This window comes from Roseburia sp. AF25-13LB (genome assembly GCF_003478915.1).
Lineage (GTDB): Bacteria > Bacillota > Clostridia > Lachnospirales > Lachnospiraceae > Roseburia_C > Roseburia_C amylophila.
The window spans coordinates 205,322-262,992 of record NZ_QUFO01000004.1 but is presented as its reverse complement, the minus strand read 5'-3'; the positions used below and the strand labels follow the sequence as shown (position 1 = coordinate 262,992).

The 57,671-nt window shown below is 42.1% G+C and carries 53 protein-coding genes, 1 pseudogene and 1 riboswitch (2 of these 55 running past the window's edge); of the genes and pseudogenes, 42 read left to right on the top strand and 12 right to left on the bottom strand.

The window, feature by feature from the left end; all coding sequences use genetic code 11:
• The 12 genes from DWY37_RS08200 to atpC form a co-directional block, all read left to right on the top strand.
• Positions 1 to 434: the 3' end of an NPXTG-anchored protein gene (locus DWY37_RS08200; RefSeq protein ID WP_118541790.1), read on the top strand. 1,468 nt of this gene lie to the left of the window's left edge; 434 of the gene's 1,902 nt are visible here — the last part of the coding sequence; its start codon lies off the left edge, out of view; it ends in the stop codon at positions 432 to 434.
• Positions 435 to 608: 174 nt separating this feature from the next.
• Positions 609 to 2,729 (top strand): SulP family inorganic anion transporter, encoded by a 2,121-nt coding sequence (locus DWY37_RS08195; RefSeq protein WP_118544466.1) that lies wholly within the window; start codon positions 609 to 611, stop codon positions 2,727 to 2,729.
• 84 nt (positions 2,730 to 2,813) lie between these two features.
• Positions 2,814 to 5,480, top strand: a complete 2,667-nt coding sequence (locus DWY37_RS08190) for a hybrid sensor histidine kinase/response regulator (RefSeq protein ID WP_118541786.1) — start codon at positions 2,814 to 2,816, stop codon at positions 5,478 to 5,480.
• Between the two features lie 23 nt (positions 5,481 to 5,503).
• Positions 5,504 to 5,824, top strand: coding sequence for a rhodanese-like domain-containing protein (locus DWY37_RS08185; protein WP_022243517.1), 321 nt, complete (start codon positions 5,504 to 5,506; stop codon positions 5,822 to 5,824).
• Between the two features lie 309 nt (positions 5,825 to 6,133).
• Positions 6,134 to 6,820 (top strand): F0F1 ATP synthase subunit A, encoded by a 687-nt coding sequence (locus DWY37_RS08180; protein WP_117698228.1) that lies wholly within the window; start codon positions 6,134 to 6,136, stop codon positions 6,818 to 6,820.
• A gap of 55 nt (positions 6,821 to 6,875) precedes the next feature.
• Positions 6,876 to 7,106, top strand: coding sequence for an ATP synthase F0 subunit C (atpE, locus tag DWY37_RS08175; RefSeq protein WP_012743658.1), 231 nt, complete (start codon positions 6,876 to 6,878; stop codon positions 7,104 to 7,106).
• A gap of 33 nt (positions 7,107 to 7,139) precedes the next feature.
• Positions 7,140 to 7,592, top strand: a complete 453-nt coding sequence (gene atpF / locus DWY37_RS08170) for a F0F1 ATP synthase subunit B (RefSeq protein ID WP_117841553.1) — start codon at positions 7,140 to 7,142, stop codon at positions 7,590 to 7,592.
• Complete coding sequence (gene atpH, locus DWY37_RS08165) at positions 7,570 to 8,088, top strand: ATP synthase F1 subunit delta (protein WP_117699300.1); 519 nt, start codon at positions 7,570 to 7,572, stop codon at positions 8,086 to 8,088. Before atpF ends, atpH begins: the two co-directional genes overlap by 23 nt.
• A 5-nt stretch (positions 8,089 to 8,093) precedes the next feature.
• A complete protein-coding gene (gene atpA / locus DWY37_RS08160) occupies positions 8,094 to 9,605 on the top strand; it encodes a F0F1 ATP synthase subunit alpha (protein WP_118544467.1) in 1,512 nt (503 codons plus the stop codon).
• Between the two features lie 18 nt (positions 9,606 to 9,623).
• The gene (atpG, locus tag DWY37_RS08155; protein WP_118540792.1) at positions 9,624 to 10,517 is read left to right on the top strand and encodes an ATP synthase F1 subunit gamma; all 894 of its coding nucleotides are present in this window, start codon (positions 9,624 to 9,626) and stop codon (positions 10,515 to 10,517) included.
• A 15-nt stretch (positions 10,518 to 10,532) separates the two neighbouring features.
• Positions 10,533 to 11,933 carry a F0F1 ATP synthase subunit beta gene (atpD, locus tag DWY37_RS08150; RefSeq protein ID WP_022243511.1) on the top strand — a complete coding sequence of 467 codons (1,401 nt, stop codon included), beginning with the start codon at positions 10,533 to 10,535 and terminating at the stop codon, positions 11,931 to 11,933.
• Positions 11,934 to 11,988: 55 nt separating this feature from the next.
• On the top strand, positions 11,989 to 12,405 hold the full coding sequence (gene atpC, locus DWY37_RS08145) for an ATP synthase F1 subunit epsilon (protein ID WP_117699298.1): 417 nt from the start codon (positions 11,989 to 11,991) through the stop codon (positions 12,403 to 12,405).
• Positions 12,406 to 12,606: 201 nt separating this feature from the next.
• Here the strand turns inward: atpC and DWY37_RS08140 are convergent, their stop codons facing one another.
• Together DWY37_RS08140 and DWY37_RS08135 are read right to left on the bottom strand one after the other, a co-directional pair.
• On the bottom strand, positions 12,607 to 13,512 hold the full coding sequence (locus DWY37_RS08140) for a hypothetical protein (protein ID WP_118540794.1): 906 nt from the start codon (positions 13,510 to 13,512) through the stop codon (positions 12,607 to 12,609).
• A gap of 281 nt (positions 13,513 to 13,793) precedes the next feature.
• Positions 13,794 to 14,393: an HD domain-containing protein gene (locus DWY37_RS08135; protein WP_117697829.1), complete on the bottom strand. Its 600-nt coding sequence runs from the start codon at positions 14,391 to 14,393 to the stop codon at positions 13,794 to 13,796.
• Between the two features lie 75 nt (positions 14,394 to 14,468).
• Here DWY37_RS08135 and DWY37_RS16115 point away from each other — a divergent pair, with 75 nt between their 5' ends.
• The 7 genes and pseudogenes from DWY37_RS16115 to DWY37_RS08100 all read left to right on the top strand — a co-directional run bounded on the left by DWY37_RS16115 (position 14,469) and on the right by DWY37_RS08100 (position 18,985).
• On the top strand, positions 14,469 to 14,843 hold the full coding sequence (locus tag DWY37_RS16115; RefSeq protein WP_243092099.1) for a hypothetical protein: 375 nt from the start codon (positions 14,469 to 14,471) through the stop codon (positions 14,841 to 14,843).
• Between the two features lie 61 nt (positions 14,844 to 14,904).
• Positions 14,905 to 14,988: pseudogene (locus DWY37_RS15965) on the top strand (beta-glucosidase); the annotation flags it as partial.
• Between the two features lie 138 nt (positions 14,989 to 15,126).
• Positions 15,127 to 15,729 carry an AAA family ATPase gene (locus DWY37_RS08120; protein ID WP_117697827.1) on the top strand — a complete coding sequence of 201 codons (603 nt, stop codon included), beginning with the start codon at positions 15,127 to 15,129 and terminating at the stop codon, positions 15,727 to 15,729.
• A gap of 168 nt (positions 15,730 to 15,897) precedes the next feature.
• Positions 15,898 to 16,614 (top strand): 4'-phosphopantetheinyl transferase family protein, encoded by a 717-nt coding sequence (locus DWY37_RS08115; RefSeq protein WP_118540796.1) that lies wholly within the window; start codon positions 15,898 to 15,900, stop codon positions 16,612 to 16,614.
• A 76-nt stretch (positions 16,615 to 16,690) separates the two neighbouring features.
• Positions 16,691 to 17,353, top strand: coding sequence for an HAD family hydrolase (locus DWY37_RS08110; RefSeq protein ID WP_022243504.1), 663 nt, complete (start codon positions 16,691 to 16,693; stop codon positions 17,351 to 17,353).
• 15 nt (positions 17,354 to 17,368) lie between these two features.
• Positions 17,369 to 18,253 (top strand): MurR/RpiR family transcriptional regulator, encoded by an 885-nt coding sequence (locus tag DWY37_RS08105; protein WP_118540798.1) that lies wholly within the window; start codon positions 17,369 to 17,371, stop codon positions 18,251 to 18,253.
• Positions 18,254 to 18,658: 405 nt separating this feature from the next.
• A complete protein-coding gene (locus tag DWY37_RS08100) occupies positions 18,659 to 18,985 on the top strand; it encodes a putative quinol monooxygenase (protein WP_117697819.1) in 327 nt (108 codons plus the stop codon).
• Between the two features lie 219 nt (positions 18,986 to 19,204).
• On the opposite strand, the gene DWY37_RS08095 is transcribed toward DWY37_RS08100, so the two are convergent.
• Positions 19,205 to 21,079 carry an ABC transporter ATP-binding protein gene (locus tag DWY37_RS08095; protein WP_118540800.1) on the bottom strand — a complete coding sequence of 625 codons (1,875 nt, stop codon included), beginning with the start codon at positions 21,077 to 21,079 and terminating at the stop codon, positions 19,205 to 19,207.
• Complete coding sequence (locus DWY37_RS08090; protein WP_118540802.1) at positions 21,079 to 22,830, bottom strand: ABC transporter ATP-binding protein; 1,752 nt, start codon at positions 22,828 to 22,830, stop codon at positions 21,079 to 21,081. Before DWY37_RS08090 ends, DWY37_RS08095 begins: the two co-directional genes overlap by 1 nt.
• Before the next feature lie 128 nt (positions 22,831 to 22,958).
• Here DWY37_RS08090 and DWY37_RS08085 point away from each other — a divergent pair, with 128 nt between their 5' ends.
• The 5 genes from DWY37_RS08085 to DWY37_RS08065 all read left to right on the top strand — a co-directional run bounded on the left by DWY37_RS08085 (position 22,959) and on the right by DWY37_RS08065 (position 27,223).
• Positions 22,959 to 23,399 carry a MarR family winged helix-turn-helix transcriptional regulator gene (locus DWY37_RS08085; RefSeq protein WP_118540804.1) on the top strand — a complete coding sequence of 147 codons (441 nt, stop codon included), beginning with the start codon at positions 22,959 to 22,961 and terminating at the stop codon, positions 23,397 to 23,399.
• A 99-nt stretch (positions 23,400 to 23,498) separates the two neighbouring features.
• On the top strand, positions 23,499 to 23,924 hold the full coding sequence (locus DWY37_RS08080) for an NfeD family protein (protein WP_022243497.1): 426 nt from the start codon (positions 23,499 to 23,501) through the stop codon (positions 23,922 to 23,924).
• A 30-nt stretch (positions 23,925 to 23,954) separates the two neighbouring features.
• On the top strand, positions 23,955 to 24,806 hold the full coding sequence (locus DWY37_RS08075; protein WP_117947180.1) for a patatin-like phospholipase family protein: 852 nt from the start codon (positions 23,955 to 23,957) through the stop codon (positions 24,804 to 24,806).
• Between the two features lie 12 nt (positions 24,807 to 24,818).
• Positions 24,819 to 26,276, top strand: coding sequence for an MFS transporter (locus tag DWY37_RS08070; RefSeq protein ID WP_117697808.1), 1,458 nt, complete (start codon positions 24,819 to 24,821; stop codon positions 26,274 to 26,276).
• On the top strand, positions 26,273 to 27,223 hold the full coding sequence (locus DWY37_RS08065; RefSeq protein ID WP_117697806.1) for a D-2-hydroxyacid dehydrogenase: 951 nt from the start codon (positions 26,273 to 26,275) through the stop codon (positions 27,221 to 27,223). The genes DWY37_RS08070 and DWY37_RS08065 overlap by 4 nt, the downstream gene beginning before the upstream one ends.
• Here DWY37_RS08065 and DWY37_RS08060 read toward each other — a convergent pair.
• Complete coding sequence (locus DWY37_RS08060) at positions 27,187 to 28,152, bottom strand: zinc dependent phospholipase C family protein (protein WP_117697804.1); 966 nt, start codon at positions 28,150 to 28,152, stop codon at positions 27,187 to 27,189. The two genes, DWY37_RS08065 and DWY37_RS08060, sit on opposite strands and share 37 nt — an antisense overlap.
• Positions 28,153 to 28,847: 695 nt before the next feature.
• On the opposite strand from DWY37_RS08060, the gene DWY37_RS08055 reads away from it, so the two are divergent.
• From DWY37_RS08055 to DWY37_RS08020, 8 genes are all read left to right on the top strand, one after another.
• On the top strand, positions 28,848 to 29,870 hold the full coding sequence (locus DWY37_RS08055) for a lysylphosphatidylglycerol synthase transmembrane domain-containing protein (protein ID WP_330408254.1): 1,023 nt from the start codon (positions 28,848 to 28,850) through the stop codon (positions 29,868 to 29,870).
• 20 nt (positions 29,871 to 29,890) lie between these two features.
• Positions 29,891 to 30,655, top strand: a complete 765-nt coding sequence (locus DWY37_RS08050; RefSeq protein WP_117947177.1) for a TraX family protein — start codon at positions 29,891 to 29,893, stop codon at positions 30,653 to 30,655.
• A 106-nt stretch (positions 30,656 to 30,761) separates the two neighbouring features.
• On the top strand, positions 30,762 to 32,759 hold the full coding sequence (locus tag DWY37_RS08045) for an LTA synthase family protein (RefSeq protein ID WP_118544469.1): 1,998 nt from the start codon (positions 30,762 to 30,764) through the stop codon (positions 32,757 to 32,759).
• A 58-nt stretch (positions 32,760 to 32,817) separates the two neighbouring features.
• The gene (locus DWY37_RS08040; RefSeq protein ID WP_118540810.1) at positions 32,818 to 33,489 is read left to right on the top strand and encodes a response regulator transcription factor; all 672 of its coding nucleotides are present in this window, start codon (positions 32,818 to 32,820) and stop codon (positions 33,487 to 33,489) included.
• Positions 33,486 to 34,469: a sensor histidine kinase gene (locus DWY37_RS08035; RefSeq protein WP_118540812.1), complete on the top strand. Its 984-nt coding sequence runs from the start codon at positions 33,486 to 33,488 to the stop codon at positions 34,467 to 34,469. The genes DWY37_RS08040 and DWY37_RS08035 overlap by 4 nt, the downstream gene beginning before the upstream one ends.
• 158 nt (positions 34,470 to 34,627) lie before the next feature.
• Positions 34,628 to 35,233: a helix-turn-helix domain-containing protein gene (locus DWY37_RS08030; protein WP_118540814.1), complete on the top strand. Its 606-nt coding sequence runs from the start codon at positions 34,628 to 34,630 to the stop codon at positions 35,231 to 35,233.
• Positions 35,234 to 35,489: 256 nt separating this feature from the next.
• Entirely contained in the window at positions 35,490 to 36,257 is a 768-nt protein-coding gene (locus DWY37_RS08025) for an ABC transporter ATP-binding protein (RefSeq protein WP_118057036.1), read from the top strand.
• Positions 36,250 to 38,271, top strand: coding sequence for an FtsX-like permease family protein (locus DWY37_RS08020; protein WP_118540816.1), 2,022 nt, complete (start codon positions 36,250 to 36,252; stop codon positions 38,269 to 38,271). Before DWY37_RS08025 ends, DWY37_RS08020 begins: the two co-directional genes overlap by 8 nt.
• A 96-nt stretch (positions 38,272 to 38,367) precedes the next feature.
• On the opposite strand, the gene DWY37_RS08015 is transcribed toward DWY37_RS08020, so the two are convergent.
• Both DWY37_RS08015 and DWY37_RS08010 read right to left on the bottom strand, forming a co-directional pair.
• Complete coding sequence (locus DWY37_RS08015; RefSeq protein WP_118540818.1) at positions 38,368 to 40,560, bottom strand: ATP-binding protein; 2,193 nt, start codon at positions 40,558 to 40,560, stop codon at positions 38,368 to 38,370.
• The gene (locus tag DWY37_RS08010) at positions 40,547 to 41,377 is read right to left on the bottom strand and encodes a substrate-binding periplasmic protein (RefSeq protein WP_118544470.1); all 831 of its coding nucleotides are present in this window, start codon (positions 41,375 to 41,377) and stop codon (positions 40,547 to 40,549) included. The genes DWY37_RS08015 and DWY37_RS08010 overlap by 14 nt, the downstream gene beginning before the upstream one ends.
• Before the next feature lie 216 nt (positions 41,378 to 41,593).
• Here DWY37_RS08010 and DWY37_RS08005 point away from each other — a divergent pair, with 216 nt between their 5' ends.
• Positions 41,594 to 41,890, top strand: coding sequence for a hypothetical protein (locus tag DWY37_RS08005; RefSeq protein WP_117697786.1), 297 nt, complete (start codon positions 41,594 to 41,596; stop codon positions 41,888 to 41,890).
• Positions 41,891 to 42,008: 118 nt separating this feature from the next.
• On the opposite strand, the gene DWY37_RS08000 is transcribed toward DWY37_RS08005, so the two are convergent.
• From DWY37_RS08000 to DWY37_RS07990, 3 genes are all read right to left on the bottom strand, one after another.
• Positions 42,009 to 42,869 carry a class I SAM-dependent methyltransferase gene (locus DWY37_RS08000; protein ID WP_118540820.1) on the bottom strand — a complete coding sequence of 287 codons (861 nt, stop codon included), beginning with the start codon at positions 42,867 to 42,869 and terminating at the stop codon, positions 42,009 to 42,011.
• 88 nt (positions 42,870 to 42,957) lie between these two features.
• Positions 42,958 to 44,121: an SLC13 family permease gene (locus DWY37_RS07995; protein ID WP_118540822.1), complete on the bottom strand. Its 1,164-nt coding sequence runs from the start codon at positions 44,119 to 44,121 to the stop codon at positions 42,958 to 42,960.
• A gap of 225 nt (positions 44,122 to 44,346) precedes the next feature.
• Positions 44,347 to 45,180 (bottom strand): AraC family transcriptional regulator, encoded by an 834-nt coding sequence (locus DWY37_RS07990; RefSeq protein ID WP_117947165.1) that lies wholly within the window; start codon positions 45,178 to 45,180, stop codon positions 44,347 to 44,349.
• Positions 45,181 to 45,387: 207 nt separating this feature from the next.
• Between DWY37_RS07990 and DWY37_RS07985 the strand changes: the two genes are divergently transcribed.
• The 5 genes from DWY37_RS07985 (at position 45,388) to nrdD (ending at position 53,408) form a co-directional block, all read left to right on the top strand.
• Entirely contained in the window at positions 45,388 to 46,572 is a 1,185-nt protein-coding gene (locus DWY37_RS07985) for a trans-sulfuration enzyme family protein (RefSeq protein WP_118540824.1), read from the top strand.
• Positions 46,573 to 46,608: 36 nt separating this feature from the next.
• Positions 46,609 to 47,469, top strand: coding sequence for a diaminopimelate epimerase (gene dapF / locus DWY37_RS07980; protein ID WP_022243023.1), 861 nt, complete (start codon positions 46,609 to 46,611; stop codon positions 47,467 to 47,469).
• A gap of 17 nt (positions 47,470 to 47,486) precedes the next feature.
• Positions 47,487 to 48,956, top strand: a complete 1,470-nt coding sequence (locus tag DWY37_RS07975; RefSeq protein WP_118540826.1) for a UDP-N-acetylmuramoyl-L-alanyl-D-glutamate--2,6-diaminopimelate ligase — start codon at positions 47,487 to 47,489, stop codon at positions 48,954 to 48,956.
• Positions 48,957 to 49,044: 88 nt separating this feature from the next.
• Positions 49,045 to 49,120, top strand: a riboswitch (cyclic di-GMP riboswitch).
• Between the two features lie 108 nt (positions 49,121 to 49,228).
• Positions 49,229 to 51,151 (top strand): type I pullulanase, encoded by a 1,923-nt coding sequence (pulA, locus tag DWY37_RS07970; RefSeq protein ID WP_118540828.1) that lies wholly within the window; start codon positions 49,229 to 49,231, stop codon positions 51,149 to 51,151.
• 94 nt (positions 51,152 to 51,245) lie between these two features.
• Positions 51,246 to 53,408, top strand: coding sequence for an anaerobic ribonucleoside-triphosphate reductase (gene nrdD / locus DWY37_RS07965; RefSeq protein ID WP_117947161.1), 2,163 nt, complete (start codon positions 51,246 to 51,248; stop codon positions 53,406 to 53,408).
• A gap of 111 nt (positions 53,409 to 53,519) precedes the next feature.
• Here nrdD and DWY37_RS07960 read toward each other — a convergent pair whose 3' ends face one another.
• Positions 53,520 to 54,878: an MATE family efflux transporter gene (locus DWY37_RS07960; protein WP_243006649.1), complete on the bottom strand. Its 1,359-nt coding sequence runs from the start codon at positions 54,876 to 54,878 to the stop codon at positions 53,520 to 53,522.
• A gap of 682 nt (positions 54,879 to 55,560) precedes the next feature.
• Here DWY37_RS07960 and DWY37_RS07955 point away from each other — a divergent pair.
• Genes DWY37_RS07955 through DWY37_RS07940 form a run of 4 tightly spaced genes read left to right on the top strand, consistent with a single transcriptional unit; the run spans position 55,561 to position 57,385 of the window.
• On the top strand, positions 55,561 to 56,064 hold the full coding sequence (locus tag DWY37_RS07955; protein WP_117947160.1) for an RNA polymerase sigma factor: 504 nt from the start codon (positions 55,561 to 55,563) through the stop codon (positions 56,062 to 56,064).
• 1 nt (position 56,065) lies between these two features.
• Positions 56,066 to 56,524, top strand: coding sequence for a hypothetical protein (locus tag DWY37_RS07950; protein WP_118540830.1), 459 nt, complete (start codon positions 56,066 to 56,068; stop codon positions 56,522 to 56,524).
• A 1-nt stretch (position 56,525) separates the two neighbouring features.
• Positions 56,526 to 57,062 (top strand): hypothetical protein, encoded by a 537-nt coding sequence (locus DWY37_RS07945; RefSeq protein ID WP_117697769.1) that lies wholly within the window; start codon positions 56,526 to 56,528, stop codon positions 57,060 to 57,062.
• 5 nt (positions 57,063 to 57,067) lie between these two features.
• Complete coding sequence (locus DWY37_RS07940) at positions 57,068 to 57,385, top strand: LiaF transmembrane domain-containing protein (protein WP_117697767.1); 318 nt, start codon at positions 57,068 to 57,070, stop codon at positions 57,383 to 57,385.
• Positions 57,386 to 57,409: 24 nt separating this feature from the next.
• On the opposite strand, the gene DWY37_RS07935 is transcribed toward DWY37_RS07940, so the two are convergent.
• On the bottom strand, positions 57,410 to 57,671 hold the final stretch of the coding sequence (locus DWY37_RS07935; RefSeq protein ID WP_117947158.1) for an AraC family transcriptional regulator. Its footprint extends 635 nt past the window's final position; only the last 262 of its 897 coding nucleotides appear in the window; its start codon lies beyond the right edge, outside the window — the gene reads right to left on this strand; it ends in the stop codon at positions 57,410 to 57,412.

Sequence of the window (57,671 nt, the reverse complement as noted above, 5' to 3'; positions counted from 1 at the left end):
AGATTCGTATTTTTGTGGGAACCAGGTATGCCGGAAAGACATTATATTACAGCCGGTTATTTGACAATGGAACGATTTTAAATATTGATGCGGGAGTAGTAGATTCAGAAGGATATCTGACCGTAAAACAGAATCATTGCTCTACTTATCTTATTACCACAGAAAAGCTGGCAGATACGGCTGCCACAGGAAATGGTGGTACAACATCCGGAAATGGCGGTACAACTTCCGGAAGTGACAGTACAGCTTCCGGTGGTGCGGCTGGAACAGCAGCAAATGCATCAACAACAGCAAATAGCCAGCCAACCGTAAAGACATCCGGTAAACCAAAGACAGGTGATAATTCTGCAATTGCAGTTTGTATGACATTGATTGCAGCAGGTTGTGGAGGAATGTTTGTTTTCAGAAGAAAGAAAGCAACTGAAAATGAATAATCAGAAATAAAAAAGAATAATCAGAATGGAATAAACAGAACAGAATAATTAGAACAACCAGAACAGAAAGGACAGGCACGGATAAAGAGCCTGTCCTTTCTGCTGCCAAAAGAATTGTACAATCATCTTATTTGCCGTATAATAAAAAATAATATAGTAGAAAGAAGCGATAATATGCGCATACAACTTGCAGCTACCATTCGTAAATATGATAAGAAAAATTTTTCAAAGGATATTCTGGCCGGTATTATTATTATGGCAGTTTCCATTCCGATAGCTATGGGCTATGCACAGATTGCAGGACTTCCGGCAGTCTATGGTCTGTATGGTTCCATTTTCCCAATTCTGATATTTGCACTGTGTTCGACTTCACCACAGTTTATTTTTGGCGTAGATGCGGCACCGGCAGCCTTAATCGGTTCGGCACTGGTGGGACTTGGTATTGAGAGTGGAAGCAGTGAAGCAATTGCAGCAGTGCCGGTACTTACTTTCTTTGTGGCAGTCTGGTTATTGGCGTTTTATTTTATGAAAGCAGGAAAACTGGTGAACTATATTTCGGCACCGGTTATGGGTGGATTTATTACCGGAATCTGCACCACGATTATTCTGATGCAGGTACCAAAGTTAATGGGCGGTACCGCCGGCGTTGGAGAACTCATTGAGCTGGTGGAGCATATCGGGCAGACGAAGGTGAATCTGCCATCACTGATTTTAGGCGGCATTTCCCTTCTGATACTTCTTGTATCAAAGAAAGTAATGCCGAAATTTCCAATGGCAGTGCTTTTAATGGCAGCAGGAGCAGCAATGACAAAATTTTTTCCGGTGAGGGAATGGGGAATCCAGACGCTGTCTGCAGTAGAACCGGGACTTCCACAGTTTGTGATTCCGGATATCCGCATGCTTCCGATGAAAGAGGTAGTAACTATCAGCCTTTCGGTGGCAGTGGTCATTATGGCAGAAACGCTTCTGGCAGAAAATAATTTCGCACAGAAGAATGGATATCGAATGAATGATAATCAGGAAATTTTTGCATTCTCCATGGGAAATTTCCTGGCAGCATTTACAGGCTGCTGTCCTATTAATGGCTCTGTTTCAAGAACTGCAATGGGAGAACAGTATCAGAGTAAGACACAGCTGACCGGAATCATAGCCGGTTTATCCATGCTGGTATTGCTGCTTTGCGGAACCGGATTTATCGGCTATCTTCCGATTCCGATGCTGACGGCAATTGTAATTTCTGCATTACTTGGGGCAACGGAATTTGAGCTTGCTGCAAGATTGTTGAAGGTCAGCCGTACAGAATTCTTCATTTTCTTAGGAGCATTCTTTGGCGTGCTGATGCTTGGAACCATCAATGGCGTTTTGATTGGCATTATACTTTCCTTTACTGAGATGATTATCCGTACTGCCAAGCCATCAAGATGTTTTCTTGGAATCCAGCCGGGACATCGCCATTTCCGGGATTTAAAAGAAAGTCATCAGATACATGCGATAGAAGGCGTTCTGATATACCGGTTCAGCAGTAATCTCTTTTTTGCTAATGTGCAGATGTTAAAGCGGGACATTGAAGACAATATAAAAGAGGATACGAAGGCAGTCATTTTAGATGCCAGTGCTATCGGCTCCATGGACATTACAGCGGCGGATCAGTTGGAAATGCTGTATCAGGGTCTTAAGAAACGTGGTATCTGTTTTTATATTACAGAACATATTGCAGATTTGAATGAACAGATGCGAAAGCTTGGTCTGGGACACATCATAGAAGAGGGCAGCGCAAGAAGAACAATACATATTGCTTTAAAGGATATGGGTTATGAACGTCCTTATCCGCTGGAGGGCGGTGTAGACAATAAACAGCGCAGTGCCTCAAGAAAGAGGGCGGATAACCGGGTGCAGGAATTTGTCTGGGCATTTGGTTCGGAAACTGAAGATGCTATAGAGCGGCAGATTGTGGCACAGATAGAACAGCTGAAAAAGACAGGAGATGTGGAAAAGCTGTTACATGGAAGCTGGTCCCATATGGAAGAACTGGACGAAGATGAGTGGCTGGAGCATTTAGAGGAGCATTTGAAAGAGATTGTTAATATTTCCGGTAAAGATGAAAGAACGCTGGCTATGCGGTTAGAGGAACATCGACGGGAAGTACATGAGCGTATTGCAAAGGAACATCCGGAACTGGCAGAGCGCTTTAAAGAACGCCGGCATGCGTTAGACGAACATCTGAAGGAACGGAGACCGGAGGTTTATGCACTGGTAGAGGACTTAAGGAAAAAACGGACTTCAGGAAAGATTTAATTAGGCAGAGACATCTTGCTTTTTCGACAAAATTTGCAGGAACCAGTCTGATAATCTGAAACAGATTGGAAGGTATTATGCGGGATGAAAAAGGAAAAGCAGGAAAAAAGGGTTTTTACGGTATTGATTGTATGTATTGTGGTTATGGCTTTGATATTTGGCTGGATGTCAAAAGACCTTGGGGGTTCAAATCAATACATTGATAAGAACAGCAAACAGAGTTTATCTGAACTGATGGAACAGATGGAGCGTGCTTACCGGAACCGTCTGGAGATTACTTATGAACAGATAGATTCTATTGAAAAATATATGTTCGGGGATGGGGAAAGGGAAGCAGAACTGAAAGATTACCAGAACTATTTTGACTCTATGGAAAGTAATATGGTGCGGGATATTGTCTTTGTCAATGATGAAGGTGAATATCTGTGCATGCGTGGACTGAATGGCAGAATACAGATGCAGGATGGATTGTCAGAATTATTTGGTGAGAATAAAGGAATTGCCCAGTACTGTACCTGGAAGGATGGAGAGGAAATCTTTATAATTGCAAAATCAGTAGATTCTTTTTTGGTCAATGGGGAAGAATATGAAGCAATTGCATTTCTATTCCGGCCACAGATTATTAACGATCTTTTTGTAACGTCTGCTTATAACGGACAGGCTAATATCTATGTCATGGATGAAAACGGAGAAGTGGCATATGCAAGCATTAATAATGAGCCGGGTGAAGTAACCATAAATTATAATCTGTTTGATAGTTACCATGAACAAAAGATTATGAATAAGAAAGATTATGAAAAAGTGAAGTCGGACTATGCAGAACGCAGCTCCGGGTGTATAACCCTGGAACGTGAAAATGAGTCCGACTATTTTTCGTATCGTGCATTAAAAGGAACACAGTATATGATAGCCTGTGAAGTGGACATTACGATTGTGCAGAATGTACTGGCAGATTATCAGATTATGATGCTGCATATCTGGCTGACAGTGACCTGCATTATCATTGCAATGTTAGCAGCACTGGGTATTAGTATTCTATGGATTTATAATGAAAAGAATAAGGTAGCTTACGCGAGACGAAATGCAATGCAGCAGGCAGAAGCAGCAGAGAAGCTGGAAGAAGTCAATACTGCATTGGAAGAGACGGTGCTGTTTGCAAATACGGCAAAAGCAGAGGCAGAGCGTGCCAATGAAGCGAAAAGTGTATTTTTATCCAATATGAGCCATGATATGCGGACTCCTTTAAATGCGGTTATGGGACTGGCTACACTGATTTCAAGAGATGCTGAAAATTCGGATTGTGTCCGGGAATATGCAAGAAAACTGACTTATTCAGGGGAACATCTGCTTGGACTCATTAATGATGTCCTTGATATGTCGAAGATTGAGGCCGGTAAAACGGTCCTTAATATTATGAACACGAATATTGCTGAACTGGTGGAAGAACTGGATATGATTATCCGTTCACAGACCAGAGAGAAGGGGCAGGAATTCATGATTCATGTACATCGGATAGAAACAGAAGAAGTGGAAGCAGATAAATTACGTCTGAAGCAGATACTGCTGAACATTTTATCCAATGCAGTAAAATATACCCCAAAGGGCGGTAAGATAGTATTTGATATTACAGAAGTACCAAAGAAAAAGGGAAACTTTGCACAGTATCAGTTCCGGATCAGTGATAATGGACAGGGGATGGGTGAAGAGTATCTTAAGAATCTTTTTGACCCATTCAGCCGGGAAGTGCAAAGCACTGTTAATCCGGTTTCCGGAACGGGTCTTGGAATGCCAATTGCCAAGAGCCTGGTGGAGTTAATGGGTGGAAGCATTCATGTGAAGAGTAAGCTTGGAAAAGGAACTACTTTTGAGGTGATTTTGAATTTCCGGAAAATAAAGTACCAGGAGAAGGTTAACTGGTGGAAACTGCAGAAGATAAGCCAGGTACTGGTGGTTGATGATGAGAGTGAATCAAGAAGATATATTATGGATACGCTGCATCCGTTTGGGATTGATGTGCAGACAGCAGATTCCGGCAAAATGGCGGTTCATATGGCAGAACAGGCTGTGGAAGCCGGAAAAACAAAGACCTGGGATGTTGTAATTATAGACTGGAAGATGCCGGGAATGGATGGCGTTGCAACGGCAGAAAAATTGCATCAGATTCTGGGAGAGAAAACAGTATTACTGCTTTTTGCCTATGATTGTAAGGAGATAGAAGAAGCAGCGGGTTATGCTGGAATTCAAAGTATTTTAAGCAAGCCGTTTTTTGTGACAAATTTTAAACGGTGCATCGAACAGGCAAGAAAAGAGCAGCAATTGCAGGGAAAAGGACAAGCAACAGAAAAAGAGAAAATGACATTAAAAGGAATGCGTTTTCTGATAGCAGATGATAATGATTTAAATGCAGAAATATTGGAAGAACTGTTAAAAATGGAAGGTGCAGACTGTGACCGGGCAGTAAATGGCAAGGAAGCAGTAGAAATGTTTGCAAGAGCGGAGGAAGGACGATATAATATTATTTTAATGGACATTAAGATGCCTGTTATGAACGGCTATGATGCAACGAAAGAAATCCGGAGACTTAAGAAGAAGGAAGCAGCGAAAATACCGATTTTTGCCATGACTGCCAATGCCTTTGCGGAAGATATCCGGACCTGTATGGAAGCAGGGATGGATGCACACATTGCCAAACCGGTGGATCTGGATTTATTGGAAGAAAACATCCGGATTTATATGCAGGCAAAAGCATAACAAAAGAAGAAGGGAACAGAAGAATGGGTATTTTTAAGAAACGTCTGACTGTAAATGAAGCAATCAATGCAGCGCATACTTCGGAAAATGCAATTATAATTGACTGCCGGGCAAAGGAAGATTACCAGAAAGGACATGTGGCAGGAACAAAGAATATTCCGCTGGACAAGATAACGGAAGACCGTATTTTGCGGAGATTCCCGGATAAGGAAAAATCTTTTTATATTATAGGAAGTTACAGCTACCGGTCCGAAAAGGCGGTAAAAGCATTTAAGAAATTAGGCTATAAGAATGCCATTTTCGGCGGTTATATGGAGGAACACCACGGAATTCTGGTGAAGTAAGCTTAATGATTAAAATTGTATAAAGTCTATAAAGAATAAGAAAAATGCAGAAAATGTTTGTGAAAAAACAGGAAATTTCTGCATTTTTTTAATACCAAAATATACAAATTGACGCAAGTGTACAAATTGCATAAAAAAACAACCAAAAAACTGGCAAAAATTGCAGAAGAATATGGAATATTTACACGAAAAAACGGCAAATGGTCAGACCTATTTTCACGGGAAGAAAACGGTTGCGTTTGCATTTTTTTCTTGTTAGAATTTTAACGATTTAAAAATGCCTTAGAGCAGCAGAAGGAAGTGAGACAGATGGATGCTCTGGTAAATAGCCTGATGGAAGAATTGAACTGTGAAACGGTATTTACAATTCCGATTTTCGGAGGCATTCCCATTTATGAATCCGTAGTAGTAACCTGGATTATCATGGCAGTAGTTATTGTGCTGTGCATACTCTTGACCAGGAACTTAAGTGTGGAACATCCGGGACGCAGACAGATTATTCTGGAAACGGCTGTAAACGGGTTGAATAACTTCTTCCGGGATACCATAGGCGAGAATGGAAAGCAGTATATTCCTTATCTTATGACGGTGGCAATCTATATTGGAATTGCCAACTTAATCGGTCTGCTGGGATTTAAACCACCGACCAAGGATATGAATGTTACCGCAGCATTGTCCCTGATGAGTATCATATTGATTGAGATGGCGGGTATCCGCAGGAAAGGAACAAAGGGCTGGCTTAAGAGTTTTGCAGAGCCGATGCCGGTAGTACTTCCAATCAATATTCTGGAGGTCTTTATCAAACCATTGTCGCTGTGTATGCGACTTTTTGGAAATGTATTAGGTTCATTTGTCATTATGGAATTGCTGAAAATGGTAGTACCGGCAATTCTGCCAGCAGTATTTAGCTGTTATTTTGACATTTTTGACGGATTGATTCAGGCATATGTATTCGTATTTCTGACCGCATTGTTCGTCAAAGAAGCAACCGAATAGGGAAGAAAAAGCAAAAAGAGAAACAAAAAAGTAGAAAAGAAAAGGAGTGCATATTATGTCATCAACATTATTAGTAGCAATCGGAGCAGGTATCGCAGTATTAACAGGTATTGGAGCAGGACTTGGAATTGGAAAAGCAACATCATCCGCAGTAGATGCAATTGCAAGACAGCCGGAAGCAGAGAGCAAAATCAGCAAATCACTTCTTCTTGGATGTGCATTGGCAGAGGCAACTGCTATTTACGGATTCGTTATCGCATTGTTAATCATCCTCTTCTTAAAATAATAAAGAAAGATTATAGAAAGGCAGGTACGGGAAATGCTTAGCATTAATTTTTGGAATATCTTATGGACCGTTGTAAATCTGCTGGTATTATATGTAGTCTTTCGTAAATTTCTTTATCAGAGAGTCATGAATGTGATTGAGGCAAGAGAAGAAATGGTAAAGAAGCAGTTCGACGATGCAAAGAAAAGCGAAGAAGATGCCAGAAAATTAAAGGCAGATTATGAAGAACGCTTATCGGATGCAAGAACGGAGGCAGACCAGATTATTATTGATGCCAGAGCAAGAGCAGAAGAAGAGCATGCACGCTCGGTAGAGAAGACCCGGGAAGAGACTGAGCATATGTTAGAAAAAGCCAAGGAAGATATTGCAAACGAGCAGGAAAAGGCACAGCAGGCAGCTCAGGCTGAGATTGCCAAACTGGCAGTCATCGCTGCACGGAAAATTATGAAAACAGGTGATGCTCATGACACAGGAAGCAGTAAATAACGCAAAGGTATTGTATCGGCTGGGTGCCACAAGACAGGAAGCAGATACCCTTCGTAAGCTGTATGAGCTTACACCGGAACTGCTTAAGGTTCTTACAAGCCCGGTAATTTCCATACATAAGAAAGATGCCATAATAGAGAAAGTATATCAGAATGCAGGATTATCCAAAGTGCTTGTAAATTATACCAAAGTGATGTGCAGACTGGGTTATATCGAAGAAATCAGCGATATACTGGAAGCATTTTATCTCTATTGGGACAGACAGAATCATATCCTGCGTGCAGAACTGACCTGTGCAGGTACACCAAAGCCACAGGAAGAAGCAGAGGCAAGAAAGATTCTTACGGAAAAATATCCGGACTGTGAGATTGTTCTGACAGAAAAAGAAGATGAGAGTCTTCTGGGCGGATATGTCATCAAGGTTCATCATAAAGAATATGACAGAAGCTATGAAGGCCGCTTACGTCAGTTGGAAAGAAAATTAACAGGGAGGTGAAGCCTGTGGGCGCAATTAGTGCTGCAGACATAATCTCGATTATCCAAAGCGAGATAGAAGAATTTGACTGGGATGAATCCAGTCGTGAAACCGGTTCCGTAATCTGGGTCGGTGACGGAATTGCAACCATTTACGGAATCGACCATGCAATGTATGGCGAAATCGTAGTATTTGATAATGGTGTAAAAGGAATGGTACAGGATATCAGACAGAATGAAATTGGTGTTATTTTATTCGGCCGCGATACCGGAATCAAAGAAGGAACCAAAGTAGTTCGTACAAAGAAGAAGGCTGGAATCCCGGTAGGGGAAGGCTTTGTTGGAAGAATCATTAATGCATTAGGTGAGCCGATTGATGGAAAGGGCGAGATTAAGGAAGATGATTATCGTCCAATCGAAGAGGAAGCACCGGGCATTGTAGAACGTAAATCAGTAAATACACCAATGGAAACAGGAATCTTGTCCATTGACTCCATGTTCCCAATTGGTAGAGGACAGCGAGAGTTAATTATCGGAGACCGTCAGACCGGAAAGACCTCCATTGCGACAGATACCATCATTAACCAGAAAGGCAAAGGAGTAATCTGTATCTATGTTGCCATCGGCCAGAAGGCGTCCAGTGTAGCAAAAATCGTATCTACACTGACCAAGCATGATGCAATGGATTATTCCATTGTGGTTTCCTCAACTGCAAGTGATCCGGCATCCATGCAGTACATCGCACCATATGCAGGAACTGCAATGGCAGAGTACTTTATGCATCAGGGAAAAGATGTGTTAATCGTATATGATGATTTATCCAAACATGCGGTAGCATATCGTGCAATTTCTCTGCTGTTAGAGCGTTCTCCAGGACGTGAAGCTTATCCTGGTGACGTATTCTACTTACATTCCAGATTGTTAGAGCGTTCCAGCCGTTTAAGTGATGAATTGGGCGGAGGTTCCATTACCGCACTGCCAATCATTGAGACACAGGCAGGAGACGTATCTGCATATATTCCGACCAACGTCATTTCCATTACAGACGGACAGATTTTCTTAGAGAGTAACCTTTTCTTCTCAGGTATGCGTCCGGCAGTCAATGTCGGTTTGTCCGTATCCCGTGTCGGTGGTGCAGCACAGACCAAGGCAATGAAGAAAGCATCCGGAAGTATCCGAATTGATCTGGCACAGTATCGTGAGATGGAAGTATTTACACAGTTCGCATCTGACCTTGATGATATGACCAAGGCACAGTTACAGCATGGAAAAGCACTGATGGAGCTTTTAAAACAGCCGCTTTGCAATCCGCTTTCCCTGCATGAGCAGGTAGAGACACTGTGTATGGCAAACCATGGTGTATTTGATAAAGTAGAAACAAAGAATGTAAAACAGTATCAGAATGAGATTCTTGAATATATGGATTTGAAGCATCCGGAAATCGGCAGGGAAATCGAAGAAACCAAAGTGCTTTCCGATGAACTGACCGATAAGATTGTTGCGGTTGCAAAAGAATTCGAAGACAGTAGAAATCAATAGGAATGAGCAGGTGTTGTTATGGCAAATGCAAAGGAAATTCAGGATCGGATGAAGAGTATCAATGATACATTGAAGATTACCAATGCAATGTATATGATTTCTTCTTCGAAGCTGAAGAAATCAAAGAAAATGCTTTCTGACACAGAACCTTATTTCTTTACCTTGCAGTCGGAAATGAGCAGAATCTTAAGACATCTTCCGGATATTGAGGACATTTATTTTAAGACCAACGAAGAGAAAAAGCCGGAAGAACGGATGGTAGGTTATATTGTTATTACGGCAGATAAGGGTCTGGCAGGCTCCTATAACCATAATGTATTAAAGCTTGCAGAGGAGCATTTGAAAGCACATAAAAATAACAAACTGTTTGTATTAGGTGAGTTAGGCCGTCACTATTTTGAACAGCGTGGAATTGAGATTGATAAGCAGTTCCACTATACCGTACAGAATCCGACACTGAACCGTGCAAGAAATATTGCAGAGGAACTTCTGGAACTGTACCGGAAAGAAGAGTTAGATGAAGTCTATATCATCTATACCAGCATGGTCAATGCGATTCAGGAGGAGACACAGATCAGACAGCTGCTCCCACTGAAGAAAGCAAGTTTTAACGTGAAACTGCCTGCAGATATTCCGATGGAGGAACTGGCATTGAAACCATCTCCGGAGGCGGTGATGGATCGAATTGTACCGGATTATGTAGTTGGTTTCATCTATGGAGCGTTAGTTGAGTCTTATTCCTGCGAGCAGAACGCAAGAATGATGGCAATGGAGGCAGCAACCAAAAGTGCCAGAGATATGCTCCATGAACTTGATATCTTATATAATCGTGCAAGACAGGCAGCAATTACCCAGGAAATAACCGAGGTCATTGCAGGAGCGAAGGCTCAGAAACGGAAAAAGAGGCAGTGATAAGGAGGCTTTTTCATGAAGACAGGAAAAATTATACAGGTGTTAGGTCCGGTAGTGGATGTCTCATTTGAAGACGAAGAATTGCCGGCAATCAAAGACGCCCTTGAAGTGAAAAACGGCGATAAGAAGTGCATCATGGAAGTGGCACAGCATATCGGAAATCATACGGTACGTTGTATTATGTTAGCTTCCAGCGAAGGACTTTGCCGTGATATGGAAGTAACCGCTACAGGAAGCGGAATTAAAACTCCTGTCGGAGAGCAGACATTGGGAAGACTGTTCAACGTATTAGGAGAAGCAATCGATGGTGGCGAACCATTGAAGGATGCACCGGAATGGGTCATCCATCGTGAACCGCCGGCATTTGAAGACCAGAATCCGGCAGAGGAAATCTTAGAGACCGGTATTAAAGTTATCGACCTTTTAGCACCATATGCAAAAGGTGGTAAGATTGGATTGTTCGGTGGAGCCGGAGTAGGTAAAACCGTATTGATTCAGGAGTTAATCAGTAACATCGCAACAGAGCATGGCGGATATTCTATTTTCACCGGTGTTGGAGAGCGTTCCCGTGAGGGTAATGACCTCTGGACAGAAATGAAAGAATCCGGTGTATTAGAGAAGACAGCCTTAGTGTTCGGTCAGATGAACGAGCCACCTGGAGCACGTATGCGTGTGGCTGAGACCGGACTTACCATGGCAGAATATTTCCGTGATGAGAAACACCAGAACGTGCTTCTTTTCATTGACAATATTTTCCGTTTTACACAGGCAGGTTCTGAGGTATCTGCATTGTTAGGACGTATGCCTTCCGCAGTAGGATATCAGCCGACACTGGCAACTGAAATGGGTGAATTGCAGGAGCGTATTGCATCTACAAAGAATGGTTCGGTTACATCCGTTCAGGCAGTCTATGTACCGGCAGACGATTTAACTGACCCGGCACCGGCTACTACTTTCGCGCATCTGGATGCGACCACCGTACTTTCCAGAAAGATTGTAGAGCAGGGTATTTATCCGGCAGTAGACCCGCTGGAATCTACATCCCGTATCTTAGAGGCAGACATCGTTGGAGAAGAACATTATCAGGTAGCCCGGAAAGTACAGGAGATTCTGCAGAAATACAAAGAGTTACAGGATATCATCGCAATTCTTGGTATGGAAGAGCTGGCAGATGAGGATAAGTTACTGGTATATCGAGCAAGAAAGATTCAGAAATTCTTATCACAGCCGTTCCATGTAGCTGAGAACTTTACCGGCGTCAAGGGTGTTTACGTTCCGTTATCTGAAACCATTCGTGGATTCAAGGCAATCATTGATGGTGATATGGATCAGTATCCGGAAAATGCATTTTTCAACGTAGGAACAGTAGAAGATGTCATCCGTAAAGCAGAAGAGATGGAACACCAGAATGCATAGCATATGCTGTGCAGGAATACGCCTGGTGACATCTTTCGAATAAAGAGGTGCAGATATGGCAGGAAATACATTTTATTTAAAAATAATTGCAGCGAACCGGGTATTCTATGCCGGCAGATGCCGTTCACTGATTGTTCCGGAATATGATGGACAGAAAGAGATTCTGGCACATCATGAGGATATGGTTATTGCCATAGATGAAGGTGAAATGCGTTTTCAGCCGGAAGGAACTGCAAATTGGGAATATGCAGTAGTTGGTATGGGCTTCGTGGAAATCGTCAACAACCGTGTGACGCTTCTGGTAGAAACCGCAGAGCGTCCGGAAGAGATTGACGTTGCCCGTGCCAGAGAAGCAAAAGAACGTGCCGAGGAGCAGATGCGGCAGAAGCAGAGCATCCAGGAATACTATCATTCCAGAGCATCCTTATCCCGTGCCCTGACCCGACTGAAGGCAACCAGCAAGTACCAGTAAGCAACAGGAAAGTTGTGGTATGCTGTGATAGTGTTATAAATGAAGATATAATATAGATAGAACCGGAAATAGAATTAGAACTAGAAATAAGATTATAGCAGGAAACCCGCAGATTATCTGTTTGAAAACAGGTGGTCTGCGGGCTTCTTGAGTTGCCGGTGGCAGGTTCTATAGGTATCAAATATTTATGTAATATAAAAGTTATTTCATGAGTGCAGTAACGTCCTCTAAAGGAAGATTACAAAGTTCTGCTATTTCCTTCGCATCAAACTTTCCTGTTTTTAATAGACGAAGGGCGGTATCGGTAGAAGCCTGTTTCTGACCAAGGTTAATACCCTGCTCAACACCGGCGTCAAATTCAGCTTTTCTCAGTTTTTTCTCTTCTTCAACTTTATCATATTCAAAAATACTCATAGCAATTACCTCCGCCTGATTCTTCTTAAGAAAATCTGCCAGAATATTTTCCTGAATGCATTCGGTGACAGCCTTTTGTACGGCATCATCCAAAGGCATCTGTTCTGCAAAGGAACGAACCTTTGCAACATAAATGGAATATTCCTTTAATATCTGGCAATGGGACATTAACTCGGTGTTGTGTCCTGCGTTTACATTGAATGTAGTAACAATAAGTTCCAACGATGGATTGTCGGTTGCATGATAAAAAGCATCTGACAAACGGCTGGTATAGCAATCATCTATCGGTGTGCTTCCATTATAAAATACAATAAAATGGGGATTTGGAATTTTTTGTAGTGCAGAAGAATACAGGGATTTCTTATCCACCAGCTTCTGGTATTCCGCTGCGATGTAGAATAAATCCCGAAGCGGAATATTTGGATTCATTGTGGACTGATGCTCGTATAGATAGAGATTCATGTCCAGAATAAAAGCCAGATCGTTCTTCATTCCCATGTAAATGGCATTTTCCAGGGTTACAATTTCGAGGGCACCGGAATCCGTGTAATGACTGTTATTAATTGCATTGTAAAGGGATAATAGTGCTTCCTTATCCGAAAACAGCATCCGGAAAACAGTGTCCTTAAATTTGCGGTTCGCCACCGGTGTGCGTTTCGTTGTTTCATTTGCTTCATGTGCTTTTCCTGTCATAGGCAAGTCCTCCTTGTGTGTGGCAGGAGGATAAGCAGCAATAGAAAATAAATATCATATCCAGTGGAAAAAGATTACCTGCTATCGAATAATGGCAGTTATTTCCATACTGTATCGCTCCTGCTTTTTAGTTAAATAGTGAATCAAAAGCATAGATAGATACAGAAATGCTGGGTTCTAAACAGAACCGGATTTGAACTATAGAAAGTGCCATATAGATTGTATAATATATGCTTTTTCACATTTTAACATAGGAAGAGGGCAGGAGCAAGACAGAAAAATTATTCCGCGTCTATTTCCGCCTTGATTTCATCTTCGGTTGCCGCCATTGCCTGTAAAGTCATGGTAAGCAGTTTCTCTAAATCCCAGCCAAGCTGAGCGGCACCGCGCTCGATGACCTCGCGGGAACATCCGGCAGCAAAGCCTTTGCTTTTATATTTCTTCTTTAAGGATTTTAATTCCATATCTTTCGTGCTTTTGGACGGACGCATCAGTGCAGCAGCCCAGATAAGACCGGTTAATTCGTCTGCAGCAAATAAGACCTTTTCCATTTCGTGAAGCGGTTCCACATCAATGGTTGTGCCACATTCTACGGTAATGCCGTAGCCGTGGGAGCAGACCGCATGAATAATGTCATCCGAAACGCCGCCATCCTTTAACAATTCCGGAGCCTTAAGACAATGCTCGGCAGGATATAATTCGAAGTCGATATCGTGAAGCAGTCCCACGATACCCCAGTATTCAGCATCCTCGCCATAGCCTAATTCATTGGCATACCATTTCATAACAGCTTCAACCGTAAGCGCATGCTGAATATGAAAAGGGTCTTTGTTATATTTTTTCAGTAATGCAAAAGCATCATTTCTTGCAATGTGTTCCATTTTTTCGACCTTCTTTCTTTTGTCAGTTCAGTAAAAATATACACCGGATAAAATAAATGTGCAAATCAAATTTGTGTGGAAAAAGGGCATTTTTTTGCATATAGCATCATTATCCAAAGAACTGCTACAGGGATTGTTAAGAGGAAGGCTTGGTTTCAACGGAATGATTACTACAGATGCCATCAGTGCCAGCGGAAAACCGGCAGTGGGAGACCACCAATCGGATATGATGCACCATGGTTTGCCCATGAGATTCCGACCATGTTTATCTCCATTGCAAATCCGTATCATATGCAGGATGTGCCGATGATAGAGACCTTTATCAATGCATATACAGCCAATGAATTTAACGTTGAAATGCTGGTAAAGAAAATAAATGGCGAGTCATCCTTTAAGGGAAAGAATCCGGTAGACCCGTTCTGCTATCAGCGACAGACAAGAACCATATAAAAGTACAGGGATAAGAGGAAAAAGATGAAAGCCTTGAAATTATACTGGAACGATATGAAGGAAAGGAACCTTGAAGAGAACCAAAAAGAAATCCTTTTACTGGTACAAGAAAGTAATCGAAAGCAACGGAGAAATTCTAAGATAAACGGCTGTTATTATCTTAAAAAATATTGCATATTTACGAAAAAATAGGAAAAAAAGTAAAAAACCCCCTTGTTCTATCGGAAAACCTGTTTTATAATAGAGGGAAAAATGAACAGGCAATACGGAGGAAGAAGTAGAAATGAGCAAGAAACTAATTATCGTAACATCACCGCCAGCTTGCGGAAAGACATATATTTCAAAAGAACTGGCAAAGAGATTAAATCATATTGTATATCTGGATAAGGATACTTTAATTACATTATCGAAACAGATTTTTGTAGTGGCTGGACAGCCATATAATAGAAGCAGTGATTTCTTTGAGAAGAACATTCGTGATTACGAATATGAATGTGTCGTAAATCTGGCACTGGAGGCATTAGAGTATGAGGATCTGGTTCTTATCAATGCACCATTTACAAGAGAAATTCGTGATATGGAATATATCAAAGGTCTGAAAGCCCAGCTGGCAAAGAAAGATGCTACATTAGTAACAATCTGGGTACAGACAGATCCGGAAATCGTTCATGAGAGAATGATTACCAGAGCGTCTGATCGTGATGACTGGAAGTTAGAGCACTGGGATGAATATATTGCATCCTGTAACTTTGAGATTCCGGAAGATCTGCATGATCCGAATGTAAAAGATGATTTACTGATTTTCAATAACAATAATGATGAAGAGTTTGAAAAGTCCATGAAAGAGATTACTGGAATCTTAAATGAGACTATCAATCAGGACTAATTACATAGTTTAAAAGTGCCCCCCCGGCAAAATGCTTCTTATGGGAAGAGAAGTATTTTGCCCGGGGATTTTTTACTTTACAGGAAATTGCTTTCCTGCAAAGTAAAAAACGCTCCGCGAGAATGTACTAAGGCACATTCTTTTTTGTAACAGAATGTGGAGAACTTTTTGTATTTGTGCTATGATATGAATATGTGGAGCATATATGGAATGGATATCCGGCTGTTAAAAGAGCATCCGGAATATAAAGAACAAATAAAATTGCTTCCCACACGTTGGGAGAAGGTAAATAAAATAAAAAAAGAAGAGGACAGACTGCGGAGTCTTGCTGCAGGCATCCTGCTTTCCTATGGGTTACGGGAAAATGGCATAGATTTAGATGCCTGTCAGCTTATAATGGGAACCCATGGCAAGCCGCAGGTGGCAGGCTGTGAGGGACTGCATTTTAATCTGTCTCACACAGGAAACTATGCAGTGGCGGTATTTTCTGATGCACCGGTTGGAATTGACATCGAACACCGGAGAGCATTAAAGCAGACGCTTTTGGACAAGTGCTGCACAAAGGACGAGCAGGCATGGATACAGAGCCAGCCGGATAAAGAAATGGCATTTGTACGTCTCTGGACAGCCAAGGAAAGCTATGTAAAATGGAGTGGCGAAGGAATTACCTTTCCATTAAAGAACATTGCAGTTCACCGGAGGGAGAATGGCATCGCATCTTATCCGAAGAAAGATGGCATAGCACTTTACCGGGAAGGCATCCTGCAGCCGGTAAACTTCGCAGAGCATGATGAGATACCGGATTACCACATCTGCGTGTGCACGGAGTCTGAGAAAGAAAATGCGGCAGAAATTATATGGCTACAAGAGGACAGCTTCTCATGAGCAATGTCAGCGCATGATTCACATTTGCTGTCTGCTAATTATGGGGCGGGGGAAGTGACAGAAAGGCAGAAGAAGGATGAAAAAATATAACACTGTTATCTTTGACTTGGATGGAACCTTATTAAACACATTAAAGGATTTGACTGATGCAACCAATTATGCATTGGAAAAATATGGACAGCCACAGCACAGTATAGAGGATGTCCGGAAATTTGTCGGAAATGGCATCCGCAAGCTGATTGAGCGTGCGTTAGAGGGCGGAGAGGAAAATCCGGAATTTGAGCATGTATTTGCAGCTTTTAAAGAATATTATGGTGAGCATTGTAATGACACCACCTGTCTTTATCCGGGCGTGGAAGAAATAATTACTTCCTTAAAGGGACAGGGCTATCGCCTTGCAATTGTTTCAAATAAAGCAGATTTTGCAGTAAAGGAATTACAGCAGATTTATTTTAAAGGAAAGATTGAAGTTGCCATTGGAGAAAAAGATGGCATTCGTAAGAAACCCGCACCTGACACTGTTATGCAGGCGTTAAAGGAGCTTGGAAGCAGCAGGGAAGAAGCGGTCTATGTAGGCGATTCTGATGTGGACATTGCAACAGCAGCAAATTCCGGTATGCCATGCATCAGTGTGACCTGGGGATTCCGGGATGTTCCATTTTTAAAGGAGCATGGAGCAACACATCTGGCAGCTAGTGCTGAAGAATTGTATGCAATTTTAGATGAATTCAATGCGTAAAAAGGAGAATGGCAAATGGAAATTATCCGACAGATGCAGGAGCGGAAGGACTTGACGGAACGGGAAAGAAATATTCGTGATTATCTGATGGAACATCCGGAGGCTGTCATTTCCATGACAGCAAAGCAGTTAGGGGAAGTTTCTTATAGCAGTACTGCAGCTGTAAGCCGCTTTTGCCGGAAAATCGGCTGTCAGGATTATGGAGAATTCCGGCTGCGTTTCCTAAGTGAATTGCAGAGTACGGAGGGTGGACAGGAGACGACCACAGAGTATTTTGTAATACAGCAGCAGGAAAATGCCATGACCATTAGAAATAAGATTGCGGACATTGACACCCTTGCCGTTGAAAAGACAAAGCGTCTTCTTACGATTGATCAGCTGGCGCGGGTGGGAAAAATGGTGCATGAGGCCAAGTACATTGATTTCTATGCCTTTGATATGAATATACATCTGGCACGCTACGGCTGCAGTCAGTTCTTCCATTGCGATAAGGTGGCAAATACTTATGCGGAAGATAATATACAAAGGATGATGGCATTGCAGAATAATGAAAATCATCTGTCCATCATGATTAGTCATACCGGAAATAATAAGAAGCTGGTGGAACTGGTAAGGGATTTACATCGGGCAAAAGCAAAAACCATTCTGATTACATCCCAGGGCAAAAGCAGGATGAAAGCATATGTGGATGAGGTTCTGCTGACACCAAGAACACTGACAGAGTGTGGAAGTATCCGGATGGAAGGACTGTGGACAGTGGCATTTTCCGCAGCAACAAAATACCTTCTGGATGTTATGTTTGCAATGGAATTTTCTGCCGGTTATGCTGAAAATATAAAACTGAGCAAGCAATATTATGAGATTGGTGCAAAGAACCTGTGTGATACAGAAAAATCATAGCAATAAAATGAAACAAAATTTCAAGATTTCATTCATAAGAGCCGATTCTTTTGAAACAATCATTCAAAATCCGTCACACTTGTTGCAGAGAACAGAAAACATGTTATCCTTGGGCTGTAAGGAAGACATCGCCATATGTCCCTTGCATTTATAGCATGTTGGAGCCCGGAAAATAGATTCCGGGCTCCGTTAAAAAAGGAGTGACGCATATGAAATTAAAGAAGAAAATGAAACGAATGTTAGAAGCAAATCTGATGAATGTAATACTTGCAACAGAGCAGCAGGGATTAAAGAAGCTGATGATTCATTTCTTAGAGACTTTGTAACTGCAATTTTATGACTGGAAATAATGTAACTGTAATATTACATTTATAAAATGGGGATATTATCAGGAGGGAGACGCATATGAGCATAACAGTAAATCTTTATTATACTGGTGAAAATGGAAATGCATTAAAATTTGCTCAGGAGATGGAAAACAGCGGAACAGCAGATGCAATCCGCCGGGAAGAGGGCAATTTAAGATATGAATATTTTCAGCCGCTGCAGGATAAGGAAACAGTACTTCTGATAGACAGCTGGGAGAGCCAGCAGGCACTGGATGTGCACCATGCTTCTCCGATGATGCAGACCATTGCGGCATTGAGGGATAAATACGACCTTCACATGAGAGTAGAACGTTACGTATCGGACGATGAAACCACGCAGGATGATAAATTCATTCGAAAATAAGCAGTATATCTATGATGGCAATGACCGGAATATTCTTGCCAGATATTGTAAAGGAAAATTTGTGGCAAAACCATTTGCATAGCAGACATTGCATAGAATACGAAAGAAGACACGAGGTATGTTCAGACAAACAACAGTTGGTTGAAACATACTTCGTGTCTTTTACGTTGCTAAGAAGCTATAAAGCACTGTCTATGACAGAACCTGCATGTAGAAAGTTTATCCGTGCAGTCCGGTATACAACTGATAATATTTACCCTTCTGGGCAATTAGTTCGTCGTGGCTGCCCCGTTCAATAATGCGGCCCTGCTCTAATACCATGATACAGTCACTGTTCTTAACAGTGGAGAGACGGTGGGCAATGACAAAGGTTGTTCTGCCTGCCATCAGTTTATCCATACCATCCTGAACGATACACTCGGTTCTGGTATCGATGGAGCTGGTTGCTTCGTCAAGAATCAGTACCGGAGGATTGGCAACAGCTGCACGGGCGATGGCAAGTAACTGCCGCTGTCCCTGGCTTAAGTTGGCACCATCACCGGTCAGCATGGTATTGTAACCATCCGGAAGATGACGGATAAAGGAATCTGCATTGGCAAGCTTTGCAGCAGCGATAACTTCTTCATCGGTAGCATCCAGTTTACCGTAGCGGATATTTTCCATTACGCTGGCGGTAAAGAGGTGGGTATCCTGCAATACGATACCAAGGGAATGTCTTAAGTCAGCTTTCTTAATCTTGTTGACATTGATACCGTCGTAACGGATTTTACCATCCTGAATATCATAGAAACGGTTAATCAGGTTCGTAATGGTAGTCTTACCGGCACCGGTAGAGCCGACAAAAGCAATTTTCTGACCAGGAGTAGCAAATAATTTCACATTGTGTAAAACAATCTTATCATCATTATATCCAAAGTCTACATCATCAAAGACCACATCACCCTTTAACTCGACATAGTCAATGGAGCCGTCTGCCTGATGCTGGTGTTTCCAGGCCCAGCGTCCGCTTCGGGTATCGGAAGTCTCTACAAGTTTTTCACCGTCTTTTTCTACATTGACAAGAGTAACATAACCTTCATCGGTTTCTGGTGTCTCATCCAAAAGAGTGAAGATTCGCTCGGAACCTGCCATAGCCATAACAATACTGTTTAACTGCTGGCTGACCTGGTTGATTGGCATATTAAAACTCTTGTTAAAGGTTAAGAAACTTGCCAGTCCGCCCAGTGTAAATCCACCGATGCCATTTAAGGCGAGGACACCACCAACCATGGCACAGAGTACATAACTGATGTTACCAATCTGGGCATTTGCCGGCATTAGGATATTGGCAAATTTGTTGGCATTGTCAGCACTGCGGAAAAGCTGGTCATTTAATTTGTTAAAAGCTTCGATACTTTCTTCTTCGTGGCAGAAGACTTTAATTACCTTCTGACCATCCATCATTTCTTCGATAAAACCATTGGTTGCACCAAGGTCACGCTGCTGAGCGATAAAGTATTTACCACTTTTCCCGGCAAGATTTTTCGTGACAAGGAGCATGACACCAACCATTACAAGAGTAAGAACAGTCAGTGGGATATTCAGGATAATCATGTAAATCAGTACACTGACAATAGTAATGACACTGTTGATTAACTGCGGAATACTCTGGCTGATCATCTGACGAAGGGTATCAATGTCATTGGTGTATACAGACATGATATCGCCGTGGGCATGCGTGTCAAAGTATTTAATTGGCAGTGTTTCCATATGGGTAAACAAATCGATTCGCAAATCATTTAAAGTACCCTGCGTAACATAAATCATAATCTTAGAATAAGCAAAGGTACTTAAAACTCCCACACCGTAAAAGCATGCAACACGAAGGATGGCAGCAGCCAGCGGTGCAAAGTCCTTATCCGGTGAATTCAGAATCGGGATAATATAGCTGTCAATCAGGGTTTTCATAAACATGGTTCCCTGGGTGTTGGCAAGAACACTTAGTACAATAAAGACAAGTACCAGGAAGCAGGCAATTCCGTATTTCCGGAAAATGTAAGCCATCAGACGGCAGAATAATTTGCCCGGATTCTTTACTTTCCTTTTTTCAGCCATTACTGAGCACCTCCATTCTCATCAAAGTCACCACCGCCGCCGGTCTGGGATTCATAGACATCACGGTAGATGGCATTATTTGCTAATAATTCTTCGTGGGTTCCAAAGCCGTTAATCTTACCTTCATCTAAGACAATAATGCGGTCAGCACTCTGGACACTGGAGATTCGCTGGGCAATAATCAGCTTGGTTGTACCCGGAATCTCTTCGGCAAAGGCTTTGCGGATTTTTGCATCGGTTGCGGTATCTACGGCACTGGTGCTGTCATCCAGAATCAGAATTTTCGGTTTCTTTAAGAGGGCACGGGCAATACAAAGACGCTGCTTCTGACCACCGGATACGTTGGTTCCCCCCTGTTCGATGTATGTATTGTATTTATCCGGAAAAGTGTTGATAAAATCATCGGCACATGCTAATTTGCAGGCACGGATACATTCTTCTTCCGTAGCATTTTTATCGCCCCAGCGCAGGTTATCAAGAATTGTACCGGAGAAAAGCACGTTTTTCTGCAGTACAACGGCAACCTGGTTACGCAGGGTATCAAGGTCATACTTTCTTACATCAATGCCGCCAACGGAGACAGAGCCTTCAGTTACATCATACAGACGGCTGATTAAGTTCACCAGACTGGACTTGGAACTTCCGGTTCCGCCTAAGATACCGATGGTTTCACCGGAATGAATAGACAGATTGATATCGGAAAGAACCGGCTCAGCCGCATCTTCTTTATAGCTGAAGGTAACATGGTCGAAGGTAATACTTCCGTCTTTTACTTCCATAACCGGATGCTTTGGGTTATTTAAGTTACTCTTTTCGTTTAATACTTCAGAAACCCGGCGGGCACTGGCAACACTCATGGTAATCATGACAAATACCATGGAGAGCATCATCAGGCTCATCAGAATATTCATACAGTAGGTTAAGAGACTCATCAGCTCACCGGTAGTGAGGCTGCTGTTTACAATCATCTTTGCACCAAGCCAGCTGATTAAAAGGATACAGGTATATACCGTAAACTGCATGGCAGGAGCGTTGAAAACAACAACATTTTCAGCCTTTACCAGGAGCTTGTAAATATTTCCGCTGGCTTTCTTAAAAGTAGAAGCTTCATGGTCTTCACGGACATAAGCTTTTACGACACGGATAGCGGAAACATTTTCCTGGACTCTTGCGTTTAAGTCATCATATTTTGGAAAAGCTTCATTAAAATATCTGGTAGCAAACCGGATGATGATAGCAAGCACACCACCTAAGAGGATAACGGCAATCAGATAAACGCTGGCAAGCTTCGGACTGATAAAGAAGGACATTGCCATGGCACAAATCAGACTGGCCGGTGCTCTCGTACACATGCGGAGGATCATCTGGTAAGCATTCTGCAGGTTGGTAACGTCGGTAGTCATACGGGTAACAAGACCTGCAGTGCTGTATTTATCAATGTTAGCAAAGGAAAAGGTCTGAATATTTTCAAACATGGATTTCCTTAAGTTACGGGCAAATCCGGTGGATGCCCGGGCACCATATTTTCCACCCATAATTCCGGCAAACAGGGAGAAGCATGCAGCAACGACCATCCCGGCACCGACTACATAGATGTGATGGATGTCACCCTTGTTGACACCATTATCAATGATGGAAGCCATCAGAAAAGGAATTAAAGTTTCCATCAGAACCTCAAGAATCATAAAGATAGGAGTTAAGATGGAATCACGTTTAAATTCTTTAATCTGGGCAGCTAAAGTCTTTAACATAAATTTCACTTCCTTTTTTCTAAATTGTATGCTATAACATAAATGTTAGCATACTAACAGATATTGTTATATAACAATATTTTTTATATGTCAATGAATTTTTTGGGAAAGAAAAGAAGGATTATGAAATGTGCAAAGAGAGAAAACTTGGAAACGATATCCGGGTCATACACAATATGATAGGGATGTACTGTGACCGGTATGGTGCGGCTCAGAGAGATGGTGTGGCACCGATGCAGGGGCGGACACTGGGCTTTTTATATTGTAATAAAGATAAGGTCATCTGCCAGAAGGACATTGAGCAGGAATTCTTAATTTCCAGGGCAACGGCAAGCAAAATGTTACAGTCCATGGAGAAAAAGGAACTGATTACCAGAAAAGAACTAAAAGAAGATGCACGATTAAAGCAGATTCTTCTGACGAAAAAGGGGGAACAGCAGCATTTGAAAATGATGAACTTCTTTTCTGAAATGGAGAAGCTCCTGGTGGATGGAATGACAAAAGAAGAAGCAGATGAACTATATTCTCTTTTGAAACGTGTACGCTATAATCTTGAGAAGAATCTGTAAAGCTTAGGAAAAGACATAAGGAAAAGAGAAGGTTCTACTTCCTATATATATGACTTTTTGCTATAATAGATGCAAACGAAGAAAAGGGAGGAGCAGGAGATGATTATTTTCTGGTTAGCACTTTTTGTAATATTACTGATTATAGAGATTATTACGGTAGGACTGACAACCATCTGGTTTGCAGGCGGAAGCATGGCAGCCCTGATTGTGGCAGCAGTAGGAGGTCCAGTCTGGCTGCAGGTAATTTTATTCCTTGTGGTATCTTTTGTATTGTTATTCTTTACAAGACCATGGGCAGTAAAATATTTAAACCCGCATAAGACCCGGACGAATTACGAGGATGCCATCGGAAAGACCGTACGTGTAACAATGAAGATTGACAATATCGAAGAGACAGGAACAGCTGTATTAAACGGACAGGAATGGACGGCAAGAAGCAATGACGATGCAGTTACCATAGAAGCAGATACTACTGCAGAAGTTGTGGCAATAAGTGGTGTCAAACTGATTGTAAAACCACAGTAGAGTAAGAAAAGATAAGGCAGGCGATTGCATATGAAACTTGGAATGGTATTTGAAGGCGGAGCCAGCAGGACAATTTTTTCCTGTGGAGTGGCAGACGCATTTCTTGAAGAAAATATAATGCCTGATTATTTTATCGGCGTATCGGCAGGAATAGCCTTTGGCTTATCCTATTTGTCAAAGCAGCACGGCAGAAACTTAGAGCTTGCAAGAAAATATATGTCAGATGGTAATTATCAGGGATTTAAGTTCTTATTTGATAAGAACCGCAAGACCTTTTATAATCTGGATTACGTCTTTGATGAAGTGCCAAATAAATTACTGCCCTTTGATTATGATGCATTTGCAGCATTTCCGGGACAGGTGGAAGCAGCAGTGACCAACATTCATTCCGGTAAAGCAGAGTATCTTGAAGTGCCAAGAGACAGCTCCAGCATGTCAGTTATCGAAGCAAGCTGTGCACTTCCGGTATTTTTCAAGCCGGTGCAGGTGGGCAGACGCTATTATCTGGATGGCGGCGTGGCAGATTCCGTTCCATTTGAGAGGGCATTAGAGCAGGGCTGCGATAAGGTAATTGTCGTACTGACAAGAGAGCGTGGCTATGAGAAGCATACGGATGGAGGAACGAAGATTTCTTCTGCATTATATCGGCGTTATCCAAATATCGTAAAGGATTTGAAGGAGCGTCCAGCAAAATATAATGAGTCCATGCAAAAATTATTCCGGTTGGAAAAAGAAGGACGCGTTTTTGTAATTGCACCGGATACGACCCATGGGGTAGGCAGAACCGAAAGTGACCCGAAGCGGTTAGAAGAATTATACGAAGAAGGTTATCTTGAGGGAAAAGAACAGATGGTAGCATTAAAGAATTATTTGAAGAAGTAAGAAGCAGGAATGATGAGTGAACAGATAGAGCAGGAAAAGACAATTCATTATAATGATGCAAAAATCTGGCAGATTGCATTTTTTTCCATGAATAATACAGCAGCAAATCTGTATCTGGCTTTGATGGGCTATATCTCATACTATGCCAATTCCATGGCTGGCTTTTCTGTTGTGTTGATTTCTTCACTGGTAACAGCAATGAATATTTTTGATGGTGTAACTGACCCTGTGGTTGGTTTTCTGTTGGATAAGAGTAAAGGACGGTTTGGAAAATTCCGTCCTTTTATGGTGGCTGGAAATATACTGATGGCAGTCAGTGCTGTTCTCCTGTTTGCGACAACACATCTGATTTCAAAGTGGGTACGGATTCCGTATTTTATTATTATCTATGCAATTTTTATTATCGGATATACCTTTCAGACTGTGGTTGCCAAATCGGGGCAGACGATTATTACCAATAATCCGAAGAAACGCCCGCTGTCCACTTATTTCGATTCCATTTTCATCATGGCGGCATACGGCGGCAGTGCCTTGTTTGTAGCCAATTATCTGGTGCCGAAATACGGTGGATTTACCAACGAAGAGCTGTATGTGGAGTATGTATTCTGGGTTGTGGTATTGTCGGCACTGGCAACACTTTTGGCGGTAATCGGAATCTGGAAGAAAGACCAGCCGGGACGCTATGAACATCAGCAGACACAGAAGATTAAGGTGTGGGATTTTTTCTTGATTTTAAAACAGAACAAGCCAATCCGTATGCTGATTATGGCAGCCTGCACCAACCGGTTTGCGGCAACGGTATACAGCCATACAACAGTAGGCGTTATGCTTTATGGCATCATGATGGAAAATTATGGAATTGCCGGATGGATTGGTGTGGTGGCAGCATTGCCGACGCTTTTGGTAGTGACCGTTGGCATCCGGGCAGCACAGAGGATGGGACAGAAGAAGGCACTGGTATTATTTACGGGACTTGGCATTTTCTTCCAGTTACTATTGATTGTGGTGTTGATGCAGGACAATATCAATACGGTTACTTTTAATCTCAAACATTTTAATGCCATTTCCTTCTGGTTTATGTTATTCTTTGTATTATTAAATGGCTGTAAGTCCATTACAAATAATATGGTGGTGCCGATGATTGCAGACTGCTCCGATTATGAGCAGTACCGCAGCGGTAAATTTGTACCGGGACTGATGGGAGCACTGTTTTCCTTTGTAGATAAAATTTTTGCGGCACTGGGAACGGCATTTGTAGGACTGGTAATGTTACTTATTGGATATAATAAAACATTTCCGCAGATTGGTGATGCCTTGACACCGGTATTGCGTTATACAACCATATTCCTATTTTGCGGAACACCGATTATCGGCTGGGTAAGTTCTTTGATTGCGTTGAAATTTTACCGGCTGGACAAGAAGAAAATGAATGAAATTGCGGCAGCATTGCAGGAGGAAGAGATAGAATGAAAATCGTTTTTTTAGATGCAAAATCAATTGGAGAGGATATTGATTTATCCGCATATGATGCATTGGGAGAAGTTATAAAATATGATTTCTCGACAGCAGAGGAAGCGGCAGTACGAAGCGTGGATGCAGATGTGCTGGTACTAAATAAAGTAGAAGTTAACGAAAAGACCATTGGAAATGCAAGCCACTTAAAGCTTGTGTGTGTGACGGCAACCGGAACGAATAATCTCGATAAGGCATACCTTGAAAAACGTGGTATTGCATGGCGCAACGTAGCAGGATATTCCACGGAATCGGTGGCACAGCATACCTTTGCCATGCTCTTTTATTTACTGGAAAAGCTGCCTTATTATGACCGCTATGTAAAAGAAGAAAAATATATCGGAGATAAAATGTTTACCCACTTTGATAAACATTTCGGAGAGCTGGCAAAAATGACCTGGGGCATTATCGGACTTGGAAATATCGGAAGAAGAGTTGCAGATATTGCAAAAGCCTTTGGCTGTCGTGTCATTTACTATTCCACTTCCGGGCGAAACAGCCAGCCGGGCTATGAGCGTGTCAGCTTCGAAGAACTGTTAAAGGAATCGGATATTGTATCCGTTCATGCACCGTTGGATGAAAAAACGTTGGATTTGATGAATAAAAAAGCTTTTCATCAGATGAAGAAAACGGCTATTTTCTTAAACCTTGGAAGAGGACCGATTGTGGTAGAAGAGGATTTGGCAGAAGCCTTGGAACAGGGTGAGATTGCGGCAGCAGGACTGGATGTCCTCCGGGTAGAACCGATGAGTCCGGAAAATCCGCTGAGCAGAATCAAAGACAGTGAGAAATTACTGATTACGCCGCATATTGCATGGGCGAGTGTGGAAGCCCGCACCCGCCTCATGGAGATTATCTGTGGTCAGATTCAGGAATTTTTCTCTAATGGAAGTCCGGAATCATAAGAGTTGTTTCCTAGCTCTAAGGAAAGTGCATCTAACTGTTCCCGGTAAACCGGCGTTCCGATTGGAAGCGTAAACAGTCTTGCAGTTTTATTTAAGATGGACTGATACCGGGTTCCCGCAGTATCCAGAAGGTCAAAGAAGGACTCATGGGAGACATCTTCTTTGTTCCATGGATTTCGCCAACGGAAATGACGAAGATTCAGCGGGTCTACCGTAAAAGTAAAGTAGTCACTTGGAATCAACGGAGAAATACATGCATAACCTAAAGTCTTTGCCTCGATTTTACGGGCAAGGACTTTTTTCTTGCCCTGCGGGTCACGAATCCATGCAGTATTAAGCTGCACAGCTTCTAAGGCAGCCTGCATGGAGCGGTAAGTAAAGCGGTACTCTTTATATGTGGAGCTGTAAGCCTTTAATAATAAAGAAGCAATAATGTGCCGTTCCTTCCGGCTGATGTGCAGGGTGGCACTCTGGTTGAATTCAGATGGTGCACAGTTTTTATAATAAGCAAGAAGCTCTGCATCAATATCTGTTTCCAGATATACATGATGACCAAAATAACCCTTATCATAAGTGCCATAGTGTGACTTGGCAAAGATATATGGATGACAGGTAGTATCTAAGACATAATGTCCAAGAAAGCCGCAGATATAGGAAATGGCAATCTGCTGTTCCGTCTCTTCCAAGAACATGTCCTTACTTTTTAAAAGCTGGGTAAGAAAAATACCGGTATTTTTGTGGTGTGCCAACTGCCCGATATTTCCGGAAGAGCGGAGGTAGGACGGCAGGTAATAAAAGAAAATATCCGGTCCCTGTAAGCCCATACAGAATGCATGCGGAAATTTACGGATGCAGGAAACAAGATCTGGTTCCTCTAATTCACGAAAAGAATTCAGTCCAAATAAATAGTGGGTGGTAAATCCTGGCATAACAACAATCCTTTCAACTAATTATATTTTAAGTGATTGCAGCAAATTTTAAAGGGTGAGTTTTTTGCTATTTAAAAGTATCTTTTTCGGCTATAAAATACCGCAGTTCTAAAGTGCATGTTTTTCTTCCTGTGATAAAAACCGTCTTTCCAATGTTTGACAAAAGTACTGCACGGTTCGCCGAAATGCGGATGCATGATAAGGGCTGTTAGGGGCACCCGGAATTTCGTCTGGCATCCGGCAACGCTGGCACAGGACGTGCCAGCGAGGCGCATCTGAACATGGATGTGAATTTGCGCCGGTTGCCAGAACGAATGAAATGTAAATCGAAATTCCCAGTGCCCCTTGCAGGCTTTATGTCGCATCCGCATCCGGCGGACCGTGCGGTACTTCCGTCAAAGCAGGCGGAAAGACAGTTTACAATCAAGAAAAACATGCACTAAGAACTGCAGGCATTTCATATCAAAGAAAAAGATATCTTTTGAATATCAAAAACTCACCATTTAGAATTTCTTTCGTTGCAATCGCTTATATATAGATAATTAAAGTATAGCACTTTTTGCCAGGAAATATAATACAGAAGTTTGACAAAAAATGGATATTTGATATAATCCTGTGTGTGACGAATAATCCATGGAGATACGTGGTAAAATAGACAGGCAGCAGAGGAAAAAGAGAACTGGGAGTGAGGTTTTATTAATAAGCGGACAAAGCAAATACTGAAACTGGTTTTTGTAATTGCCATCGTAGCAATTATCATTTATACGTTCCGGGATTCAGCCGGACCAATTTTAAAGGAGCTTTCTACAACTGCACCTTGGGTGGTCATTACCATCTGCGGTGCCGGTGTTATGTATAATGTGGTAGAAGGATGGATTAATTATTCCTTCGCAAAGCAGTATAATCCACAGTTTACATACCGGATGGGTGTAGAGAGCGCCTTTTATTGCTCATTTTACCGTGTGGCAACCTTAGGCAGTGGTGCCGGTGTGGCAGCGGTATATTATTTCAATGAAAAAGGAATTCCGGTTTTTCAGGGAACCGGAATGTATATGGTAGAGTATGCGATTCATAAAGTAACGATTGCAATCTTTTCCATTATTTTCTTCCTGTTAAATTTCGGATTTATGAAGGAACATTATTCCGAATATTTTAATCTTCTGATTGCAGGATATGTGTTGACGGCAGTGATAGCAACTGCATTACTTTTATTCTGCTGTTCAAAGAAGTTCCATGGAATTTTACTTTTCCTGGTGGACAAGCTGAACCGCAAAGGAAAATTCGATGCGCAGGCAGCCATGTTACGGGAACAGTGTGGCATCTTAGAGGATGCAGCAGGCATGCTTCTGACCAAGGGAAAACTAATCGCATCCATTGTAGCTAAGAATCTGTTGAAATTTGCATTCTGCTATGGCATACCATTCGTGATTTTATATCGGGAATATGGATTGACACTGTTACAGTCCTGGGCAGTTACTTCCCTTGCTTTTATGCTGGCAGCAGTCATTCCGTCTCCGGCAGGAATCGGTTCCTCAGAGTTTGTATTTACCGCATTGTTTACAGTATTGGTAGGAACCGGAGAAGCCGGTTCTGCGGCACTGTTATACCGTTTTGCAACATTCGTACTTCCATTTGTTATCGGTGGTGTGGTGGTATTACTGCATAAGCGTATTGACCGACGGATTGCAAAACGCAAGGCAGATAAGGCACAGCAGTAAGGGAAAGAGAAGGAATTAAGATGAAAGAAAGAAAAGGAATCAGTGGCAGCACACTGAAAATCATTGCGATTATAACGATGTTAATTGACCATATCGGAGCCGGAGTTCTTGGCAGATTGCTGGTAGTCCGTGGTATGAATGAGGCGGCAGATCTGAATGCATGGATTGATGCCAACAGTACCCTGGTGATTACATATCAGATGATGCGTTTTGTCGGAAGACTGGCATTTCCGATTTTTTGTTTTCTTTTAATCGAAGGTTTTGAACATACACATGATGTGAAGAAATATGCACTTCGTCTGCTTTCCTTCTGCCTGGTATCTGAAATTCCATTTGACTTATTATTCAATGGAAAAATATTGGAATTCGGTTATCAGAATGTATTTTTTACACTGTTTATCGGACTGATGGTTATGTGGGGATTTCAGGCAGTGGAGAATCAGGAACGGTTTGCGAAGTTTAAGAAAGTTATTTTTGATGCGGGAATTCTTGCAGCAGGAATCCTTGCGGCAGAATTTTTAAATACCGACTATGCCGGAATTGGCGTTGCCTGCATCGTATTACTCTATGTATTCCGTAAGAAAAAATCCTACCAGCTGCTTGCAGGATGTATCGGATTTTCCTGGGAGCTTACTGCACCGCTGGCATTCATTCCGATTGCGTTTTATAATGGAAAACGTGGACTTTCTTTGAAATACTTTTTCTACATTTTCTATCCGGCGCACCTTCTGATTTTGTATATCATCTGCTGGGCAATGGGAATGGGACCGATTGCAGTCGCATAGATTTCTTTAAGATTTTGTGAAGAGGCTTGCAAACAAAAAAGACCTGCGTTATAGTAGCGGATGGACAGAAGTTCTGTCACAGAAGAAGACGGCAGGATTGTAAGAAATGAATGAGAATAAAGCAGAAAGAAATAAAATAGAACAGAATAAAAAACATTCAGCTAGACTTATCGAACTGGATTATAAGAAAACAAATATAAGAGCCGGACTCATTGCTTTTGCAGTGATGTTGGGCTTTTGTCTCTATGGTGGGGTAAATGTTCTGGTGGCAGCTGCCGCAGGGCTGATTTATTTTGGCATCAAAAATCTTAGGATTACATTGCCGGAGAAAGCCAATCCTATCTGGGCTGCACTTGAAATTTTCCTAAGTGCTATCATGACAGAGCATATGGTGCAGTATCTTTTGCTGGATGCAGAGCTGCGGGAGAAAATCAGTGTGAATCACACCAGATGGAATGTGCTCTGCTGCATGGTCTTTTATCTTGCCCTGTTAGTGATTACAGCAAAGCCGAAGATTGCCTGCATGATAGGACATATTTTCCTTTTAAGCCTTGCAGGAATCAATTACTTTGTCTATCAGTTCCGTGGAAATGAATTTTCTTTCGGAGATTTGAAAGCAGCATCCACCGGACTTTCCGTGGCAGCAAATTATAAATTTGTATTGGAAGACCGGGCGGTCTATGTCATACTTCTTAGCATGATATATGTTGCCTTTATAAGAAAGCTGAATTTTGAATTTAAAAAGAAATGGATGCTCCGGATCAGTGCCTTTGCGGCAGCACTGGTAATGGGAATCTATGTGGGAATTGCCACAGAAGATACGGTAATGGAATCCTGGGAACAGAAAGGAACTTACCGCAACGGCTATATCTTAAATTTTGTACTCAGCATCCGGGATTCCTTTGTGGCGGAGCCGGATGGATACTCAAAAGATGTGGTGGAAGAGATTTCCAAAGAATATCCGGAACCGGAGAATAAAGGCTCGGAAGATGACCCGACCATTATTGTTATTATGAATGAGTCCTTTGCGGATTTGAGTGTGATTTCCCATTATGGATTTGAGACAACGGAAGAGGTAACACCATTTTTCGATTCCATGGACACCAATGTCATTAAGGGATATGCACTGTCTTCTGTCTTTGGTGCAAAGACACCGGATTCCGAGTGGGAATTTCTGACGGGAAATTCCATGGCATTCCTGCCAAGCGGCTCCGTGCCTTATCAGCAGTATATGTCAAAGAAACCGTATTCCCTGGTGAGCACCTTAAAGGAGCGGGGATATTCCTGCATTTCCATGCATCCTTACTATGCGTCCGGCTGGAGCAGAAGCAAGGTTTATCCGTTGCTGGGCTTCGATGAGAGTCTCTTTATCGATGATTTCGACCAGACCAATATCATGCGGGAATATATTACGGACCAGGAATTATACAATAAAATTATTGACCAGTATGAGGAAAAGACTTCCGATGAGAAATTATTTATCTTAGGTGTTACCATGCAGAATCACGGTGGCTATACCGATTATTATGACAATTTCCGGAATACGATAAATCTTAAGAATCATTATTTCAGTGATGTGAACCAGTATTTAAGCCTGATTCATGAGAGTGACAAGGCACTGGAAAATCTGATTACTTATTTTGAAAATGTGGATGACAAGGTCGAAATCGTATTTTTCGGAGACCATCAGCCGAGTCTGAATAATAATTTCTATCAGTCCATGAATGGCAAGGGATTATCCGGTCTTACCTTGGATGAACTGCAGGAATTATTTACAGTACCATTTTTTGTATGGACGAATTATGACAGTGAAAGTAAAGATGTGGAACTGACCAGCCTGAATTACTTATCTACAATGACACTGCAGCAGGCGGGTATTGAACTGCCGGCATATAACCAGTTCTTAGCAGACTTACAGGAAGAGATACCGGCAATGAATTCCAGAGCATTTTATTCGAAGAGCCAGGGTGAATTCTTTCATTATTCTGAGGCACAGGGGGAAGATGCAGACCTTCTGAATCAGTATAATATCCTGCAATACAACAACATGTTTGAAAAAGACAAGGATAAAAATCTTTTTCCGTATTATGAAACACCGGATTAAAGAGTGAAAAACATAGAGAAAGTGAAGGGTATGGGAAAAGCGGAAAGGCAGGGGGAAGATGTACCGGATTTATCTTGTGGAAGATGATGTAATTATAGCCAGAAGTATTAAAAAACATTTAGAAAACTGGGAATATGAAGTGCAGTGCACAAAAGATTTTTCAGCAGTTACAAAAGAATTTGCGGAGTTTGCACCGCAGCTTGTGCTGATGGACATCGGTCTGCCTTTCTACAATGGCTATTACTGGTGCGGTGAAATCCGCAAAATTTCCAAGGTGCCGATTATTTTTCTCTCTTCAGCTGCGGACAATATGAATATTGTCATGGCTGTGAATATGGGAGCGGATGATTTTATTGCAAAGCCTTTTGACTTAAGTGTCCTAACGGTAAAGGTACAGGCGATGCTGCGGCGCACCTATGATTTTACGGAGACCGGAGAAATGCTGACCTATCACGGAGTGATGCTTCAGGTGGCGGAAGCAGTCCTTACCTATCAGGATAAGAAAGTGGAACTTACCAGGAATGAACTGCGGATTCTAAAGACACTGATGGAAAATAAGGAAAAGGTAGTCTCAAGAGATACGCTGATGACAAAGCTCTGGGAAAGTGACTGCTTTGTGGATGAGAATACACTTTCCGTAAATGTAAACCGCCTTAGGAAGAAGCTTTCAGATGCAGGTCTAGAGGATTTTATTCTTACGAAGAAGGGAATCGGGTATCGGCTGAAATGAGATTTGTCAAAAATTATCTGAAGGAAAATCTGAAATGGCTGTTGTTAGTGCTTGCCTGCTTTGGAATCCTGTGCTTTGTAATCGGATTTGAGCAGGTGCCGCTGGCACAATGGGGATATGCGGCGTTTTTGTGTTTCTTCCTGTTTTTGCTGGTAGTAATCATAGACTTTACAAGGCGTTATCTGCATCATAAGAAGTTAGAAAAGCAGACTTCTGAAATTGCTGTGACAATGGATAAGCTGTCATTGCCGCGGGGACAGATGGAAACGGATTACCAGAAAATGCTTCGTTCGTTATATATCACACTGCAGCAGCAGATTAATGAGCTGGAAAACGGGCAGGTGGAGCAGGCAGAATATTTTACCATGTGGGTGCACCAGATTAAGACGCCGATTGCGGCACTGCGCCTGCTGCTGGCAGAGGAAGAGGATGAGCGGAGCCAGGAAATGTGGGAAGAGCTTTTCTCCATTGAGCAGTATGTGGAAATGGCATTGCAGTTTTCCAGACTGTCTGCGAAAAGTACGGATTTTGTAATTGGTGAAGTTTCGTTGGATAAAGTAGTGCGGGAGGCAATCCACAAGTATGCCAGACTGTTTGTGCGAAAGAAAATTAAAATGGAATTAAGTTCCATTGACACACAGGTACTGACCGATGAAAAATGGCTGGAATTTGTGATAGAACAGATTTTATCCAATGCCATCAAATATACTGCCGGTGGAACCATTTCTGTTTATTTAGAGGAAGAATCGGAGCAAGAGACAAAAGAGCTGGTTATCGAAGATACCGGAATCGGTATCGCACCGGAGGATTTGCCAAGGATTTTTGAAAAAGGCTATACCGGTTATAACGGTCATGCAGATAAGCGCTCCACAGGAATCGGACTGTATCTCTGCCGGAAAATTATGCGCAAGCTGTCCCATGAAATTACGATTGAGTCGGAGATTGGAGTGGGAACGAAGGTACATCTTGAAATACGGTAGGAGGGGAAGCTTCCATTTTTTTTCAAAAGTAAGTTAAAGTTTTCTTAAAACAGTATCTACGGAGCGTGGAATCCGCATAAATTCACCATTTTCTACGTCCCGTGGGTGTACTTAAAAATGAAATTACCAGATAATCAAAGCAGAAAGGAGGAAAGCAGATGGATCAGATAATAATTGGAAAATTTATTGCAGAAGAAAGAAAAAGAAAGGGTTATACCCAGAAGCAGTTATCTGAGAAATTAGGAATTAGTGATAAAACGATTTCTAAGTGGGAATGTGGAAATGGTTTTCCGGAGGTGTCGTTGCTATTACCTTTGTGTGGGGAACTGGATATTACTGTAAATGAGCTTTTATCCGGAGAAAGAGTTTCTGAAGAAGATTATCGTAGAAAGGCGGAAGAAAATATGGTGAATTTAGTAAAAGAAGCACAGGAAAGTAAGAAAAAAATAATTTTATCAGCAATGGTGGCAATGTTAGTAATTGTTGCAGCAACACCATTATTTGTGGTGTCAGGAGCTCTTGTAATGGAAAACTGGTTGAGGATTCTTTTAATTGTGTTAGGTACGGCAGTAATTATAATGGGTATTGCGATTGCCTGCGTTCTTGACCGTGATGCAGGAGCGTATGAATGTCCGGAATGTCATGGCAGATTTGTGCCAGAGATGAAGGATTATATTATGGGACCACATACTATCCGAAAAAGAAAACTGACCTGTCCACGATGTGGTGCACGTAAGTATTGCAGAAAAGTGTTGACAAAATAAGATGGATGCACAGCATGTGAAGTAGAGATAAGTGATATACAAAATTATGTCCTGAAAAATGTAAATATTAGCAAATTTATCACCTGAAAAATGTGGAATATAATTATGGTACAATAAAAAAGCTAGAAAATATAATTTCAATCTTACAAAAATGTAAGAGATAAAGGGAAAATGTAAGCAGAATCCATGGCTGACATTTTCCTTTTTTGCTATGATAATGGAAAAGATGACAGAGCAATAAAGTGAGGAGAAAACAATGGCAATCTTAGAAGTAAATAATCTGAAAAAAGTTTATACAACCCGCCTGGGTGGAAATCAGGTAGAGGCATTAAAAAGTCTTAACTTTTCTGTGGAAGAAGGGGAATATGTAGCAATCATGGGAGAATCCGGTTCCGGAAAGACCACGCTTTTAAACATTCTGGCAGCACTGGATAAGCCGACCGGTGGACAGGTCATATTAAATGGCAAGAACATTGTGGATATCCGGGAAAAAGAGATTTCCGCATTCCGGAGAGAAAATCTTGGATTTGTATTTCAGGACTTTAATCTTTTGGATAATTTTTCATTAAAAGATAATATCGTTCTTCCGCTGGTGTTATCCGGTGTGGATTATAAAGAGATGGAGCGGCGCATAACACCGATTGCGGCGCAGCTTGGAATTCTTGATATTCTTGGAAAATATCCTTATGAAGTATCTGGCGGACAGAAACAGCGTGCGGCGGTAGCAAGAGCCTTGATAATCAAGCCGGAGCTGGTACTGGCAGATGAGCCTACCGGAGCACTGGACTCTAAAGCAACGGAAGATTTATTGACATTATTTAATAAGATTAATGAGCGGGGGCAGACAATTCTTATGGTAACACATAGCACTAAGGCTGCAAGCCATGCAAGAAGAGTATTGTTTATTAAAGATGGGGAAGTATTCCACCAGATTTACCGTGGTAATTTAACCAGTGAGGAATTGTATGCAAAGATTTCAGATACACTGACAATGCTTACGACAGGTGGTGAGAAACATGAATAGGGGGTTATATGGAAAACTGGCAGTAAATAATATAAAGCACAACAGACAGTTTTACCTGCCGTATCTGTTGACCGGGATGCTGACGGTGGCATTCTTTTATACCATGTTGTATCTGAATTACAATCCGGGACTGGACGAACTGCCATTTGGTGCCGTGGATGTAAAGTTTGTGCTGGGACTGGGTGCAGTTATCATTGGATTTTTCTCTGTGATATTTCTGTTTTACACCAACAGCTTTATTATGAAGCGGAGAAAAAAGGAGCTTGGTATTTATAACATTCTTGGAATGGAGAAAAGGCATCTGGCAAAAGTAATTTTTCTGGAGACGTTTTTTTCGGCAGTGGTTGCTATCGGTGGCGGACTTGTTGCAGGAATTGCTTTTAGTAAACTGATGTGTATGTTATTGTACGCCATGATTGGATACCATGCAGAAATTGTTTTTTATGTATCAGAAAGTGGCGTTGTAAGTACCATCCTTTTGTTTGCCGGTATTTTTATGCTGACCTTTATATATAATCTGTTTCAGATACAGCTTGCCAAACCGGTGGAACTGCTGCATGGAAGCAGCCAGGGCGAGCGGGAGCCGAAGACGAAAAAGCTGATGGCAATAGTTGGAATTGTAACACTTGCAGCAGGCTACTATATGGCAATTACAGTAGATAATCCGGTAACTGCAGTGCTTCTGTTCTTTGTAGCGGTAATACTTGTAATTATCGGAACCTATTTTATATTTATGGCAGGCAGCATTGCAGTGCTTAAGTTCTTAAGAAAGAGAAAAAGTTATTATTATAAAAAGAAACATTTTGTGGCAGTCTCTGGTCTTATTTACCGGATGAAACAGAATGCAGCAGGACTGGCAAGCATCTGTATTTTATCCACGATGGTACTGGTGGTAATTTCTTCAACGGTAAGTATGTATGCCGGACTGGATGATGAACTGGCAACCCGTTATCAGGGAGATATCGGAGTATCCATTATCAGTGAAAATCCGATTACAGAAGGTGATACGTTGCGGGAGTTAGTGAACCGCACCATCCAGCAGGAGAACCGCAGTATAAAAGAAGAACAGGGCATGATGACGCTGACATTTTCCTGCATATCAGAAGATGGAAATCTTGTAATTCGAAAACATGATGATGAGGGCGATTATAGTTCTGATATTATTATGCTCCGCATGATTACAAGGGAAGATTATGAGGAAGCTTATAATGTAAGGGTTCCGGAGCTTTCGGATCACGAAGTGGTGTTGGTAACCAGTGATGGCTATGATAAAGATACGATTACGGTTGGAGATTATACTTATCCTATTTTACAGAAACAGCATTTTTCTTCTGAAAATGGACATTGGATGGATAATCAGGTCTATTATATGGTAGTAAACAGCGTAGAAGATATGGCACCGTTGTATGAAGCACAGAAAGAAATTTATGGGAAAAATGCCAGCAGCTATTATTATTCTCTGTATATCGACATCGATGGAAACAAGGAAGAAAAAATTGCCTGTGGAAATGCAGTATCTGCGGCAATTGGTGCATCCGGAATGGAGGAAGGGCATGACGGTAAATATTATATTATGATAGAAAACAGGGCAGAAAATGAAGATTCCTTCCGGCAGATGTATGGTGGCTTTCTGTTCCTTGGCATTTTCCTTGGAATCCTGTTTTTGATGATTACCGTACTTATTATTTTTTATAAGCAGATTTCGGAAGGATATGAGGATAAAGAGCGCTTTGCCATTATGGAAAAAGTAGGAATGAGCAATGAAGAGGTAAAGAAAACAATCAGTGCACAGATCCGGATGGTATTTTTACTACCGATTGTTACCGCTGCGCTACATGTGCTGGCAGCGTTTCCAATGATCCGGATGATACTGGCAGTGATGAATCTGAATAATGGAAGACTGTTTGCGTACTGTCTCCTTGGTACGATTGCTGTATTTACAGTTATTTATCTGCTGGTATACAAGATGACCTCAAGAACCTATTATCGAATTGTTGGGCATCAGATTGGGTAGAGACTCTAATAATATCAAATAACCGTAAGAACCTGCTGCCGGCAGTTCCTTACGGTTGTCTGGCAAAGAAGAGAAAGTTCCCGCTGCACTATGGCGTCATAGGAGCTTCTTCCGAGGTGTGTATTTAGCAATTGTTTTTAAAAGAAGTTCTGTATCCAGCGGTTTGGTGAGATGTTCATTCATTCCGGCAGAAAAAGTCTTCTGCCGGTCTTCTGCAAAAGCATTGGCAGTCATGGCAAGAATCGGAATGGTTGCGGCATCTGCACGGTCCAGGGAACGGATGGCTTTCGTAGCCTGGTAGCCATCCATAACTGGCATCATGACATCCATCAGAATCAGATCGTATTCCTGCGGAGAGGAGGCTTCAAATAAGGTCAGGGCTTCCTTTCCATTGTGGGCTTCAGTAACCGTTGCACCAGCATCCGTCAGAATAAATTCCGCAATCTCAAGATTAAGAGAATTATCTTCTGCCAGAAGAATATGATAGCCGGAAAGAGAGATTTCTTCATCGGAAGTTTCCGCTTCAGAAGTGGAAGCGGCATTATGGTCGATACAAAAAGGAATCGTAATCCGGTAAGTGGTGCCAATATCCTTTTCGCTGGAAAAATCAATGGTTCCGCCCATTTTATCCAAAAGATTCTTTACAATTGCCATGCCAAGTCCGGTACCGTTGTAAGTAGAACGGGCATTATGGTTTTCCTGAGTAAAAGGTTCAAATAAATGCTCCTGAAATTCTTTGCTCATGCCGATTCCGGTATCAGAGCAGGTAAATTCAATCCAGGCAGTATCTTCCGTGAAACGTACTTCATGACAACTTAGAATGACTTTTCCATTTTCCTTATTATATTTTACTGCATTGCTTACAATATTCATAAGAAGCCGCTTGATATGAATAGGACTTCCGATGAGACAGGGATGCTGGACAGAAGGAACTCCGGAAATAATTTCGATGCCACGTTCCGCAGCCTGCTTTTCTATGATGGTGGTGATATCATTGACCAGGTGTAGAACATGGAATGGGCGGGATTCTAAGACAATTTCGCCGGATTCCAGTTTCCCCATATCAAGAACTTCATTTACAAGTTCTAAGAGCAGACCAGAAGCCTCTCGGATTTTCCCGAGACATTCCTGCTGCTTGACAGGGTTATCTTTATAATGTCCGGCAATTTCCACCATACCACGGATTCCGTTAATCGGCGTCCGGATATCGTGACTCATCCGCTGCAAAAATTCAGTCTTGGCAAGGTTGGCACTTTCTGCTTTTTTGGCAGCCTCCTTTAGTGATTCCTGATAGAGTTTATCCTTCTTCAACTGGGCTTTCTGGTAGCTCTGGTCAGTCCTCCAGCGCAGCATCTGGAAAATCAGAAGAAGGCAGATATAACCAAACATATAATAAAATACTTTTCGCGGAGTCGTTTCAAAAACTGCATGCTCAGGCAGATAGACGTAGATATAATAATTCTGTCCCTGATCTAACATACCAAAGACATGCTTTGGTGAGGAGACTGTATTATGAACATGAACCATCTGTCCACTTACCGCTTTTTTGTTTATATTCTGTAGTACTTCAATATCATTAATATCTGTTCCTTCGAGTTTTTCTTCATTTGAGGCAATCACTTTATCACCACTGGTAATGACAATGGTGCTGTTACGGCTGATACTGTAGCCGGACAGCAAATTCTGAAAAGAGATACTGTAACTTTCAATATAATCAAGTGGTGTATGGTAATAAGTTACAATAATACCAGAGGTATCGGTACGTCCTACCGCTGCCAGGTCGATATAAGAGCCATCTTCACAGTTGATTCTGGAAGAGTATGTTTTTTCCGGATGTATGGCAACATCCAGAAGAACTTCTTTTTCCAGCGTATCGGTTAGGCCGGCACTGCCAATGGAATCAGTACAATATTCAGAGGTTACAGTTCCGGTTTCATCCAGAAAAATAATGCCGGTAATATAAAACTCTTTTGTAAATTCTTCCATGGAAGCTTTTTCCATGGATGTTGTGCCATGCAGACAGTTATCCGTAGAAATATTGTGGGCAGCCTGCTGACAGCATTCAATAATACGCATCAGGCTCTTGGTTTCGGAGGCTAAATTTAAATTGCTGTAGGTGGAGCATTGTTTCTTCAAATAATTAACCGTATCTGCAAGGTGTTCTTCTGTGGATTCGATATCATCGTTTGCGGAAGTAAAAAATACCAGAAGGAAGAACAGGATGCCAAGAAATATTGAAAAAGGCCAGAAAAAACGCAGTCTAAAGGGTTTGTTCTTATTTGACTTCATAATTTTCTACCTCCAGATAAGTACTTGGATGTGCTAAGTATTTTCCGATGATTTTCTCAGAGGTTCCATCTTTTTGCATTTCCTCTAAAGTATCAGACAGTTTTTCGTTAAGCCCGCTGGTATCATCAAGAGAGAAAGCCACACCCAGTCCGACAGTAAGAAGCGGTTTATCCAGAATGCGGTATTCCACATGATAATCAGACATATATTGTAAAATAGAAGTTTCATGGGCAGCAACCGCATCCACATAACCTTTGCTTAACATTGGGTAAATCAGCTCACGATTCTGCATGGCGAAAAGCCCGTTAATTTTTGGAATGTCGGGGTCGGTCTGGTTGAGAAAAATATCTTCCGGTTTCGTGGTAGCCTGAACGGCGATGTTTTTACCGGCAAGATCCTGCAGGGTGTAAATATTGCTGTCCGGACTGACTGCAACCACCTGCTGGCTGATCATATAAGGTCCCGCCCATTTGTATTCATCCATTCGTCCGTCCATGCTAAAGCAGCCCCATGCACAGTCGATACTGCCATCCTGCAGAAGAGCTTTTTTATTTTCCCAGTCGATGGTGACAAATTCAGCCTGATAGCCCATTCTGTGGAAGGCTTCCGTGGCAAGTTCCACATCAATGCCGGTTGGTCTGCCGTCTGTTCCGCTATAATTAAAAGGCGGATAATTGTCGCTGCCGATTACAATAGTTGGCAGCGAATTTTCCTGTTTTGTGGAAAGAGTATTTTCCGCTTTTCTGCAGCTACATAATAAAAATGTAAAAATACAGAGAACAGCCAATAGCTGTTGTAGTTTTTTCGAACCATTCATATAATAGAGTCACCCCTGAAAAAAATTCTTTTTACTGTGTTACTATTATAAAGTAAGAAAGGCGCAGATACAACAGATTACAACAGATTGCAATAGAAAATCACTTGAACTTTCGACAAAAAAATTGTATATTTGATATAGAAATGCAAATTTTTATCTGAAAAGTTTAAACAAGTAGAAATGCTAAGGGATATGTTAGAGAAGAGGGAAATTAGGATGAAAGAAGTTACAAAACAGGCAGAGGAAACACAGATTAGCCATAAAACACTGAGACTGATGATCGGAACACTCTGTTCTGTCATCGGAACGCTGCTAGCCCTTTATGTGGGAGGCTGGCTTATGTTATGTAAACCAATACAGGGGGTGGTTTCTGCATACTTTGCAGGAAATCTTACAATTGGAATCATCGCACTGGCGGTATTCAAGTGTCTGCTGTCCGTAACAGTGGCGGGAGCCATCTGGTGTGGTGGATATATTGCTAAGTGCAAGTTTATTGGACATGAAGATTATTAATGAGCAGATTCGAAAAGGATAGGAATGAAAAGGCATGACGGATTAACGTCATGCCTTTTTGACGTTTAATTGAAATGCAAATTTGTATCTGATTTATATATAAAGAATTGCATTAAATTTAAATCCCCTCGAACCGTCCGGAAGCCCCACAAGGAAGTGTAAGTCCGTTGGAACTGACCGGAAGACCGATTTCGTCGGCTGTGACTTTGCCAGGGAAACGTTTTAGTTCTGTTCCGATAAGGTAAGAGAGGACAGCTGGCTGTAAGCCGGTAGTATAGGAATTAATCAGGAAGAACAAAGGTCTGTTCACCAGAAGCTGTGCACAGAGTTTGACCAGCGGATGGATAGATTCTTCGATTTTCCAGATTTCTCCTTTCGGACCTCTGCCATAGGATGGAGGGTCCATAATGATGGCATCGTAGTGGTTGCCACGGCGGATTTCACGTTCCACGAATTTGACACAGTCATCTACAATCCAGCGGATTGGTGCATCTGCAAGACCGGAAGAAGCAGCATTTTCCTTGGCCCAGGTAACCATACCTTTGGAAGCGTCTACATGGGTAACGGATGCACCTGCTGCTGCGGCAGCAATCGTAGCACCACCGGTATAGGCAAAAAGATTTAAGACTTTAACTGGTCTTCCTGCTTTTTTAATAAGTTCAGAGAACCAGTCCCAGTTAGCAGCCTGCTCCGGGAAAAGACCTGTGTGCTTGAAACTGAAAGGCTTTAACTGGAAAGTAAGGTTACGGTAGTGGATACTCCACTGCTGTGGCAGGTCAAAGAATTCCCATTCGCCGCCGCCCTTTTTACTGCGGTGATAGTGGGCGTTCATTTTATGCCAGCCTTTTTCTTTGCGTGGTGTATCCCAGATAACCTGTGGGTCTGGACGTACCAGGATATAGTCACCCCAACGCTCTAATTTCTCACCTTTTGAACAGTCTATTACTTCATAATCTTTCCAGTTATCTGCAAGCCACATAGCATTTCCTCCAATATTCTTACGGTATGATTCATGATGATTTCCTTAAAACATCTGAATCCTATTATATAAGGGCAAAAATGTTCCGTCAACCAAAGAATCGGTAAAGTCCGAAGAGAATCACAAGAAAAATGGCATTATAAAGGGTAAAGATACCAAGATAACGTTTCTTGTTACTGCCATCGGTATTGGCATAGAACTTAAAGGAAATAAGGCTTGCCAGTGAAGCAATAAGTGTGCCAAGACCACCTAAGTTGACACCGATAAGCAGTGCGGAATAATTATTGGTAAAACCGGAAAGCAGGATGGCAGCAGGCACATTGCTGATAATCTGGCTGCTGATAATTCCTATGGACACTTCATGCTGAACTAAAAGCACGGCAATAAGGTCGTGAACAAAAGGAATCTGTTTGATATTCCCGATAAAGAGAAAGAAACAGAAAAAAGTAAGCAGCAGAAAATAATCCACATCTTTTAACACATGGTAATCAAGAATAAGAAAACTAAAGAAAACGATAAGCAGCATTATCTGAAATGGCAGAATGTGCAGTACCGTCAGAAGGCATATCAGAAAAAGAATGCAATAAGCGGCAAACAGAATCCGGGGATTCCTGTGACTGCGGGAAGAGGCTGGCTTATCAGTGGAACAGGCGGAAGATTCCGTTTGGACTGCAGAAAAATTGCCTGCCTGGAAAGAGACTTTTGGAAGAACCAGCAGGAAAAGGATGAGCAGCAGGGCGGATACAGCGGAATAGGGCAGCATGATCCGGATAAAATCCCATAGAGACAGACCGGAAATTGTATACAGATAGAGATTCTGCGGATTGCCAAGGGGAGTCAGCATACTGCCGAGATTGGCAGCAATCGTTTCTAAGACAATAACCGGAATCAATGCCTGTCGCTGGTCAGCCATCGACAGCACCAGAATTGTAAAAGGCACAAAAGTGATCAGGGCAACATCGTTGGTAATCAGCATACTGAAAAAGAAGCAGAGAAAGATAAAAAGGGCTGCCAGTGTCCGCAGGGAATGTACCTTATGAAGGAGCAGGGTTCCAAGTCTGGTAAAGACGCCAATCGAAGAAAAACCCCTTACCACAGCCATCAGGGAGAATAAAAGAGCCAGTACCCGGAAATCAATATAAGAAAAGTAATTTACGGATGGTGGAATAAAAAACATGGATACAACTGCCAGCAGGAAAGCAATGCAGCAGACGGTTTCTTTTTTGAAAAAATCTTTCACTTTTGTAAACATACAGGTCTCCTTCTATGAAATCATATCTTAGGCAGTTGCGAAAGATAATAACATTTTGCTAATAATTTTTTTGCTATGTAAACTATCTTATGTCAAAGCAACGGAAAGACTGCTTGCAGACAAGCAAAACATAATATTAAGAACTACTGGTATTTTGACGCACATAAACACACCTACTTCAAATAGCAAAGAAATTTCTGTTAAAATGTTATTCTTTCGCAGCACCTAAATCATTTCCCGCGGGGATTTTCCAAACTGCTTCTTATAGGCACGAAGAAAAGTAGAATAATTGTGAAAGCCGCAGGCAAAGCAGGCATCGGTTACTGCAGTGCCGGAGCTGATTAAATCCCTGGCAAAGAGAAGCCGTTTCGTGGAAAGATAATTTCCGATGGTATACCCGGTCTGCTCCTTAAAAGAGTGCATCAGATAATAGCGGCTGGTAAAAAAGTGCTCTGCTAAAGAATCCACCGTAATATCTTCCGTCAGATGTTCATTCATATAGGTAAGAACCGACAGAATCTTTTCATTTGCCTGGAAGGAATCTTCATATTGCAGGGTGCCGGATAAGGCAGCCCGGTTTAAGTGAATCATAAATTCTAAGAAAAGCGTATTCTGGTAAATCTCATTGGCAAAGCTGTCTTCGGAAAAAGAGTGGACAAGCTCTGTCATGGTATCTAAGAGCCGCCGTTCCTTCATGCCGGATAAATGCAGGACATTGGACGGCATGGCAGCGTCCGGAAGAAAGCACTGGTTTAAGAAAATAGTCTTATCGGATGATGTAACTGCAAAATCCGGAGAGACATAAATAATCATCCGCTCGTAGGGTGTGGTATCATGAATGACCGGGCGGTGGACTTCACCGGCACGGACAAGAACCAGATCCCCCGGGGTAAGCTGGTAGGATTTTCCTTCAATACAATAGGTGACATTGCCGCTTAGGAAAAAGAGCAGTTTGTGAAAATCATGATAATGAAAGTCGTAGGCAGACATTTCGTGGTCAGTCAGGTGAAATATCTTAAAATCATGATGAAGATATCCGGTTTTCTCATATTTTTTCATAAAAATCACATCCTATATACAAAGTCAATCTAGGAACAGTATAAAGCACGATTTGCAATAAGGAAAGCATTATTTTACTATCAATTTCAATAAAATGTTGGTATAATAATTGATATATGAAAAAGGACAAGTGCATCAATAGACGGTTGTCCTGTTAGAAATGAAAATATCTGGTGGGTAATTAAGACGAAGAAAGGCGGTAACAATATGAAAAACTTCAGCAACTATACCGATTACAGTACAAAAGAGGATTTACATTTTGAATCCAAGGCAGTACATGGAGCATTAGGAACGGAACCATTAACCGGCGCAGTCAGCATGCCAATCTTTCAGGCAGCAACCTTCCGCCATCCGGAATTAGGACAGACAACAGGATTTGCCTATAGCCGTCTTGAGAATCCGACCAGACAGGAATTAGAGCGTACCATGGCAATTTTAGAGGGCGGTATCCAGGGATTTGCATTTTCTTCCGGACAGGCTGCGAATATGGCAGTATTTTCCTTATTAAATCCGGGCGAGCATGTAATTCTTTCCGATGATATTTATGGTGGAACCTTCCGTATCATTGGAGATGTATTTGGAAAATATGGAATCGAGCATACTTATGTAGATATGTCTGAATTAGACGAAGTAAAGGCAGCTATCCGCCCGAATACAAAAATGTTCTTCGTTGAGACACCGACCAATCCGATGATGAAGGTGGCAGACATTCATGCCATTTCTGAAATCGCAAAATCCATCGAAGCATTAACAGTGGTAGATAATACATTTTTAACACCATATTTCCAGAAACCGCTGCAGTTGGGAGCTGACATTGTAACCCACAGTTCAACAAAATATCTTGGGGGACACAATGACACCATTTCCGGAATCGTAGTGGTAAAGGATAACAAAGAAATCGCAGATAAGATTCACATCCATATCAAATCCCATGGAAGCCAGCTGGCACCGTTAGACAGCTGGCTGGTATTAAGGGGAATCAAGACCCTTGCAGTCCGTATGGACCGTCACAATGAGAATGCCAGGAAGGTTGCAGAGTGGCTTCGTACACAGCCGAAGGTAAAGAAAGTATATTATGTTGGTTTTGAAGACCATAAGGATTACGAAGTAACCTGCCGTCAGACAACAGGATTTGGCGGAATGATTTCCTTTACCGTAGACAGCTATGAGACCGTTAAGAAGATTCTTAAAAATGTAGATATGATTATGTTTGCGGAGAGTCTTGGTGGAACAGAGACCTTAATCACATATCCGACCACACAGACTCATGAGGATACACCGCTTGATGTAAAAGAGAAGCTTGGTATTACAGACTGCTTCCTTCGTATGTCAGTAGGAATTGAAAATGTGGATGATATCATTGCAGATTTAGACCGGGCAATGAATGCTTAAGAAAAATAAAGGAAAGAGAAAGCAAGGAGAAAATAAATGAAATTTACAAAGATGCAGGCATTTGGAAACGATTATGTATATATCGATGCCATTCATCAGCATCTTGACAATCTGCCGGAGCTTGCGAGATTCGTAAGTGACCGGCATTTTGCCATTGGTTCTGACGGAATGGTATTGATTTGTCCGTCCGAAAAAGGGGATTTCCGGATGCGGATGTTTAACCCGGATGGAACAGAGGGCGAGATGTGTGGAAATGCATTGCGCAGCGTAGGAAAATATGTATACGACCACAGACTGACGGATAAGACAGACCTTGTAATTGAAACCTTAGGAGGCATGCAGCATCTGAACTTAACTGTGACGGACGGCCTGGTAAGTAATATCAGAGCAGATATCGGAGCACCGAGAATGTCTGCAAAAGTGATTCCGGTCAACACAAAGCTGGATGAATTTGTAGAGCAGCCGGTACAGGTACTGGATAAGACCTTCCATATTACGGCAGTATCCTGGGGCAACCCGCATTGTGCCATGTATGTAGACAGCGTGGCAGACCTTGATGTAGAAAAATACGGAAAAACCATTGAGCATATGACAGAGCTTTTTACCAATAAGACCAATGTAACTTTTGTGGAATTTGTGCGCAGGGATTATGTGAAAATCCGGGAATGGGAAAGAGGAACCGGAGAGACTATCGGATGCGGAACCGGATGCTGTACTGCAGTGGTAGCCGGCGTATTAACCGGACGCTTAGACCGGAAAGTAACGGTAGAGCAGATTGGCGGACCGCTCTATATTGAGTGGGAGGAAGAAAGCGGACATATGTTTATGACCGGACCTTCCCATACGGTCTTTGAATCGGAAATTGATGCAAGCCACATTATCGGAACAGCGGAATAATACATTAGGAGAGAAGTATGAAATTAGCAGAAATATGTGAAGAATTGACCTATACCTGCCTGCAGGGAGAGATGGAGAAAGAAATCAGTGATATTATCTATGATTCGAGAAAAGTAGAAAAAGACACCGTATTTGTCTGTATGGTAGGAGCTGTTGTAGACGGACATGACTTTGTTGAAGATGCGGTAAAGAAAGGTGCTTCCGCCCTTGTAGTAGAGCATGCAGTAGAAGTCGATATCCCGGAGAGTTGTACGGTTCTTCAGGTAGAAGATGCCCGTTATGCCCTGGCAATTATGTCGGCTGCTTTCTTTGGACACCCGGACAGAGAGCTTACCACCATTGGACTGACCGGAACAAAAGGAAAGACCACTACTACTTATATGATAAAGAGCGTTTTAGAAGAAGCCGGTAAGAAAGTCGGACTGATTGGAACCATCGGTGCCCTGATCGGCGAGGAGAAGCTTCCGGCAAAGAATACCACACCGGAATCTTATGAATTACATAAGATGTTCCGTGCCATGGTAGATGCCGGCTGTGAATATGTAGTAATGGAAGTATCCTCCCAGGGACTTAAGATGCACCGCGTGGCAGGAATTGTATTTGATTATGGAATCTTTACCAACTTATCACCAGATCATATCGGACCAAATGAGCATGCCAGCTTTGAAGAATATCAGGAATGCAAGAGTCTCTTATTCCGTCAGTGCAAAGAGGGAATTGTAAATGCAGATGATGAGCACGTAGCTGGAATAATCAAAAATCATACCTGTAAGCTTCATACCTTCTCCTGTAAGAAAGACGCAGACCTGATGGCGGGAGCTGTTGGATATCTGGATGAAGAGGGACAGATTGGAATGCATTTTACCACTACCGGATGTATGAATGTTTATGCAGTAGTTCATATTCCGGGAAGCTTTTCAGTATACAATTCACTGGTAACCATGCTGACCTGTCATCTGGCAGGAATTTCCGATGAGGCAATTTTACGTGGACTGGATAAAGTAAAAGTCAGAGGCCGTGTGGAATTAGTTCCGGTTTCCAAAGATTTTGCGGTAATTATTGATTATGCCCACAATGAAGTCAGCACAAGAAGTGTGCTTACCACATTAAAAGAGTATCATCCGAAGCGTTTAATCTGTGTCTATGGTGGCGGTGGAAACCGTTCCAAGCTGCGCCGTTATGACATGGGGGAAGTGACAGGAGAACTGGCAGATTTAAGTGTGTTGACCTGTGATAACCCAAGAGATGAAGAAATCCGCGACATTAACAACGATATTAAGATTGGCCTTGCAAAGAGCAACGGAAAATATATCGAAATCGATGACCGCAAGGCAGCCATCAAATATTGTATCGAAAATGCCAGAAAGGGTGATATGATAGTACTACTTGGAAAAGGTCATGAAGATTATCAGGAAATCAAAGGTGTAAAATATCATTTTGATGAAAGAGAAGCCATTGCCGAAATCAAAAAAGAGTTAAATTTATAATTCACATATGTGAATTATACTGAAATATAAGAATTGCAATAAGTAACCGGAGTCATTGACTTATAATTATGCCACCCTTATAATAAAGATTATGTATCAGCAAAACAGGTGAAAGCCTGTGACGCAAAGCTATAGGGTCTTTGAAATGACAGCCAGTTGCAAGAAGGAAGCATCCGTGCATTGGCGGAAGCTTCCTTTTTTCGGTTATGCGGGAAATGCGCAAAGTGTGTTTCCTGTAGCCGTATGCAGGTAACGAGGGAAAGGAAACAAATATGCAGAAGTTTGATTATGAAGTATACACAGGAAATGATTTAGGAGCGGTATACTCACCGAAAATGACAAGATTTAAGGTCTGGGCACCGGAGGCAGAATCTGTGAAGCTGAACCTTTATAAACAGGGCGAAGGAGATAATCTCATAGAACAGCATGTTATGAAGAAGTCAGTAAACGGTACTTACGTTTTTGAAAAACAGGGCGATTGCAATGGAATCTACTATACCTATACAGTAGTAAATCACGGAGAAGAGCAGGAAGCAGTTGATCCATATACACGATCAGCGGGTGTAAACGGGCAGCGTGGAATGGTAATTGATCTTGCAAAGACCAATCCGCAGGGATTTGAACTGGATGAATACCGGAATCCGGAGCAGATTGTAGATGCAGTGATTTATGAAGGCAGTGTAAGAGATTTTACGATGGATGAATCCAGCGGCGTATTTCATAATGGAAAGTTCTTAGGCCTGACGGAAGCCAATACTACAAATCATTTTGGAGAAGCAACCGCACTTGATTATATCAGTGGCCTTGGTGTGACACATGTACAGATTCTTCCGGCATTTGATTTTGAGACCGTAGATGAGAAAAATCAGAAAGCACAGTATAACTGGGGATATGATCCGGATAATTATAATGTTCCGGAAGGTTCTTATGCAGTCAGCCCATATGATGGAACAGTGCGGATTCAGGAAATGAAACAGATGGTGCTGGCATTGCACAGCAGAGGAATCGGAGTGATTATGGATGTGGTCTTTAATCATACCTATCGAAGGGATGATTCCAACCTTCAGAAGATTGTGCCGGGCTATTATTATAGAAGTGATGAGACCGGATATACTGACGGATCCGGCTGTGGCAATGAAGTGGCCAGTGACCGTCCGATGGTGCAGAAATTAATCGTAGATTCCCTGATTTACTGGGCAAAGGAATATCATATCGATGGATTCCGCTTTGATTTGATGGGAGTTCTGGATATTGATACAATGAATGTTATTGCAGAGCGTTTAAAAGAAATCCGTCCGGATATTTATCTTTATGGGGAAGGCTGGAACGGTGGCCCATCTTCTCTGGCAGAGGAGAAACGTGCATTTAAAGCCAGTGCGAAAAAGATGCCGGGAATCGGCATGTTCAATGATGACATCCGTGATACCATAAAAGGAAGCGTATTCTATGATGATCATCTGGGTTTTGTTAATGGCGGCATCCATCTGGAAAATGCATTGCGCTATGGCATTACAGGAGCAGTCGCACATCCACAGGTAGATTATGATGCCTATGGCAGTAAGCCGTGGGCGAAAGAGCCGGGACAGAGTATTAATTATGTCTCCTGTCATGATAACTATACCCTGTGGGATAAATTATCCGTCTCCTGCCCGGAGGCATCGGAAGAAAAGAAGAAAGCCATGAACCGGTTGTGCGCAGCCATTGTATTTACTTCCCAGGGCGTGCCTTTTATCCAGGCAGGTGAAGAATTCCTCCGCAGCAAACCGCTGCCGGAGAAAAAAGGTTTTGCAGAAAACAGCTATAATATGCCGGATGCGGTAAACAGCATCAAGTGGGATAATATACATGAATATCCGGATATGATAGCATACTATAAGGGCTTGATGGAACTGCGGAAAGCCCATCCGGTATTCCGTATGCAGAGTGAAGCGGAAATGACACAGAATCTCTGCTTCTTATCAGATACACCGGAAAATGTTGTGGCATATCTTTTAAAGGGAAAAGGTGCAGATGATACACCGGAAAACATTTTGGTAATATTCAACGGAAATGATGAAGAGATTTTGTATAATTTGCCGGAAGGAAAATGGAAAATTCTGGTGGATGACAAAACGGCAGGTGCAGACGGCAAAAAAATTATTTCCGAAAAGACCGATGTAGAGCCGCTTTCCGCTCTTGTATTAGAAAAAGAATAAACAATTTGGCACAATACCTTGAAAAGATAATTTAATCTGATACAATATATAGTATACGCGTTGAAAATGAATTATTTTGAATAGGGGTGCGAATATGAAAATCATAAAGAGAAGTGGGACGGAAGTTATATTTGATAAAGAGAAGATTTTAGCGGCTGTGTGTAAAGCCAATGAAAGTGTGGTAGACAGCGAGCGTATGACAGAGGCACAGATTAATGCTATTGGTGAAAATGTGGAGAAGGCATGTAATACCATGAACCGTGCATTAACCGTAGAAGAGATTCAGGATCTGGTGGAGAACCTGATTATGAATCAGCGTGCGTATACGGTAGCTAGAAATTATATCACTTACCGCTATAAACGTGCTCTGGTAAGGAAGACCAATTCTACCGACGACCAGATTCTGACACTGCTTGCCTGCAAGAATGAGGAAGTAAAGCAGGAAAACAGCAACAAGAATCCAACTGTAAGCAGTGTGCAGCGTGATTATATGGCAGGAGAAGTCAGCAAGGATATTACCAAGCGTTTCCTGCTGCCGCAGGATATTGTAGAAGCCCATGAGCAGGGAATTATACATTTCCACGATTCCGATTATTTTGCACAGCATATGCATAACTGTTGTCTGGTTAATTTAGAGGATATGCTGCAGAATGGTACGGTAATCAGTGAGACCATGATTGATAAGCCAAAGAGCTTTGAGACTGCCTGCAATATTGCAACCCAGAGCATTGCCCAGATTGCAAGTTCACAGTATGGGGGACAGAGTATTTCACTGGCACATTTAGCACCATTTGTCAATGTGAGCCGTCAGAAATTCCGTCGTCAGGTAGCAGCGGAATTTGAAGCAGCAGGACTGGAATTAATAGAGGAACAGATTAATAAAGTAGCAGAGATTCGAGTAAAAGACGAAATCAAGCGTGGCGTCCAGATGATTCAGTATCAGGTGATCACATTGATGACCACCAATGGACAGGCTCCGTTTGTAACAGTCTTTATGTATATTGATGAAGTACCGGAAGGACAGGTAAGAGACGACCTTGCAGCGATTATTGAAGAAGTCTTAAAGCAGAGAATTCTTGGTGTGAAAAATGAGCAGGGCATCTACATTACACCGGCATTTCCAAAGCTGATTTATGTGCTGGAAGAGGATAATGTTGAGCCGGATTCCAAGTATTATTATCTGACAGAGCTGGCTGCAAAATGTACCGCAAAGCGTCTGGTACCGGATTATATTTCAGAAAAAATTATGAAACAGCTGAAAGAGGGCAACTGCTATCCATGTATGGGCTGTCGTTCTTTCTTAAGCGTATACAAGGATGAAGAAGGAAAGCCGAAATATTACGGACGGTTCAATCAGGGTGTCGTAACACTGAATCTGGTGGATATTGCATGTTCCTCCGGCGGAGATATGACCCGTTTCTGGGAAATCTTCGATGAGCGTCTGGAATTATGCTATCGGGCATTGATGGCAAGACATAACCGCCTGAAGGGAACACCTTCTGATGTGGCACCGATTCTCTGGCAGTATGGTGCACTGGCCCGTCTTAAGAAGGGCGAGACCATAGACAGGCTTTTATATGGCGGCTATTCCACTATCTCTTTAGGCTATGCAGGATTGTGTGAATGTACCCGTTATATGACCGGTAAATCCCATACTAATCCGGAAGCAACACCATTTGCACTGGCAGTGATGCAGCATTTAAATGATGCCTGCGATAAGTGGAAGACAGAGACAAATATTGCTTTCAGTGTATATGGGACACCACTTGAGTCTACGACCTATAAATTTGCAAAATGTTTGCAGAAGCGTTTCGGAATTATTCCGGGCGTTACGGATAAGAGCTATATTACCAACAGCTATCATGTTCATGTGACAGAGCATATTGACGCATTCAAGAAGCTTGGTTTTGAAGCAAAGTTCCAGGAGCTTTCCCCGGGCGGCGCAATCAGCTATGTGGAAGTGCCGGATATGCAGGATAATATTGAGGCGGTACTGTCTGTCATCCGTTATATTTATGACCATATTATGTATGCAGAACTGAATACCAAGAGTGATTATTGTATGGAATGTGGTTACAATGGCGAGATTAAAATTGTAACAGACAAATACGGCAAGCTGGTGTGGGAATGCCCAAGCTGTGGTAACCGTGACCAGGATAAGATGAACGTGGCAAGACGTACCTGTGGTTATATCGGAACCCAGTTCTGGAATCAGGGAAGAACTCAGGAAATCAAAGACCGTGTATTACATTTGTAAAGAAAATTTAGAAAAAGAAAAAGGAGTACGTTAAAGTTGGCTCCATAAAAATACCCCGGAAACAGAAAGATTCATTCTTTGGAAGAAGGAACCATCTGCTTCCGGGGTTTTCTATACTGCACTTTTTCGGAATAACTTCCTGCGCAGCAGGTAATAGGCAAGAAGCATCATGCTTCCGGTCAGTACCCAGGAAATCGGATAGATAACCATAACTACCCAGAACTCATGGAAATACCGGCAGACGGTAGATACCCAGATGAGCCGTAGGACACAGGAACCGAAAACGGTAATCAGTGCAGGCGACAGGGAATGTCCCAGTCCACGCATGGCGCCTCCGCTGATTTCATAGGTAGAAGTCAAAAGCTCTAAGGTTGTTGCAATTAACAGGCGCTGGACGGCAAAGGTAAGTACCTCCGGGTCGTTGCTGTAAAGGTGCAGGAAGAAGCCCCGTCCTAAGATGAAGACACCGGAAAGGAGTCCGCAGAAGATAAGGGAAAATATCATATTTAAACGGAATACCTTTTTGCAGCGGTCATATTTACCAGCACCGTAATTCTGGCTGGTGAAAGTAACAGTAGTCTGGGCAAAAGCATTTACCACAAAATAGGAAAAATATTCAAAGTTTAACGATGCGGCAGAACCAGCGACAGCATCAGAGCCGAAGCTGTTAATGGTGCTCTGGATGCAGACATTGGCAATGGAAAAGACCATACCCTGCAATCCGGCAGGAACGCCGATGACAAGAATCTTCTTTAATTCATGCCAGGAGATGGCAAGTGCCTTTGGCTCTAAACGAATCGGATCATCCTCATGCAGCAGGATGTAAATCAGGATTCCGGAGCTTACAATATTCGAAACCACGGTAGCGATAGCAACACCGGATACGCCAAGGTGGAAGGCAATGACCAGAATAAGATTCAGCCCGGTATTGATAACACCGGCTGCAATCAGTGCATAAAGCGGCCGTCTGCTGTCTCCAGTACTCCGGAGAATCGAGGAACAGAAGTCGTATAACAGAATGAATGGCATACCAAGGAAGTAAATCCGAAGGTATAAGACCGCAAGGTCAATGACATCATCCGGCGTTCCCATCAGTACCAGAACCGGTCTTGCAATAAACTGTCCCAAAACCAGCAGGAAAATGCCGCCAGCCAGAGCCACAACAATGGCAGTGTGAATGGCTGCTTTGATATTCTTATGGACACCCTGACCGATATATCGGGAAATAATAACATTCGAACCCAGTGAAATACCGATAAAAAGGTTAATCATCAAAGCAATCAGGGAACTGTTGCTTCCCACGGCAGCTAAAGCCTGGCTGCTGGCAAAGTTGCCGACGACAGCGGTATCCACAGAGTTAAAAAGCTGCTGTAAAATACTGCTGGCAGCCAGCGGCAGCGCAAAAATCAAAATTTTATTCCATAAAGGTCCATGTGTCATATCAATGGAGTTTTTCTTCTTTTCTATCATTTAAATCCCTCGTATATTAGATGTATTGGCAATCGCGAAAGAAAAAGATTCTAAAATATTTTGAGAAATAAATCTTTTGTTTCTTTTTCTTAATAGGAAATATTATGTAATTCCTGCTTCGCATTTTTCCTGATTGCCGGCTGTCTTTCCGTTTGCTTTGATAAAAGACGCTTGTGCTGTCCGTCGATTACGGATGCCGCCTGAAATCTGCAAGGGGCACTAAGAATTTCGATGGGATTCTACTTTCGTCTGGCAACCGGTGTATATTCACATCCATGTTCAGATACACCGGTTGCCAGACGAAATTCCAAGTGCCCCTAGGCAGATTTCAAAAGGCGTCCGTATTTCGGCGAACAGCCCAAGTGTCTTATCAAACATTGGAAAGACAGGCGGAATAGCAAAAAGAAAAATGCGGGGGATGGAATTACAATATTTCCTATTTAAAAAGAAACAGAAGATTTATCGGCTAAAATAGGTTATATATGTTTTCTTTCGCAATTGCTCTATCATTCATGATAACCACAGTGATTATAGTTTCACGGAAAAGAAAAGTCAATAGAATGGATTCCGGATAGAATAAATTAAAAAAAATATTGATTTTTTGAAAAAATTGAAGACAATAGAAAAAGATAATCGTTATATAGTATGAGAACGTTCTTAAAAGACAAGGAGGTGGATAAAAATGTGTCAGGAACCATTTACGCAGATGGTTCATAAATATCAGAATCTGGTATTTTCTATTTGCGTTAAGATGACCGGAGATTACTTTGCAGCAGAAGATTTGACGCAGGAAACATTTTTATCTGCCTACCAGCACAAGGAAGAGTTCGACGGTAAGAATGAGAAAGCCTGGCTTTGCAGGATTGCTTCGAATAAATGTATCGATTACAGCAGACAGGCGGCAAGGCGGATGGTACCCACCGAAGACGAAGTCTTAGGAAGTCATCCGGCGAGAGCAGGGGGACCGGAAGAGCAATGCATCGAAGAGGTGGTCCGGGAAGAACTGAAGGAAAAATGCAGACAGTTGAAACCACCTTATGATGAAATCGCAAAGCTGTACTTCTGTGAAGAACATCCTGCCGGCGAGATAGCAGAGTTAAAGCAGAAGAATTTGAAAACCGTGCAGACACAGATATACCGGGCGCGGGCAATGCTTAGAAAACTATATGGAAAGGAGCGGAGCTGATATGAGAAAAGAAGATACACAGGAGTATTTAAGTGACGAAGCGTTAGAAGCACTGATCCGGGAAACAGAAGAAGGACCGATGATAAAAGCACCGGAATATTTAGAAGAAAATATTCTGCATAAAATTGAGCAGCAGCAGAAGATTATTGTATACAAAGAAAAAGTGTCAGCGAAGCGGAAGCTCCTGACTTATAGCATGAAAGTAATGGTTGCGGCGGCAGCGGCAATCGCCTTTCTGATTGTAGTTCCTACGGTGGAGCAGCAGAGCAGACCAAACATGGAAACTTATGTGGCAGAAGCAAAAGAGCAGGTCAATAAGGACTTACAGGAACAGAAAGAGAAAGCGAAAAAGCGTAGTGAAGAGCAGAATTTCTTACAGAGTGTAAATGATGCGTCCAGTGCATTTTGCGATTTTATTACTGAGACGACAAATGGATGGTTTTTAAAGGAGGAAAGATAACATGACGAAAAAGAGAAATGGATTTTTAAGATTTTGCTGTTCCCTTTTACCGGGAGCAGGGGAAATGTATATGGGATTTATGAAAATGGGCTTAAGCCTGATGTCGATGTTCTTTGGCATTATTGTAGCAGCATCTATTTTTGAACTTGGACCGCTGGCAGTGCTTGCAGTAATTGCATGGTTTTACAGCTTCTTTCATGTACACAATTTAGCAGGCTTATCCGATGAAGAATTCTATGCCGTGGAGGATGAGTATTTATTCCATTTAAGTGGAGAAGGCGGGAAAGATAAATCCTTTGTAAAGCGTTATCATACCATTATTGCAGTCGTGCTGATTCTGCTTGGTATTATGTTAATCTGGAACAGTTTCTATTGGATGATTGCAAATTTAATTCCGGATGAAACGGTCTGGGTACTTCAGGAAATCAGTTACCGGCTTCCAAGACTGCTGGCAGGAATTGCAATTATAGCAGCAGGAATTTATCTGGTTCATGGTAAGAAAAAATCCCTTGAGGAAGAAGAAACAAAGGAGGCATAGGGAAAATGGATGAGAATGTGAAAGAAGTACGCACCCACAGAGTGGGCAGCATTACCTTAGGCAGTGCACTGGTTTTGTTTGGAATCCTGTTTCTGGTACATCTGTTTGTGCCGGTATTGACCTATGAAATCATTTTCCATATCTGGCCATGTATCTTTATCCTGCTTGGAATAGAAATTCTTCTTGCCAACCGGAAGAAGAATGTGGAATTTGTCTATGATGGTAAGGCGGTATTCCTTACCATCACATTAACCTTCTTTGCCATGCTGATGGCAGGAGCAGATGTGGCAATTCAGCAGGCAGATATCTACATGCACCTTTAAGAATGCAGCATTAAGAATGTACCTTTAAGAGGAATGCTCTTTCCGGTATTGCTTTGGCGTCATTTTGTGCTTGTTTCGGAAAGCCTTAATAAAATGGCTGCAATCGGAAAATCCGGTTTCCTGACTGATATAATTCAAGTCAAGATTGGTAAAGAGCAGCAAATCTTCAGCCTTGCAAAGGCGGATAAATTCAATATATTTTTTACAGGACTGGCCATAGAGTTCCCGGAAGCTTTTGGCAAAATAGGAATAACTCATATTACACATTCTGGCAAGGTCTTCCACC

Coding starts and splice junctions, on each gene's coding strand:
- atpH (WP_117699300.1), top strand. CDS start 7,570: ATGACACAGGAAGCAGTAAATAACGCAAAGGTATTGTATCGGCTGGGT.
- DWY37_RS07975 (WP_118540826.1), top strand. CDS start 47,487: ATGAAATTAGCAGAAATATGTGAAGAATTGACCTATACCTGCCTGCAG.
- DWY37_RS08065 (WP_117697806.1), top strand. CDS start 26,273: ATGAAAATCGTTTTTTTAGATGCAAAATCAATTGGAGAGGATATTGAT.
- nrdD (WP_117947161.1), top strand. CDS start 51,246: ATGAAAATCATAAAGAGAAGTGGGACGGAAGTTATATTTGATAAAGAG.
- DWY37_RS07960 (WP_243006649.1), bottom strand. CDS start 54,878: ATGATAGAAAAGAAGAAAAACTCCATTGATATGACACATGGACCTTTA.
- DWY37_RS08060 (WP_117697804.1), bottom strand. CDS start 28,152: ATGCCAGGATTTACCACCCACTATTTATTTGGACTGAATTCTTTTCGT.
- DWY37_RS08075 (WP_117947180.1), top strand. CDS start 23,955: ATGAAACTTGGAATGGTATTTGAAGGCGGAGCCAGCAGGACAATTTTT.
- atpG (WP_118540792.1), top strand. CDS start 9,624: ATGGCAAATGCAAAGGAAATTCAGGATCGGATGAAGAGTATCAATGAT.
- DWY37_RS08030 (WP_118540814.1), top strand. CDS start 34,628: ATGGATCAGATAATAATTGGAAAATTTATTGCAGAAGAAAGAAAAAGA.
- atpF (WP_117841553.1), top strand. CDS start 7,140: ATGCTTAGCATTAATTTTTGGAATATCTTATGGACCGTTGTAAATCTG.
- pulA (WP_118540828.1), top strand. CDS start 49,229: ATGCAGAAGTTTGATTATGAAGTATACACAGGAAATGATTTAGGAGCG.
- DWY37_RS08090 (WP_118540802.1), bottom strand. CDS start 22,830: ATGTTAAAGACTTTAGCTGCCCAGATTAAAGAATTTAAACGTGATTCC.
- DWY37_RS08110 (WP_022243504.1), top strand. CDS start 16,691: ATGAAAAAATATAACACTGTTATCTTTGACTTGGATGGAACCTTATTA.
- DWY37_RS08000 (WP_118540820.1), bottom strand. CDS start 42,869: ATGTGGCTTGCAGATAACTGGAAAGATTATGAAGTAATAGACTGTTCA.
- DWY37_RS08080 (WP_022243497.1), top strand. CDS start 23,499: ATGATTATTTTCTGGTTAGCACTTTTTGTAATATTACTGATTATAGAG.
- DWY37_RS07955 (WP_117947160.1), top strand. CDS start 55,561: ATGTGTCAGGAACCATTTACGCAGATGGTTCATAAATATCAGAATCTG.
- DWY37_RS08025 (WP_118057036.1), top strand. CDS start 35,490: ATGGCAATCTTAGAAGTAAATAATCTGAAAAAAGTTTATACAACCCGC.
- DWY37_RS07950 (WP_118540830.1), top strand. CDS start 56,066: ATGAGAAAAGAAGATACACAGGAGTATTTAAGTGACGAAGCGTTAGAA.
- DWY37_RS08085 (WP_118540804.1), top strand. CDS start 22,959: ATGTGCAAAGAGAGAAAACTTGGAAACGATATCCGGGTCATACACAAT.
- DWY37_RS08135 (WP_117697829.1), bottom strand. CDS start 14,393: ATGGAACACATTGCAAGAAATGATGCTTTTGCATTACTGAAAAAATAT.
- DWY37_RS07940 (WP_117697767.1), top strand. CDS start 57,068: ATGGATGAGAATGTGAAAGAAGTACGCACCCACAGAGTGGGCAGCATT.
- DWY37_RS08020 (WP_118540816.1), top strand. CDS start 36,250: ATGAATAGGGGGTTATATGGAAAACTGGCAGTAAATAATATAAAGCAC.
- DWY37_RS08045 (WP_118544469.1), top strand. CDS start 30,762: ATGAATGAGAATAAAGCAGAAAGAAATAAAATAGAACAGAATAAAAAA.
- DWY37_RS08070 (WP_117697808.1), top strand. CDS start 24,819: ATGAGTGAACAGATAGAGCAGGAAAAGACAATTCATTATAATGATGCA.
- dapF (WP_022243023.1), top strand. CDS start 46,609: ATGAAATTTACAAAGATGCAGGCATTTGGAAACGATTATGTATATATC.
- DWY37_RS07990 (WP_117947165.1), bottom strand. CDS start 45,180: ATGAAAAAATATGAGAAAACCGGATATCTTCATCATGATTTTAAGATA.
- DWY37_RS08140 (WP_118540794.1), bottom strand. CDS start 13,512: ATGACAGGAAAAGCACATGAAGCAAATGAAACAACGAAACGCACACCG.
- DWY37_RS08195 (WP_118544466.1), top strand. CDS start 609: ATGCGCATACAACTTGCAGCTACCATTCGTAAATATGATAAGAAAAAT.
- DWY37_RS08100 (WP_117697819.1), top strand. CDS start 18,659: ATGAGCATAACAGTAAATCTTTATTATACTGGTGAAAATGGAAATGCA.
- DWY37_RS08190 (WP_118541786.1), top strand. CDS start 2,814: ATGAAAAAGGAAAAGCAGGAAAAAAGGGTTTTTACGGTATTGATTGTA.
- DWY37_RS08180 (WP_117698228.1), top strand. CDS start 6,134: ATGGATGCTCTGGTAAATAGCCTGATGGAAGAATTGAACTGTGAAACG.
- DWY37_RS08120 (WP_117697827.1), top strand. CDS start 15,127: ATGAGCAAGAAACTAATTATCGTAACATCACCGCCAGCTTGCGGAAAG.
- DWY37_RS08185 (WP_022243517.1), top strand. CDS start 5,504: ATGGGTATTTTTAAGAAACGTCTGACTGTAAATGAAGCAATCAATGCA.
- atpD (WP_022243511.1), top strand. CDS start 10,533: ATGAAGACAGGAAAAATTATACAGGTGTTAGGTCCGGTAGTGGATGTC.
- DWY37_RS08005 (WP_117697786.1), top strand. CDS start 41,594: ATGAAAGAAGTTACAAAACAGGCAGAGGAAACACAGATTAGCCATAAA.
- DWY37_RS08010 (WP_118544470.1), bottom strand. CDS start 41,377: ATGAATGGTTCGAAAAAACTACAACAGCTATTGGCTGTTCTCTGTATT.
- DWY37_RS08040 (WP_118540810.1), top strand. CDS start 32,818: ATGTACCGGATTTATCTTGTGGAAGATGATGTAATTATAGCCAGAAGT.
- DWY37_RS08105 (WP_118540798.1), top strand. CDS start 17,369: ATGGAAATTATCCGACAGATGCAGGAGCGGAAGGACTTGACGGAACGG.
- DWY37_RS08015 (WP_118540818.1), bottom strand. CDS start 40,560: ATGAAGTCAAATAAGAACAAACCCTTTAGACTGCGTTTTTTCTGGCCT.
- DWY37_RS08095 (WP_118540800.1), bottom strand. CDS start 21,079: ATGGCTGAAAAAAGGAAAGTAAAGAATCCGGGCAAATTATTCTGCCGT.
- DWY37_RS08035 (WP_118540812.1), top strand. CDS start 33,486: ATGAGATTTGTCAAAAATTATCTGAAGGAAAATCTGAAATGGCTGTTG.
- DWY37_RS07995 (WP_118540822.1), bottom strand. CDS start 44,121: ATGTTTACAAAAGTGAAAGATTTTTTCAAAAAAGAAACCGTCTGCTGC.
- DWY37_RS07985 (WP_118540824.1), top strand. CDS start 45,388: ATGAAAAACTTCAGCAACTATACCGATTACAGTACAAAAGAGGATTTA.
- DWY37_RS08050 (WP_117947177.1), top strand. CDS start 29,891: ATGAAAGAAAGAAAAGGAATCAGTGGCAGCACACTGAAAATCATTGCG.
- atpE (WP_012743658.1), top strand. CDS start 6,876: ATGTCATCAACATTATTAGTAGCAATCGGAGCAGGTATCGCAGTATTA.
- atpC (WP_117699298.1), top strand. CDS start 11,989: ATGGCAGGAAATACATTTTATTTAAAAATAATTGCAGCGAACCGGGTA.
- DWY37_RS07945 (WP_117697769.1), top strand. CDS start 56,526: ATGACGAAAAAGAGAAATGGATTTTTAAGATTTTGCTGTTCCCTTTTA.